We start from the raw sequence: 57671 nt of genomic DNA on the forward strand, positions 1-57671 counted from the left end.
GCTGTATCTGCTACAGGTGTAGAAAGCAAGGAAGTTTTTGTAGTGAAAGAAAATCAATAAATAGAAAAACAGCTACTCAAGCGAATCGCATGAGTAGCTGTTTTCTTATTAATTTTCTTCAATATCTTTACGGTTTTTCTTTAACATCTTAGATAGCATTTCATAAACAATTGGTACTACAACTAATGTTAATAGTGTTGAAGATAATAAACCACCAATTACTGTAATAGCTAAATCTTTAGAAATTAAACCACTACCGCCAGAACCTAGAGCCATCGGAATCATCGCACCGATTGTTGCAATGGCTGTCATAAGGATTGGACGTAAACGAGTTGCCCCTGCTTCCAGGATAGCTTCACGCATGGCAAGACCATCATGTTCCATATGGATGATACGGTCGACTAATACAATGGCATTTGTTACGACGATACCAATTAACATCAGAAGTCCCATCATAACAGAAACAGAAATAGTTTGACCTGTGACAAAAAGACCGACAAATGCACCAATTACGGCAAAAGGTAGTGAGAATAGAATAGCGAATGGCGCTAAACCTTCGCCGAATGTTACCACTAAAATGAAGTAGACAATGGCAATTGCCGCTAGCATAGCAACACCAAGCTTAGTAAATGTTTCTTGCATATCTGCAGCAACGCCAGCAACACCAGTTGTTACGCCTTTTGGTAAATCTAATTTATCAATTTTCTTATCGGCAGCTGAAGTTGCTTTGGAAATATCGTCATCGGTAATCGTACCAGATACTGTTGCGAAATATTCACCTTTTGAACGAGATAATGAGTTAAGTGTCGTACCTTCCTCAACATCTACTAATTCACCGATTGTCATTGTTGTGCCTAATGCCGTTTTAATTTCAGTTGCTAAGACATCATCAAGTGAAGTAGCAGCTACTTTGGCATCACGTTGTACAATAACATCAATATCATTCCCATCATTTTTAACTGTTGTTAAAACTTCTTGGGATGTATTCGAATTTAATGCCATCACAATTTGAGCAGTAGTTAAGCCATATTGAAGGACATTTTTTTGTTCAACTTTAAGGACATGCTCTACATAAGGATCTTCGTTATCAGATTTGATATCCTCTAAGCCATCTACTTTTTTTAGAGCACCCTCAACTTGACTTACTGCTTCTCGAAGTTTATCTAAGTCATCACTGTATAGTGTATAGCTTACTTCATTTGAAGACATAGACATTGATGAGAAGTTTTGAGACTTCCATTCTCCTGATTGGCCAATATTAAACACATAGTTTTCTACTTCTTCACGAGCTTTAGGGAAGTCCTCCATATCCGGATCAAAGATAAGGTACATTAAGGCACCGCCAGCGCCTCCACCCATCATCATTGCTGAAGGGTCAACATTATTGGAATCCGTTATGGAAACTTGTAAAATATCAACATCTTTACGTTTCATTAATTCTTTTTCTACTTTTTCAACGTTTGCTGCCGTTTCATCTGCTAGCTCACCTGTAGCAGGTGTATACGTTAAGTACATTACTTTTTCTTCTTGTGATCCCATAAAACTAAAACCTATTAAAGGTGTTAATGCAAGGGAACCTGCAAGTAAAACAATCGCAATGATTGAAGTAATAATTTTATGGTTTAATGCTTTTTCTAAGACACCTTTATACCAATTAGCTAACTTACCAACTTCTTTATGCTGGCTTTCCTTTTTCTCACCGTATAATTTTTTACGGAATAGGAAGTGAGATAAAGCTGGTACGATTGTGATGGCAACGATTAAGGAAGCACCTAGTGCAAATGTCATTGTTAGGGCAAATGGCATGAATAATTCGCCAACCATACCGCCTACGAAAATAAGTGGGGCGAATACGGCAACCGTTACTAATGTTGACGAAAGAATAGGTTTAAACATTTCAATCGTTGCTTCACGAATTAAGGCACGACCTGTTAATTTTTCTTGTTTTAAATGAATTCGTCGATAAATATTTTCAACAACTACAATCGAGTCATCGATAACACGACCTATTGCGACGGTAATCGCACCTAGCGTCATAATGTTTAATGTGATATCCATCCAGTTTAATAGTAGTAATGCCATGAAGACAGAAACTGGGATAGAGATAATCGAGATAATTGTTGATTTGAAATCACGTAAGAATAGTAAAATGATTAATACGGCAATTGCACCACCAAATACTGCCTTTTCGATCATGGTGAAAACAGAATCTTCAATTGGGGCACCTTGGTCTAGAGAGATGTCAACGTTTAAGCCGTCTAAACGTTTTTCTTCATCTTTCATAAGGTCTTTTACTGCATTAACTACTGTTACCGTATTCGCATCTTGACCTTTTACGATTTGAATGGCAATAGCATCCTTACCGTTTGTACGGGATACAGATTGTACTTTACCTTCTACTTCAATCGTTGCAATATCACCTAGACGAACGAATGGTGAAGGATTTGTAGCTGAAGGTGTGACAGGAATTAATAAATCTTTTAGTTCATCTACAGATTTTACTTTACCATCAACTGAAACTGCTTGTTCACCAACGGTAAATTGATATAAACCAAGTGATAAAGACATGTCACTTGCTTGGATCATTTGCTTGACTGTTTCTTCAGTTAACCCTAGTGCAGCCATTTTTTCTTCATCATATTTAAAAGAAACTTGTTCAATATGCTGACCAGTAATAGTTGCAGAAGCAACACCATCAATTTTTTCAATTTTTGGAAGTAAAACGTCCTCAACTGTTGAAGTAAGATCTACAATATCTTCCTTCGAGCTACTTACAGATAAAGCTACTACTGGCATCATGTTCATGCTGATGGCCATAATACTTGGTTCTTGTGCACCTTCAGGTAGTTTAATATTATCTAAAGCTGCTTCTAACTGACGTTTTTTCTCATCCATATCAATGCCATAGTCATATTCAACTTGAACTTGTGCTACGTTGGAAGAGGATGTTGAATAAACTGCTTTAACATCTTCCAAGCTTTCTATGGATTTCTCAAATGGAATGGACAGTTCATTCATTACTTGTTCAGGCGTTGCGCCAGGGTATACACCCATAACAATTAAATATGGGATGGAGATATCGGGTATTGATTCCATTTTCATTCTTGTACCGGAATAAATACCAGAGACAGTGATGATAATTGTTAATAACCACACTGCCAATTTGTTTTTCAATACGAAATTAACTAAACCTTTCACCTTCACACCTACCCTTTATTGACTATCTAAATTCAATTATTTATACTAATGACTAATCGGTCATTTGTCAACGAAATGCATTAGGAGAGAGTTAAAAATATGTTAAAAAAGCAATTAATTATGGAGAAAGCATTAGAACTATTTTCTGAACAGGGTTTTGAAGCTACATCTGTACAGCAAATAACGGAACGCTGTGGAATTTCAAAAGGTGCATTTTATTTATCCTTCAAAACAAAAGATGAGCTTGTTATTTCAATGGTGGACTACTATTTACAGCAGTTTATTACGGATGTTGACCAAGTAGTCAGAGGCACCTATAATAAAGAAACGGTTTTAGTTGAATTTTATAAAAGCATCTTTCAAGCATTCAAAGACCATTCTGCATCCGCTCGTGTGTTCTTTAACGAAAAGGTCTTTTTAACAAAAAAAGAACTTTTTCATAAAATAACCGCGTATGAAGCAGAAATGTCTAAATCCATTCTCTATATGCTGGAACAACTTTATCAGGATAAACTCCAGGAAATGAAATACGATGTTATGTACTGTATTAAAGGATTTATGAAGAGTTATGCCGAGCTGTTTATTTTTTCAGATATGCCTCTTGATTTAGAGCAACTAGCTAAATCATTAGCAGAGAAGACAGATATCATTGCACACCATACAACCATTCCTTTTATCACAGAAGATCTTGTGCCATTTATTGCAAGGCCATGTGAACAAGATGTGTCAAAGGATGCTCTGTTACAATTATTTGAGCAAAATATCATTCATACAGAAGATTCAATTGCAAAAGAATCATTACTGCTATTAAAACAAGAAATAGAAAAACCAACATATAGTAGAGCCATTATTAAGGGTTTAATTGAAAATTTGCGTCAAGATCCAGCGTATCATTGGATTGCCTATGTAAGTGCTAAATACTTTAATAGTTGAATTGCAGGATAGAATTGTTCACGTGGACAGATGAACAATTCTATTTTTTTAGCTAAATATCTGCTAACTGTGGTATAGATTGCAGTGCTACTAATGCACTTGGAAATGGTTCTTGAATCCATAATAATCGTTCAAGAAAATCTTGCACGGCAATTGGTAACTGCAATTCCTGCTGCCAAGCTTTTTCTTTTTTATTGCTTGGCTTGTAGTTTGAGTAAAGTAAAAATAATAAAAAATGACCGACAAAATAAAGATCACTAATATGATTTTCTGCACGTTTAGGGTTTTCAATGGTAGAAATATCGATTTCCTTTTGATAAGTGGTAGCGAGACCAAAGTCAATAATATGCAATTGCTGTTCTACTAGCAGTATATTAGGAATACGTAAATCGCGATGTACAATACCGTGATTGTGTAATTGTGTAATTTGTTCTAAAAGCTGTTTAGTATTGGCAAGTGATTGAACGATGGTAAACTTGGCGCCATCTTGAAAAATAAGCTGCTCAAACGTTTGGCCATTAACATAGTCCATGATGAAAAATGGACAATCATCAATTGTTCCTGTTAAATGGATGGCAGGAACATAAGGCAGTGATAATTGTTGAAGTATGTGTATCTCTTGTTTAAATTTATAAATGGTTTTCTTGTGGTGACGATGTTTAGGTCGTAAGCATTTTAAAACAAATAGCTTTTTAGATGAACAATCTTTAATTAAATATGCACGGCCATATGAGCCATAGCCGAGAAATTTTTTAAAAGAGAAATCGGGATGTTCAGCTATAAAATGCTCTACAATTCGATCAAAGTTTTTTTCGGAAATTCTTTTCCACCACATTAGCTACTAAAGAAACTCATTGAGCTGAAAAAACTACGTGAACTTTTGCGAGAGCTACGTTTATAATGCTTGTGACCATAATAATTATGTCGTTTTGAATATCTGCGACGGCTACTAGAGGAAGAATAATGACCTTTTGATTTTCCGTTGAGTAAGGAATGAAGAATTTTATCTAGCATAAAAACGCTCCTTTTGATGTTGTTATTACTATATACGCAAAAATAAAAAGAGAGGTTTCAAAAAATAGAAAATAAAAAAAGAAGCTATGTAAATATTTACATAGCTTCTTTACAGGAGGTTAAACCTCCATAATAATTGGTAAAATCATCGGTCGACGTTTTGTCTTTTCAAATAGGTAAGGACCTAAAACGTCTGTAATTTCATTTTTTAATTCTGTCCATTGTGGTGTTTTGCTTTGAATTGTTTCGTTAAGGTGACGATTGAGCATCTTCTGTGCTTCGTTAATCATCGTACCTGATTCACGCATGTAGACAAAGCCACGCGAAATGATGTCTGGGCCGGAAACAATTTTTTGGTTTTCCATATCAACACTTACGACAACGATAACCAAACCTTCTTCCGAAAGAATGCGTCGATCGCGTAAGACGATATTGCCAATGTCACCAATACCATTACCATCAATATAAACATCACCAGAAGGGATACGGCCAGCAACATGTGCTTCATTGGCGCTTAAGGCCAATACATCACCATTTTCCATAACAAATGTATTTTCTAATGGAACATCGCAATCTTCTGCTAGATGTGTATGCATTTTTAACATACGGAATTCACCGTGGATAGGCATAAAGAATTTAGGCTTCATTAAACGAAGCATCAATTTTTGCTCTTCTTGTGATCCGTGACCAGATGTATGGATATTATTTAATGCACCATGAATGACTTCTGCGCCAGCGCGGAACAATAAATTGATAATTTTGTTTACGCTCACAGTATTACCTGGTACAGGTGATGAAGAAAAGACAACCGTATCGCCAGGTTGGATTTGTATCTGACGGTGTGTACCATTGGCAATGCGAGATAAGGCAGCCATTGGTTCACCTTGAGAGCCTGTACATAAAATCATTACTTCATTTGCAGGAAGTCGATTAATGCTTTGGGCATCAATAAATGTATCCTTAGGCGCGTTGATATAGCCAAGCTCACGACCAATTGTAATGGCATTGTCCATTGAGCGACCGAAGACAGCAATTTTTCTTCCGTATTTTACGGCAGCGTCTGTTGCTTGTTGTAGACGATGAATATTTGACGCAAATGTAGCAAAAATAATACGACTATCAACTTTGCGGAAAATTTCATCAATACTCTTTCCGACTGTGCGCTCAGACATGGTGAAATTAGGCTTTTCAGCGTTAGTACTATCTGATAGTAAGCAAAGCACGCCATCTCGTCCGATTTCTGCCATCTTCGTTAAGTTGGCAGGTTCGCCCACAGGTGTAAAGTCAAATTTAAAGTCACCTGTATGAACGATATTACCAGGTGGTGTTTTAACAACAATACCATACGCATCAGGAATACTGTGAGTTGTTCTAAAGAAGCTCACAGATGTTTTTCTGAATTTAATAACATCCTCTTCTTTTATTTCAATAAGCTTTGTTGTACGTAGTAAGCCATGTTCTTCTAATTTATTACGTAATAAGCCAAGTGCAAGCTTACCACCGTAGACAGGGATATTAACCTGACGTAACAAATAAGGGATACCTCCGATATGATCCTCGTGTCCATGAGTAATAAATAGTCCTTTGATTTTGTCAACGTTACGTACTAAATACGTATAATCAGGAATAACATAGTCAATGCCCAGTAAGTCGTCTTCTGGAAATTTAATGCCAGCGTCAATTAAGATGATTTCATCTTGAAATTGAACGCCGTAAGTGTTTTTGCCGATTTCGCCCAGTCCGCCGAGCGCGAAAACAGCTGCTTGGTCATTTTTAACAAACTTCATGTTTGTTAAATTTCCTCCAAGACGAAGTTCGGGCTAGCTTGTTCGTACTCTAAATAGTTACCTTCAAGCAGTTGAATGAACTCGATGTTGTAGTTTCGGTCTTTTAGCTTTTGACGTACTTCGCGTTCTGAAGCAGCTTCAAGGTATAGACTTTTAGTATTTTCGCGAACTGGAATCTCATTTGCATTTTCTTGATAATAAACTTTGTAAATCATAGTTTGCTCTCCTTTAATTGCGTACATTTTTCTTGCACCTTTGACTACTACCACACACGTGCTACAAGAAAACAACGAATTTCTTTTAAAGAAGAAATATACCTTTGTAATCCTTGTATCTCAATGCTTCAGTTGTGCACTATGTTTTAAAATTATATAGGAAGTAGTGAGACAGTGGTTGCGTATAGCCAAATAAATGCATTTCCTTTATATTATCACGCAGTTCCTCTAAAATAAAGAAAAGCCCTTCAAATAATGAAGGGCAAATGTTAGGCAATTGATTTTTTTCCGAGTACGCCGCGAAGCTGCTTCAACAATTTCCGTTTTAGTTTCTTCAGCATGGCACATCACTCCTTAGGATCATTATAATAAAAATTATTGTCTATGTAAAGCTATTAGCCTTGAAAGGGTAATATTGATGGAAAGGGATATTAAAATGAACAAAATTTTATTTTTTGATGTAGATGGTACTCTTTATAACAGTGAAAAAAAATTACCTGCATCAGCAAAAGAAGCACTTCTTGCAGCTAGACGTAATGGCTATGAATTGGCAATTGCTACTGGTCGAGCCCCTTTTATGATTGATGCTTTATTAGAGGAGCTGGATATTGATACGTATGTTACCTTTAATGGACAATATGTTGTTTACAAAGGTGAGGTTGTCTATACAAACGGTATTGAAAAAGAAGAATTGGCGAAAATCATTGCCTTTGGTGAAGCACGTAATGAGCCGGTAGTATTTTTAGATGACAAACGTATGATTGCATCTGTTGGTGAACATAATATGGTTGCTGAAAGTCTAGATACGCTTAAATATCCATACCCAGAATTAGATTCTTCTTATTATATGCAGAACGCTGTATATCAAACACTTATATTTATGGAAGAAAAAGATGAACCTTTATATTGCGAAACATTCCCAAATGTACAATTTGTACGTTGGCATCGTTATTCTTGTGATATTTTGCCAAAGGGCGGCTCAAAGGCAGTAGGTATTGAAAAGATTCTTGAAAAAATGGGCATTACGTTACAAGATGCCTTTGCTTTTGGAGATGGCATAAACGATATCGAAATGCTACAAGCTGTAGGTACGAGTGTTGCGATGGGAAATGGACATGAGCGAGTAAAGGCTGTTGCACATCATATTGCTGATCATGTAGACGAAGATGGTCTCGCAAAAATCATGCGTGAGCTAGCGATTATCTAAAAATAAAGAAGCAACTAGTTGCGCACTTCGCGACTAGTTGCTTTTGTTTTGTAAAAGATATTCCTTAGTCAAAGGTGAAAGAGGTTTTGATTCCCAAAAGTCTTATCTTAAAGTTGTTCATTACTCATTTTATTAATGGTTGTTGTGAATTTATTAAAAGTAAGTGCATATCCTTTTCTCTAATAATAGAAATAAGGAGCTATTTGTTCACTATTACTTGATATTTTTTATGCATAGTTGATTGGAGTGGAGCCAGCGTCACTCCTAGGGGATTAGCGTCACAGATGAGACCCTGGAGCGAACGTAGTGAGTGAAGCGGCTCATCGGACGCCCCCTGGAAAGGACGCTGGCGGAACAGAAATCAACCCTCGCCTTGCGAAATGATTGTTAAAATCACTTTTTTAATCCTCATCTGCGTTAACCACTTTTATTGGAATGCCATTATCCGCAAAATGCTGAATCGTAGTTTTAGGTAGGGCGTCATCTGTGATAATGCCATCTATATCTTTGACTGGACAAACTTGAATGGCTACATCTTTATTAAATTTTGAAGAATCCGTAGCCACATAGACAGTTTGAGAGATAGAAATAATTTGTTTCCTTGTGATGGCTTCCTCTAAGCTAAAATCTGAAATGCCTTTTTCGATTGAAACACCGCTAGCACAAATAAAAGCCTTATTGATATTAAGGTGTTCAAAGCGGAACAAAAACTCATTGGACGTTACTGATTTTTCCGAGTGGCGTACTTTACCACCGATTAGTATAACCTCGATAGTGGAACCAATTAAATCAAATGCTACAGGCAATGAGTTTGTTACCACTGTTAATTTTTCCTTCTCCTTTAAAAATGGTGTCATTTGATATGTAGTTGTCCCGCTATCTATAAAAATACACTCCCCATCTTGAACAAGCGAAGCGCAAGCTTTAGCAATGGCGATTTTCTCAGTTATCTGCGTATGAAGTCGTTGGTCAATTAATCCCTCAACTGGCTCAATATATTTAACGCCCCCATAAAATTTCTCTATCTTCTTATCTTGCATCAATTGTTGGACATCACGACGAATTGTTTCCATTGAAACGTTAAATTCTTTTGTGAGTGTCACTAGTTTTACAACCTTATGTTGTCGTACAAATTGCAAAATTTGCTGTTGCCTTTCTATCATATACATTTCATCACCTCTAATACTATTTACTCAAAGTAAGCATAAGTTTGTCAACAGTTGGTCAGAATTTACTCAACATTTACACAAAAACGCATTTTCCTTTACAAATTGCCACTATACTAAAGCTAGGAACTGAGAGAGGTGAACAATTTGTTAGAACTAAAAAATATCTCGAAAAGCTATAAAAATAAGAAAGTTTTAGAAGATATCAATATAACCATCGAATCAGGTGAGATCATTTCATTATTAGGGCCAAGTGGTTGTGGGAAAACAACTTTGCTTAATATTATCTTAGGCCTTACAGATCAAACAGCTGGTCAGCTTGTTTACAACGGCCAAGATATATCAAAGCAATCGATGCAAGAAAGAGGATTTAATATTGTGTTTCAGGATTTTGCGTTATTTCCTCATTTGAATGCATATGACAATATCGTTTATGGACTGAAAAATAAACAAGAGCAAATGTCTAAGGGGGATATACAAGAATATATTGACTTTTTAGAGCTGACACCACATTTACATAAAAAGATTCACGAATTATCAGGTGGGCAAAAGCAACGTGTTTCCATTGCCAGAACACTTGTGATGCAGCCAAAAATTTTATTGCTGGATGAGCCGTTAAGTGCCTTAGATGGCGTCATTAAAGAATCGATAAAGGAGCGCATTAAATCCATTGCTCGTGAATTTAATTTAACGACTATTATTGTCACACATGATCCAGAAGAAGCCTTAACACTTTCAGATAAAGTCATGATTATTAATGAAGGAACAGTTGCTCAATTTGGCACACCTCATGAAATAGTAACAGCACCAAAAAATCAATTTATAGAGGATTTTATCTTAAGACAGCTACATATTAAGCGACACAATATCTATCAATTATTTGGAGAAACGTATGCTTAAAACGAATAAAATGATGAAATTAATTTTTCTGCCCATTCTATTATTTTTCCTATTGTTTTTAATTGTGCCATTACTTTATATGTTTTGGCAGTCTTTCAAAATAGGAAATGTGCTGACCTTTCAAAATTATATAGATGCTTTAAGTAATATAGAGCTTCGTGAAGCTTTTATTAATAGCTTTAAAGTTTCTTTTGTAGCATCAGTAGTTACCACTATATTAGCTTTTTTGTTGGCATATGCTGTTCATTTTACAACGATCCATCGCCATACGAAAAAGCTAGTACAGGTTGGAATTACTTTACCAATGTTACTACCAACTATCACCTATGGTTTCGTGTTGATTTATACATTTGGTAATCAAGGAATTCTAACAAAATTAATCGGACAACCTCTTTTTACAATCTATGGGTACAACGGTTTAGTGATAGGTTACGTTTTATATACATTACCGGTTGCTTTTATTTTAATGCAAAATTCCATGCAATATATCGACAAACGATTCTTACTTGTTTCGATGTTGATGCGTGATCATTCGCTCCGTCGATTTTATCATACTGTATTCCGTCCAATGCTAGGAACAATTGGTGGGGCCTTTATTTTAACGTTTATATTAAGCTTCACTGACTTTGGGATACCTGCATCAGTCGGGGGGAATTACAGGGTGATTGCTACGGAGCTTTATCAAGCGATGTTAGGTTCAATTGTCCATTTTGAACATGGAGCCGTAATTTCTGTTTTTATGCTTGTACCAGCAATACTCGGTGTAGTTATGTTAACGATTTTAGAGCGCTTTAATTTTCAGTATAAACAAGTCGGACAAAGTGATCTTGTCAAACATCGTCTTCGTGATGTGTTGTTTACTGTTTATTCAATGGTCTGTGTAGCCGTAGTCTTGTTCATTTTTTCAACAATGTTTATCGTGCCTTTTACGAAAGGCTATCCCTATGACCTAAGCTTCACATTAGAGCATGTCCAAAATGTACTTGCTGAGAAAGATTTAACTAAGGTTTATATCAATTCTCTGATCGTAGCGGTATTAACTGCCGTATTAGGGGTAGTTATTACATTTATGTCAGCCCTCCTTAATGCAAGGACACCACTAAAGGGAAAGAAAAGTTTGGATATAGCATCTATGATCACCAATACAGTACCGGGGATGGTGCTTGGGTTATCCTATTTGTTTTTCTTTAATGGAACGTCCTTGAAAGGTACTTTTTTCATTATTATCGCCTGTAATATTGTGCATTTTTTTACAACTCCGTATTTAATGGCGAAAAATTCGCTGCAAAAGATGGACCCTACTTGGGAAGTGACAGCGGAGCTATTAAGGGACTCATGGCTGAAAACCATTGTACGTGTTATTTTGCCGAATATTAGAGCGACGATTTATCAAATGTTTAGCTACTATTTTTTAAATGCGATGGTTACTGTCAGTGGCGTTATTTTCCTTGTTAGCACGAAGACAATGCTTGTATCGACAAGGATAAAAGAGCTTCAGCATTTTGCGAAATACACCGATATTTTCGTACTATCAATATTTATTTTATGTACAAACCTTATTGTGAAATTAGGTTGTGATTATATATCAACTCATAATGAAAAAGTGGAGGAGATCTCAAAATGAAAAAATCAACAGGCATGATGTTAGGAACAGTTGGTGCAGCGGCAATCGTTTTAGCTGCATGTGGGGGGGCAGAAGCAAATTCCGAAGAGCAGGTCATTATTTATTCAAATGCTGATGATGAAGCAATTGAAGTTATGGAGTCTACATTAGATGACAAGGGCTATAAAGGAAAGTACTTAATCCAATCCTTTGGTACTTCGGAATTGGGTGGGAAAATGATGGCTGAAGGAACAGATATTGAAGCAGATGTGGTGACGATGGCTTCTTATTTTATAGAAAGTGCACAAACCACTAAATCCATGTTTGTGGATATTTCTTCAGACTTAAAGCCTCTTGATGGCGGTGTGACGTATGCACTGCCGATTTTAGGAAATGTAGGTTCTATTTTTATTAATACAGAGGTGTTACAACAAAAAGGTCTACCTGTACCGCAAACGATTAAGGATTTGACAGACCCTGCCTACAAGGATTTAGTGTCATTCCCAAATATTATGGATTCCTCAACGGGATGGCTATTAGTACAAGCTATCATTAAGGACTATGGTGAGCAAGAAGGTCAAAAGGTTTTAGCAGATTTAATTAGTAATGCGGGCCCACATATTGAAAGCTCGGGCTCAGGACCAATAAAAAAAGTGAAAACGGGTGAAGTTGCAGCTGGATTTGGTTTACGTATTCAGGCCATAGATGCCAAAAATGAAGGGTTGCCAATCGATTATATTGACCCGACAGAAGGAAACTTCACATTAACGGAATCTGTGGCTGTAGTAGATAAAGAGGGAGATGAAGCGTTAGCTAAAGAAATCGCTAAGGTCATTGCAACAGAGGCGCGTGGTGGTCTATTAGAGCAATATCCTGTCGCTCTTTATGAAGGGGAACAAGTGAAAGATGAACATGTTCCTGCTTATCTCAAAAAGTGGGACTCTACATTAACGGTAGATTTATTAGAAAAACATCAAGCTTTCTTTAAAGAAGCACAACGATAAGGAGTTTTAACAAATGAGTAACTATAAATTATTGACACCAGGACCATTAACAACAACTGAAGCAGTAAAACAGGAAATGTTAAAAGATCGTTGTACATGGGATGATGACTATAAAAATGTTACACAAGTAATTCGCAAGCAACTTTTGGCGTTAGCTCAAGTCGATGAGCCGGATTACACAGCGGTCCTTATGCAAGGTAGTGGTAGCTTTGTAGTAGAATCTGTTCTCACAACAGCTATAAGTGAAGACGATAAAGTGTTAATCATCACAAATGGAGCTTATGGTGAAAGAATGGTTGAAATGGCCAAAGTACTAAAGCTACAGCATGTTGTTTACAGTGTTCCTTATGATGAGCAGCCATCATCAATAGCTATTCAAGATTTACTTGAAAAAGATGCGAGTATTACGCACGTGGCTGTCGTGCATTGTGAAACAACAACAGGTATTTTAAATCCAATTAAAGGAATTGGGGAAGTTGTTCATTCGTTCAACAAAACATTTATCGTAGATGCAATGAGTAGCTTCGGTGGAGTGCCAATGAATTTATCAAGCTTGCATATAGACTTTTGTATTAGTAGTGCCAATAAATGTATTCAAGGCGTGCCGGGGTTTGGGTTTGTTATTGCTAAAACAAATGTATTAGAGAAATGCAAAGGTCAGGCTCGTAGTGTTGCATTAGATTTGTATCATCAATGGGAAGTGATGAAGCATGATGGCAAATGGCGCTTTACTTCTCCTACGCATGTAGTGGCAGCTTTTGCGAAGGCGCTAGAAGAGCTAGACGAAGAGGGCGGAATCAACGCTCGCTATAAGCGCTATGCGGATAATAATCAAATACTACGCTCTCGTTTATCAGTGCTTGGCTTTGAAGCGTATATTGCGGAAGAGCTACAATCACCTATTATTACAACATTTTTGTTCCCATATAAAGAGTTTTCTTTTGAGCACTTTTATGAGGAAATGAAAAAAGCAGGTTTTGTTATCTATCCTGGTAAGCTGACAGATGTGGATACATTCCGTATTGGCAATATCGGTGATATTCATGAGGAAGATATGCAAGCGTTATGTGAGATAATAGAAAATTATATGGTGGTGAAAAACAATGAAAATTGAAACGGTTATTTTGGATTGGGCAGGAACAGCAGTTGATTTTGGTTGCTTTGCCCCTGTCAATGTTTTTTTATCGATTTTTGAAGATGCTGGTGTCAATGTAACATTAGAAGAAGCTCGAAAACCAATGGGCATGTTAAAAATTGACCATATTCGTACCATGCTAGAAATGCCAAGAATTAATGAGGAGTGGCAACGAATTCATGGACAAGCTTTTACAGAAAATGACGTGCATACATTATATAATCAGTTCGAAACGAAATTAATGGAATCGTTAGCAAACTATACAGATCCGATCCAACATGTGAAGACAGCGGTACAGCAATTAAGAGAAGCGGGTATTCGAATTGGCTCTACAACAGGCTATACTGATTCGATGATGGAAGTAGTGACGAAAAATGCAGCTAACAAAGGCTACCAACCTGATTTTCTTGTAACACCCACACAGGTTGGTGATAAAGGACGACCATACCCATATATGATTTTTAAAAACATGCAGGCATTAGGCTCGAAGGCAACCAGGCAAGTCGTAAAGGTTGGCGATACGACTTCAGATATAATGGAAGCATTAAATGCTGGTGTTTGGGCTGTTGGTGTTATTATTGGAAGTTCAGAGATGGGATTATCTGAAGAAGAATTTCAAGCACTCACTTCTGAAGAACAGCAACAAGTCATAGCCGAAACGAGACGTATTTTTGAAGAAACAGGGGCACACTATACAATTGAAACAATGGCAGAGCTACCTAAATTAATTGAAACAATTAATGCTCGTTTAAATCGATAAAAATAAACCTCGGCAGATGTATAACTGCCGAGGTTTATTTTAATCTCGCTCATATGGAATGGAATCAGGTATTTCTGCAAATGGGTTTTTTTCATTGATACGATCATAAAACATTACGCCGTTTAGATGATCTAGTTCATGCTGAAATGCAATAGCTGGCAAACCTTTAAGACGCATTTTCTTTTCTTCGCCATCAATTGTTTTAAATTTGACTGTGATGCGCGCATGACGGGGTACATAACCAGGTATATTACGGTCAACAGAGAGACAACCTTCTCCTGCTGTTAGGTATGTGTTTTCGACAGAGTGGCTTACAATTTTCGGATTAATGGCAACAAAGCTTAATTGTTCACCAGCCTCATCTTTTAAATGTAGAGCAAACATACGCTGTAAGCTATTTACCTGATTGGCAGCTAGGCCAATACCACTACGCAAATTATATTTTTCTGCCATTTCAGGGTCTTGGCTGTTGATTAAATACTGAAGCATATCTTCAGCGAGCTTTCTTGTTTCATCAGTTAAAGGGAATTTAACTTCCTCAGCTTTTGTGCGTAAAGTCGGATGACCTTCGCGGATAATATCATCCATTAAAATCATATAGTAATCTTCCTTTCAACTTTGTAGTGCCTTACTAATAAGTATACATCACGTCTTAAAACAATCACATGTAAAAAGACCTTATTTGAATATACTCAAAAAATTTTTCTAATGCTATTAGATTTTCTAGATTGGGGTATTCTACTATTGGAAAACCTGTTGGAAAACTTAAGGAATATATAGTGTTAATAAGGTGTTGTAATACAGATTTTAGATATTGGTAATACAGTATAGGACAGTGGTATTGGAATGTTATTTTAGAAAAAATCTTTGTTTATAGCCGTAATATATGATTGACCGACAGTATTTTATTCAGTATACTGAGTGTCAAGAATAAGTTGTACTAGTAAAAATGGTGATTTATTTTAATACAGCTGAAAGGGAGATGTGACAAATGAGCAAGAAAAACAATAATATTTTTGATGCGAAACAAACGCTAACTGAAATCGAAGATAAATTTGAAATGTTTCAAATTTTAAATGAAGAAGGCGAAATTATAAATAAAGAGGCAGACCCAAAACTATCTGATGAGGAACTAGTTGAACTAATGACACGTATGGTTTACACACGTATTTTAGATCAACGCTCAATCTCACTAAATCGTCAAGGACGTTTAGGTTTCTATGCTCCTACAGCAGGTCAGGAAGCTTCACAACTTGCTTCTCACTTTGCATTAGAGCAAGAGGATTGGATTTTACCAGGTTACCGTGATGTACCACAAATTGTATGGCATGGCTTACCTCTTGAAAAAGCATTTTTATTCTCACGTGGTCACTTCATTGGGAATCAGGTTCCTGAAGGTGTAAACGTTTTAGCTCCACAAATTATTATCGGAGCACAATATATTCAAGCTGCAGGAGTGGCACTTGGTATTAAAAAACGCGGGAAAAAAGCTGTTGCCGTAACTTATACAGGTGACGGTGGTTCATCACAAGGTGACTTCTATGAAGGAATTAACTTTGCAGGTGCATTTAAATCTCCAGCAATCTTTATCGTACAAAATAACCAATATGCAATTTCAACTCCTCGTGAATTGCAAACAGCTGCTAAAACAATTGCACAAAAAGGTGTAGCAGCAGGTTTACCAAGTATTCTAGTAGATGGAATGGATGCGCTTGCAGTTTATGTAGCTACTCGTGATGCTCGTGAACGTGCAATTAATGGCGAAGGTCCAACATTAATTGAAACTATGTGTTACCGTTATGGTCCGCATACAATGGCAGGGGATGACCCAACTCGTTACCGTACTTCTGATACTGATAATGAATGGGCTCAAAAAGACCCTCTTGTTCGCTTCCGTAAATACCTAGAAGCAAAAGGTTTATGGGATGAAAAGAAGGAAGAAGCAGTAATTGAGCGTGCAAAAGAAGAAATTAAAGAAGCAATCAAAAAAGCAGATGCTGCTCCAAAACAAAAAGTGACAGAGTTAATGGAAAATATGTATAAAGGCGAAATGCCATCTAATTTAAAAGAACAGTATGAAATCTATAAAGAGAAGGAGTCGAAATAACCAATGGCACAAATGACGATGATTCAAGCAATTACAGATGCACTTCGCACAGAATTAAAGAATGATGAAAACGTTCTTGTATTCGGGGAAGATGTAGGTGTCAACGGTGGGGTATTCCGCGCTACAGAAGGCCTACAAAAAGAGTTCGGTGTTGATCGTGTGTTCGATACACCATTAGCAGAATCAGGTATTGGTGGGTTAGCAGTCGGTCTTTCTCTTCAAGGATTCCGTCCAGTTCCTGAAATTCAATTCTTTGGTTTCGTATATGAAGTAATGGATTCTATTAGTGGTCAATTAGCACGTATGAGCTACCGTAGTGGTGGTGTATACAATGCGCCAGTAACAATCCGTTCACCATTTGGTGGTGGTGTGCATACACCTGAAATGCACTCAGATAGCTTAGAAAGCCTAATGACAGCACAACCAGGTTTAACAGTTGTTGTACCATCAACACCATATGATGCAAAAGGATTACTTATTTCATCAATCCGTAATGATAACCCAGTTATTTTCCTAGAGCACTTAAAACTTTACCGTTCATTCCGTGAAGAAGTGCCAGAGGAAGCATATGAAATTCCGCTAGGCAAAGCAGATGTAAAACGCGAAGGTAAAGATTTAACAATTATCGCTTACGGATTAATGGTTCATGAAAGCTTAAAGGCTGCAGAGGAACTTGAAAAAGAAGGACATTCTGTAGAAGTAATTGACTTACGTACAATTCAACCAATCGATGTGGATACTATTATCGCATCAGTTGAAAAAACAGGACGTGCGATTGTTGTCCAAGAGGCTCAAAAACAAGCGGGTATCGCTGCAAACGTAGTAGCAGAAATTACAGAGCGCGCAATTTTAAGCTTAGAAGCTCCTGTTCTTCGTGTGGCTGCACCAGATACTGTGTACCCATTCCCACAAGCTGAAGGTGTTTGGTTACCAAACTACAAAGATGTAATGGAAACAGCGAAAAAAGTTTTAACATTCTAATAAAGCTTCTAAACTTGAAGAGTAAATAGAAAGGATGGGTACACATGGCATTTGAATTCAGACTACCGGATATTGGCGAGGGTATTCACGAAGGCGAGATCGTGAAATGGTTCGTTAAAGCTGGAGATACAGTTAAAGAAGACGATATTCTTTGTGAAGTACAAAATGATAAAGCAGTAGTAGAAATCCCTTCACCAGTAGAAGGTAAAGTAGAGGAAGTTTTAGTAGGAGAAGGGACTGTTGCCGTTGTTGGTGATGTCTTAATCCGATTTGATGCACCTGGTTATGAGGACTTAAAGCTTAAAGGTGACGATCATGCTGAAGCGAAAACAGAAGCACAAGTTCAAGCAACTGCTGAATCTGGTCAGAATGTAGAAAAAGCTCCTACAAACGAGGAGAAGGCACCAGAAAAAGCTCAAGATAAAGCTCCAGACAAAGTGGAGACTGTTGTTGATGAATCAAAACGTGTGATTGCAATGCCTTCTGTACGTAAATTTGCACGTGATAACGATGTTAACATTCGTGAAGTGAAGGGTACAGGTAAAAATGGTCGAATCCTAAAAGAAGATATTGAAAACTTCTTAAAAGGTGGAGGTACTGTAGAAGCTCAAGCTGCAAATGTTGAAGCAACTGAAGCAACGGCGCAGGAAGAGACAGCAGCACCGGCAGCACCAGTAGTTCTTGAAGGGGAATTCCCTGAGACGCGTGAGAAAATGTCTGGTATTCGAAAAGCGATTGCAAAAGCAATGGTACACTCGAAACAAACGGCTCCTCATGTTACACTAATGGATGAAGTCGATGTAACAGCTCTTGTAGCACATCGTAAAAAATTCAAAGATATCGCTGCTGAAAAAGGTGTTAAATTAACATACTTACCATATGTAGTTAAAGCTCTTATTTCAACTTTACGCGAGTTCCCAGAATTTAACCGCTCCTTAGATGATGCTACACAAGAAATTATTCAGAAGCATTACTATAATATCGGTATTGCTGCTGATACTGAAAGAGGCCTACTAGTACCAGTTATTAAGCATGCAGATCGTAAATCTGTATTTGCAGTGTCTAATGAAATCAATGAGTTAGCGACGAAAGCCCGTGAAGGCAAGCTTGCGCCACATGAAATGAAAGGTGCTTCCATGTCCATTACGAATATTGGCTCTGCAGGAGGACAATGGTTCACACCAGTAATTAATCATCCTGAAGTAGCAATACTAGGTATTGGTCGAATTTCAGAAAAACCTGTAATAAAAAATGGTGAAATTGTAGCCGCACCTGTGTTAGCATTATCATTGAGCTTTGATCATCGTATGATCGATGGAGCCACTGCGCAAAATGCTTTAAATCACTTAAAGCGTTTGTTAAGTGAGCCAGAATTATTATTAATGGAGGCGTAACAAAAATGGTAGTAGGAGATTTCCCAATCGAAACAGATACTCTTGTCATTGGTTCAGGTCCTGGAGGATATGTAGCAGCAATTCGTGCAGCTCAAACTGGCCAAAAAGTAACAATCGTTGAAAAAAATGTACTTGGTGGTGTGTGCTTAAACGTAGGTTGTATCCCATCAAAAGCATTAATTTCAGTAGGTCACCGTTTTGAGCAAGCTAAACATTCAGATGACATGGGAATCATCGCTTCTGATGTGAAATTAGACTTCTCAAAAGCACAAGCATTTAAAGACAGCGTTGTTAAAAAATTAACTGGCGGTGTTGAAGGCTTACTTAAAGGAAACAAAGTTGAAATTGTACAAGGTGAAGCTTATTTCGTTGACGCTCATTCAGTGCGTATCATCAATGGTGAATCTGCTCAAACTTACACATTTAACAATGTCATTATTGCAACAGGTTCTCGTCCAGTTGAGATTCCAACATTCAAATTCTCTGATCGCGTACTAAATTCTACTGGTGCACTTTCTTTACAAGAAGTTCCTGGTAAATTAGTTGTTATCGGTGGAGGTTATATTGGTACAGAGCTAGGATCAGCTTACGCAAACCTTGGCTCTCAAGTAACAATTATTGAAGGCGGAAAAGATATTTTAGCTGGCTTCGAAAAACAAATGACTCAAATCGTTAAAAAAGGCCTTAAAAAGAAAGGCGTTGAGATTGAAGTTAACGCGTCTGCAAAAGGCGTTGAAGAAACTGAAAACGGCGTAGTAGTAACTTATGAAGTTGGCGGAGAAGAGAAAAAGGTTGAAGCTGATTACGTATTAGTTACTGTAGGTCGTCGTCCAAATACAGATGAAATGGGCCTTGCTGAAATCGGAGTTGAATTCGGTGAACGTGGTCTAATCAATGTTGACAAACAATGTCGTACAAATATTCCAAACATCTATGCAATCGGTGATATCGTAGCTGGTCCACAACTTGCACATAAAGCATCTTACGAAGGTAAAGTTGCTGCTGAGGCGATTGCTGGTGAAAAATCAGTTGTTGATTATCTTGCTGTACCTGCTGTATGCTTCACAGATCCTGAAATGGCAACAGTTGGTTATAATGAAGATCAAGCAAAAGCAGAAGGCATCGAATACACAGCAGCGAAATTCCCATTCGCAGCAAATGGTCGTGCTCTTGCATTAAACCAATCAGAAGGCTTCGTGAAGCTTGTTGCTCGTAAAGAAGACGGCTTATTAATTGGTGCTCAAATCGTAGGTGCTGGTGCATCTGATATGATCGCTGAAATGGGCTTAGCGATTGAAGGCGGAATGACTGCTGAAGATATCGCATTAACAATTCATGCTCACCCAACATTAGGTGAAATTACAATGGAAACTGCTGAAGTACTACTTGGCAACCCAATTCACATTGTAGCAAAAAAATAATGGTAACAGTTCTAACGGCTATAAAGCAAATGCTTTGTAGCCGTTTTTTGTATATTGACCGTAATTTTGTTAAAGTAAAGATATTGTTAGGAATATTCGAAATAATTTGGGGTGATAATGATGGATTTAGGCTTAAAGGGGAAAGTGGTAATTATTACTGGGTCAAGTAAAGGAATTGGTTATTATACGGCTATGCAGCTTGTCAAAGAGGGAGCACAGGTTGTATTGTGTGCTCGTGGAGAAAAACAGCTACAAGTGGCAGCTGGATGTATTAAAAATGAAACAGGTATAGATGTTTTAATTGTTCCAACAGATATTACAAAAGAAAAAGATTGTAAGTATTTAATCGAACGTACTGTAGAACAATTTGGCCATATTGATATTCTCATTAATAATGCAGGTACCGCTTCAGCAAATCCCTTCGAAACGGTGAGTAGTGAATTATGGCAAGCTGATTTAGATTTAAAGGTATTTGGGGCCATTCATTGTTCAAAATATGCGGCACCTTATATGCGAAAAGCTGGCGGTGGTGCAATCGTCAATGTGACAGCTGTAATGGCGAAGACACCTCCAGCAAGCTCACTTCCTACTACTGTAAGCCGTGCTGCTGGACTTGCCTTAACAAAGGCAATGAGCAAGGATTTAGGAAAAGATAATATTCGAGTAAATTCTGTCTGTATAGGTCTTATTCGCAGTGACCAAATTGAAAAGAAATGGAAAAAAGAAGACCCGGATTTATCGTGGGAAGAATATTCCCGTAAGGTGGGGCAAGCTATTCCGCTCGGTCGTGTAGGTGATACACAAGAGGCTGCAAACGTTATAACTTTTTTAGTATCTGATGCAGCGAGCTACGTTACAGGCACTTCAGTTAATATCGATGGTGGCTCTGGCCACGCATTATAGAAAAGTAAAAATCCACTATACTTATAGAAGCATAGTGGGTTTTTAAATTTTAACCTTCTTCATTAATAAGTACATTTTTACCACGTATTTTCATAACCAGTGGTATAAGTAACCAAGAAATTGCAACCACTAAAAATAGTAATGATAAAGGCTTTGTTATAAAAATAGAAAAGTCTCCATTCGAAATGGTTAATGCACGGCGCATATTATTTTCAATCATTGGCCCTAGTACAAGTGCAAGGACTAAGGGAGCTACTGGGTAATCATTTTTAGCAAATAGATAACCAAGAACACCACAAGCTACTAATAAAAATAAATCAAACGTAGCGAATTGAACGGCATAAACGCCAAAAATTGAAATCGCAATAATAATGGGCAATAAATACTTTTTAGGTGTTTCGATTATTTTGGCAAAAATCCGGACCAATGGCATATTTAATGCTAGTAACATTAAGTTACCTATAAACATACTGGCAATTAATCCCCAAGCAACTTGAGGATGCTCATCAAATAATAATGGACCCGGCTGAATATTATACATAATAAGTGCACCCATTAAAATTGCAGTAGTACCTGAGCCGGGAATTCCTAATGTTAGCAAGGGAATCATTGCACCGCCTGATGCAGCATTGTTCGCTGATTCAGGTCCAGCTACACCCGCAATATGACCTTTTCCGAATTGCTCGGGTGTTTTACTGAATTTTTTTTCGGTAATATAAGAAAAGAATGAGGCAAGTGTTGCGCCTGCACCGGGTAATACACCGATGAAAAAGCCTAGTAATGAGCCGCGAGCAATAGGAACAGCACTATCCTTTAAATCTTGCTTTGTTGGTAATACACGATTAATTTTTGCTAATTGACCATCCTCTTCTTCTTTTTCAAGAATGGTTTTAAATACTTCACCTAATGCAAATAAACCAACAGCGATAGTTAAAAATTCAATTCCAGAGAACAGCATAGGCTGACCAAATGTAAAACGTTCGATACCTGATACGGCATCTATACCAACTGTCCCGAGCATAAGCCCTAAAACAGTCATGATTAAAGCTTTGGTAATAGAACGTCCTGCTAGTCCACTTACTGCTGCAAGTCCTAATAGCATCAGAGAAAAGTATTCTGCGGGTCCAAATTTAAGTGCTAATTTTGACAATGGATTAGCTAATAGTATTAGACCTAGTAACGCTACAACTCCAGCACAAAATGAGCCAATGGCCGCGATAGAAAGAGCACTTCCAGCACGGCCTTGTTTAGCCATTTGATAGCCATCCAATGTTGTCACAACTGATGAGGACTCACCAGGCGTGTTTAATAGAATGGATGTTGTTGATCCACCATACATGGCTCCGTAGTATACCCCTGCAAGTAAAATAATTGAGCTTGTAGCGGCAGCCTCCGTTGGAAGTCCAGCTGTAATAGTTGCTGTAACGGGGATTAATAAAGCAACCCCGCTCATTGGACCTATACCTGGAAGTACACCAACTGCTGTACCAATTATGACACCAACAAGAGCGAATAAAAGATTTTGCCATTGAAGGGCAACAGCAAATCCATCAGCTAAAAATTGCAATGTCGACATATGTTCACTCCTGTACTAAAAAATTGGGAAACTAGGCAACGATCCTCCTAGTAAACTTGTAAATAAATAATAGACACCTAGTGAAAATCCAGCTGCAATAAAAATTGAATAAATAAGGTTAGTACGTTCCATTGTTTGGAAGCTAATACACAAAAATAAAAATGTTGTTATCATATAACCAATTTTTTCAAGGAAAAATACATACGCTAGAGCGCTACCCAAAATGATTAAGAACTTTTTGAGCTCTGTTGAAGATATTTTAGAAGAAGTTGTTGGTCCTGTGTTTCGCTCTCTCACAGCTTTTTTCCATGATTCATAAAATAATTGAAGACTTAATAAACCTAAAATAATACCTAAACCTAATGGGAAAATTTTTGGCCCAACTGTAGACCCATAAGCACTATCAGAAATCTGTGTTGCTTGAAAAATAAACAAAATGCTAAGTGCTAAGAGGATTATGCTAAATGTTTTATCAAATGTATAGCTCAAACGTTTTACACCTCCATTAAAAATAAATAAAGTTACACAAGTAGTTCTATATTTAATGGAAATACTTGTGTCTTTTTTAAAAAACGATTTTTTATTTTTGCATACCAAGAGCTGTAAGTAGTTCAATGATTATTTTATTTTGATTGTCTAGATAAGCTGTAAATTCTTCCGCATTACGGTATTCTGCTTGCCAGCCATTACGTGTCACCTCAGCTTGCCATTCTTTTGATTCAGACATTGCCTGTAATTTTTCAGACCAATAGGTAATCGCATCTTCACTCATATTTTTTGGACCGAAAATACCACGCCAAATTGTAAATTCCTCATCAATACCAGACTCTTTAAATGTAGGAACCTCTGCTAGCTCACCTTCTAAGCGTTCAGAGGAACTTACAGCTAATACACGAACATCTCCAGATTTAACATAAGTAGCAATTGTGGAGGCATCTGTTGCAATAACATCAGCATTGCCACCTAATAATGCTGTAACCGCCTCACCGCCACCGTCATAAGAAACATATTTAATTGTTTTTAAGTCAATGCCCGCTTTATAAGCCGGAATAATTCCTACTAGATGATCCATCGAACCCGGTGCAGAACCACCTGCTAATGTGACATCTTTTGGTGAAGTTTTCATGGCATTTAAAACATCTTCAAGCGTTTGAAAAGGAGAATCCTTTTTAACAACGATTGCGCCATAGTCACGTGTTAATTGTGCTAAAGGTGTAGTATCCTTATAGCCAAATTTACTATTTCCTTCAGCCTTTTCATGATTTATAAGGATCGGTGGTGATTTAACCATTAACATATAATCATTATTGGCCTCCTTTGTAGCAAATGTTGCCATGAAGGCAGCACCACCACCGCCTGGCTTGTTCTCAACTTGAATTGCCTTATCAATTAACCCTGTGTCATTCATGGTTTTTGCTACTGCACGAGCGGTTAAATCCCAACCACCACCTGCACCAGATGGAGCAACAATGGTAATATTATTTTTCGGATAATCACTGGCGTTCTTTCCCTCTGTTTTTTCTCCATTTGATGAGCAGCCAACCAAACTAGTAAATAGTAAGCCAGCTACCATTATTTTAGAAATGTTCCTCCACATAAAAATCCCCCTTAAAAATAAAATGGTAGCGCTATCAATTTAGCGCTACCCATACTATAACTTACTTCACAATTTTAGGAATATTGTGATAATAATGTGAATTAACATCATTTTGTTCATAAAGTTTATTGAGAAATAAAGTATCGTCGTTCAGGACGACCAACTGTGCCATAAGTCAGTTCAGTATAGACCTGCTTTTGTGTAACTAAAAATTCTAAATAACGACGAGCGGTGGAACGGCTGACACCGATATTCTTTCCTAACAGCTCAGCTGTACTACCATTCTCCATTAAACTTAAATGGTTAATAACATGATTCATTGTTGTTGGATCAATCCCTTTTGGTAGTAATAACGGTGTTTCTTGAGGGCCGGGGCCGGATGAACCTGCTTTTGGCCAAAGATATTGAATTTTTTCTTGTGTAAAATTCTCATTATTTTTCAGCAATAAATGCTTGTAACGGAATTTTTCTATACTCTCTTTTAGTTGTTCGAATGTAAATGGCTTTAAAATGTAATCTGTAACATTTTTCCGATAAGCTTTCTGTACTATATGTGCCTCTGTGGCTGCGGTAATCAAAATAATGCTACTTGTTGGGCTTACTTCTTTAATTTTATCAATTAAATCAACCCCGAGTATATCTGGTAAAAAGACATCAAGTAATATAAGTTGCGGTGAAAATGATTGAAGCCAATCTAAAGCTTCTTCACCAGTGTTTGCCCGCGCAATTACTTTATAGCCTTCAATTTTTTCTAAAAAACGACAATGTACGTCTGCTACACGTACATCATCTTCAATTACTAGCACTTCAATATCGTTCATGGATCATAGTCCCCCTTTTGCTAATAGATACGATAAATAGGGCACCTCCTAAATCGCCTTTTTCAAGAGCAAGAGTGCCGTTTAGATCATGGATGCTGGAAATTACTTTTCTTAAACCATAGCCTCGATGTTTCCTATCTTTCGTGGAAATATTTTCAGAAAATAGTACATCTAATTTTTCTTGTGCTAAACCTTGACCAGAGTCCTCAACCTCAAAGATGATTTCCTCTCCATTATCTAATATAAAAAGCCTGATAATTGGTTGTCGCTCTTTGTTTTTATCAACCTCTTCAAAAGCATTGGTTAATAAATTCCCTATAATAGAAATAATTAGGCTTTTTTCAATGTTTTCAGGAAAGGTTTCTAAATAACTATCCTCATCAAAGATCAATTTGATCTTTAATTCACGGGCACGATTAAAAAATCCGATAATTAAACCATTTAAAAATGGGTCCTTTACACGCTTTGTTATAAATTGGGTTAGAGAAGAATGTCCTTGTACCTCTTTATGAATAATAGATAGTGCTTCATCAGAAGCATTTAATTGAATAAGGCCAGATATTGTGTAAAGGACATTATTAAACTCATGTGTTTGGGCACGTAAAGCCTCCGTATATTGTTTTACTTGTGATAATTCGATAGCCATTTGCTCTATTTCTGATTGTAATCGGAAACTTGCAACAGCGCCGACAACTTTACCATTCACCTTCATAGGTACACGGTTAACGATAATTTCATGACCATTAACAATCATCAATTTATCAAGTTGTTTTTCACCGTTCGTTAATACGTTAAGAAGATGTGTATTAGGTATATGCTGTTCGATATTATCACCAATGATAGAAGCTGAATCCGTTAAATTTAAGATTTTGGCGGCAGCATTATTTAGGGTTGTGATTTCACCTTTCTCATTAACCGTTATAATCGCTTCACGAACTGATTCAATTAAAGTATTTTTTTCTGTTAAGAGACTGGCAATTTCGCTTGGCTCTAAATTAAAAATTTGCTTTTTAATATTACGGGATAAAAAAATAGAACCGATTATACCGATGCTTAATGCAATCACCATCGTATAAAAAATATTATCAAGATATAAAAAATATAAGCTATCTAATTCACTTGTTAAGTATCCAATTGACACAACTCCAATAATCGATCCATTTGTGTCAAAGATAGGTGCCTTTCCACGAATGGATTGTCCCATTGAACCATTCGCAATGGAAATATAAGACTCACCATCGATTAATGCTCGGTTATTATCATCGCCAACCATGGTTTTACCAATACGGTCAGCGATAGGATGGGTGTAGCGTATGCCATGTTTATCTCCTATTACAACATAAGTAGCTTTTGCTGCAAGCATAATATCATTGCTAATTTTTTGTAGACTTTCGGAAGGATTATTTGTATGAAACGCTTCGATTACATCGCCCCTGCTAGCTGTTGTTTCAGCTAAATATAGTGCTCGGTTACCAATTTGTGTTTGCAACGCATCAGATATGGTCATATAAAAGAGAATGCCTGATAAAATGACAATAATAAAAATTAAAAAACTGCTGTAATAGGCAAAGCGAGCTTGGAGTTTTAATGTTTTAAAGATAATAGAAGATCCCACCTTATTGTGTATTATGGAAATTTTAGTAATATATATAACTAGTATCTTTTGTAATTTTCGATTATATAAAAAAATTTTGAAAATTACTAGTTGGAATATTCGAAAAGTTATGAGGACCGAATCGGCACAATTAGCAAATGTAGCAGTTAAGTGATCTATTGATAAAATCTGTATGAGAGTATCATCATCAACAGCAACATCATGAAAGTTTTGGAGAATAGGAATTTGAATACCATTTCATAAAATTACTTAGATTTTTCATTCTTTACTAATTATTTTTCTAAAATTACAATAGACAGAAAATTCCTACAGATGTAGAATGAACGATATAGGGGGTGAAAAGTGGCGAAATGTTGAAAGAAAATTTTGCTGCACTATTGTTGCGAGTTGTTCGGATTATTGTTCAAATTGGCATACTAACCATTTTTTATTATATGGGAGTAGGGATAGTATCGTATTTACATATACCTCTTCCAGGAAGTGTTATTGGATTATTGTTATTAGCACTTTCACTCATTTTTAAAATCATTAAGGTTGAATATATTCAAGATGGAGCAAGTTTTCTCATTGGCATCTTAACGTTATTTTTCATACCTGCAACAGTAGGTGTTATTGATTATCCAGAACTCATGTCAATGACTGGACTGCTCATTATCTTAGCCGTTATAGCTAGTACATTAATCTCTATTTATATCACAGGTCTACTGACACAAATCATTGAGAAAAAAGAATTGGCGAAAAAGGAAAACGCAGAAACAACTGTTGAAGAAGGAAAGGGGGAGTTATCCGTTGATTGAAGCGATTGTTATCCTTAGCACCATTTTCATGTTCATTTTATTTACAAAGCTTTATCAGCGAATTCCACATCCTATCATGATTCCTTTGGTCACAACAACGATTGTCAGTGCAGTGATTTTGCTAGTTTTTGATATCCCATATGCAACTTATATGAAAGGTGGAGAATGGCTTCAGCAGATGCTTGGACCGGCTGTTGTCGCACTTGCCTATCCCCTCTATAATCAACGAGCCATTATTATAAAATATAAATATTCTATTTTATCAGGACTTTTCATAGGTATGATCACAGGCTTATTTACTATTTTTGTATTGTTAAAATGGATTGGTGTTAAAGCTAGCTGGATGCTGACGGCCTTACCTAAATCATTAACTACGCCTGTTGGAATGCAGGTAAGTGAGACAATTGGAGGTATTCCACCTTTAACAGCTGTTTTTGTCATGATTGCAGGGTTTGTAGGCGCTATTATCGGACCATTAGTCATTAAATATGGCAAAATCGACTCGGCGGTTAGTAGAGGTGTTGCAGTAGGTAGTGCCTCACATGGGGTAGGTCTTGTTAAATTAAGAGAATATGGGGAACAGGAATTATCAGTTGGTTCATTATCTATGGGCTTAACAGCTGTGATTGGGGCATTTTTTTGTCCTCTCTTTGTCTATTTATTTTTGTAAAGAGTTATTACTATTTTGTTGTCTAAAAAATTGAATTATTGACGTTTTATCGTGAATAAGCAAACAAGCTAGCTCTTCATGAAAGAGAGCTAGCTTGTTATGTTTAGAAAATCGGTTTCCGTTCTTTTATAACACGAATTGTTTTTAATGTGGTATCTTCTGGACCTTGTACTGGTAAACCAGCCTCGATATTCATTTGAATATAGTGAATATTTTCTTGGGTAATTATTTCCCCGGGAATAAAAATTGGAATTCCAGGAGGATATACCATAATAAATTCTGCACATATACAGTTATCTGCTTCTGCAAGTGGAACGACTTCTGTATCTGCATAAAAAGCATCACGTGGTGACATAGCAAGAGCTGGAATTTCTGGAACATTCACTAAAGCTTCTGTTATAGCCGCTTCAGAATCAAATGCTTTTGACATACGAGTTAATGCATTCACTAAAAGATTAATTTCTTTTTTCGTATCTCCTAATGTCACCAAACATAAAATATTATAAAGGTCAGATAGTTCCACTTCAATATTAGCGTTATGACGTAACCATTCTTCAGCTCTGTGGCCAGAAATACCTAAATCTTTTACACTAATAAGAAGTTTTAATGGATCCATATCATAGGTTGCAGAGGAGTGTAGTTTTTCCTTACCTGCACATTTTAAATGCGGGATCTGATTGATCCGTTTACGTGCATCCTTAGCTAAACGCAGTGCATCGTCGATTAAATCATATCCATGAATAGCTAGCTGGCGTCGAGCTGTGTCGAGCGAAGCAAGTAATGGGTATGATGTTGACGTAGTTGTTAGCATGGAAAATACAGCTTGTACACGTTTTGCTGAAACAAGACCTTCACGTACATTTAAAATAGATGTTTGTGTCATGGAACCACCGAGCTTGTGAACGCTTGTCGCAGCCATATCAGCGCCGGCTTCCATTGCGGAATACGGTAGGTCATCATGGAATTTTATGTGGACACCATGAGCTTCATCTACTACAACCGGAATATTACGATCATGAGCAATTTCGACAATACGCTTTAAATCAGCTGTAAAGCCAAAATAAGTAGGATTAATAACAAGTACTGCCTTTGTATCTGGGTAAGCATTTAATGCTTTCTCAACAGCTTCAGGGGAGATGCCATGAGAAATCCCATATTCACTGTCAACTTCAGGGTGAATAAAAATTGGAATTGCACCAGCGAATACAATCGCAGACATAATGGATTTATGAACATTCCGTGGCACTAGAATTTTATCACCTGGACCGACGACGGTCAGAATCATCGTCATGATGGCGCCACTAGTACCTTGAACGGAAAAGAATGTATGATCAGCACCAAAGGCTTCTGCTGCTAGGTTTTGAGCTTCTTTAATAGCACCCTTTGGTGAATGTAAATCGTCTAGTGGAGCAATATTAATTAAATCAATTGATAAAACGTTGTCGCCGACGAATTCACGGAAAGCAGGGTCCATCCCTTGCCCTTTCTTATGGCCTGGAATATGGAACTGTATGGGATGTCTGTTCCGATGTTTAAGTAATACGTCGAACAATGGAGTCTCTAGTTGTGACAACGCAGGTACCACCTCACTTTATAATATCTAAGAAAACAAATGAATTATAGCACCTAACGACACGAAAACATAGACTTTTCATAAAAAATAAAAGGATTTTTTTCAGGGTATCGAGAAATTAGTATCGAACGAAAGGGGAGGTACTATGAATTGGAATACACGTGTGACGGAGCTTTTACAGGTTAAATACCCAATTATACAAGGAGGATTAGCCTATTTAGCATACGCTGATTTAGCTGCTGCTGTGTCGAATGCTGGAGGTTTAGGGCAAATCACGGCTATGAGTTTACGAGATCCTGACTTGTTACGAGAGGAGATCCATAAAGTACGAACATTAACAGATAAACCATTTGGTGTTAATTTTGCAATAGGTATGCATGGGAAAGGCTATGAGGAGATGGTGCGCGTTGCTGTCGAAGAAGAAGTTCCGGTTGTGACAATGACGGGAGGAAATCCAGCACCTATATTTGATTTATTGGCAGGAACTAACATCAAAAAATTAGTCCTTGTAGCTGCACGTAGACAAGCTCAAAAGGCTGAGCAGCTTGGAGCAGATGCTGTCATGGTCGTGGGTCAAGAGGGCGGAGGTCATCTTGGACGTGATGATGTCGGCACAATGGTGCTGGTTCCACAAGTGGTTGATAGTGTGAAAATTCCTGTCATTGCTTCTGGCGGAATTGGTGATGGTCGCGGCTGGATGGCAGCTCATGCACTAGGTGCAGAAGGCATTGAAATGGGCACTCGCTTTATTGCGACAAAGGAGTGTGTCGATGCGTCAGAGGCTTACAAGGAGGCGTTACTTGCAAGTACAGAGGCTGATACAACAATTATTAAGCGCTCTATTGGTGCACCAGCACGAGCGTTACGTAATGAATTTACGGAAAAAATTTTAGAAATTGAAGAAAGAACACCAACATATGAGGCGTTAAAAGAATATATAAGTGGGACAGCCAATAAGCGTTTTATTTATGATGGAGATAGAAATCAAGGCTTTGGATGGGCAGGTCAAGTGACAGGGATGATTAACGATATCCCAACCGTTGAAGATCTAATCAATCGAATGGTTGCAGAAGCTGAAAGTATACGGTTAAAATGGGGGCATTAACATAAAGGTGGTTTTGTCGAATGGAATATTCTTATCCGTTTTCAACTGATTGGTCCACAGAGGAGATTGTGGATGTTGTTCAATTCTTCGAGGGAATCGAGAAAGCTTATGAAAAGGGCATCAAGCGTGAAATCATGCTAGCTAAATATCGTCGCTTTAAAGAGATAGTCCCTTCACAAGCTGAGGAAAAATCAATTTTTCGTGAATTTGAAGAGGCAAGTGGCTATATTAGCTATCCTGTCGTGAAACAAACAAAGGAAGCCGAAGATGGTACGATAATAAAAATTGTGCCTAAAGGTGGTCGATAAAAAAGTGGATGTGAGTCATACTCACATCCACTTTTTTATTTTTTGTGTTAAAAAACGATATATTGCATAAAATACATCAATCAAAATCCATACAAAATGAATCGAAATAGGGCTATTTTCCAACGATGATATTGTAAATAGGAAGTAGGCTTTCAAACGTTTCTTCTGTTAATTGGTGTAATTCGCTAGCAGTAAGCTTTGTTGCCTGCTCTTTTGGAATGTGTCGACCAATTAAGAACTCACCCTTTTTGACATCTCGCAGACGTATAAGCAATGCTTCAAGGTTGTCTTCTTCTTTTGCCTCTTCGAGAGAAATGGCTTCAGGGGACATATGGTCTCCAGACACAATAAAGTCATTAGGAAGCTGCTCTAGTAATGATTTATAAGCTAGTAAACGTTCAGCCATTACATTTTTTTGAGGTGCTTCATAAATAATAGCTAACACGATGAATAAATGTGTGTGCCATAGACCAATCTGAAAGTGAGGCAATGATTTATAACCTCTTTTATAGGGAGCAAAGGCAACCCAACTATCTTTTGGTGGGTTGACAGTTCTTCGAGCATGTTTGGCAACATGTGGAAAGAATTCTTCGCCTAACTGGCTAGAAAAATAAGTAGCAAACTGTTCTCCTAGCTGATTGAATTTTGGACGTACCTGTATATTTAACGCATCCATTCTTTGTTCTAAACCGTCTATTGTAAAAACTTTAAAGTCTTTGTTTGTCCACTTTATTTTTGACAATTTTATTTTACTCCTTTCGTTTTATAAGGTTTATTTTACGCTGATTTTGGGAAAAAATCTTATAACAAGAACTTTATCGAATTAGAAAAGTTTTTGTAAAAAAATTAAAAAAAGGAAGTGTTTTTTATGAAACCAATCGTAAAAATTATACGTAAAGTTGACATCGAAAAGCAATATGAACACATTTTACAATTAGAATTAGATTATGAATTAGCTTCGCTCTTTGCCGCGATGAATGAAAAAAATGACCTTGAAATTGAAAAAAGTAAAAAACGTCTGGCAGAAATTCAATCGGAACTTGAAAGTTTGCACGCCTATGCGTAATGGAAACCTAATACCTATTTAAAAAATCACTTGCTGAATATTCCGACAGCAGGTGATTTTTATTGTGACAAAGGGTAAAATAGACATTATATCTCTATGCAGTTAAAGTTTTATATTACCAAAATAAGTTATTAAGTTGTGGAAAAGGTACGAGGAGCATAAAAAGAACGATAGAAAAAAGAGCCTTTTCTTATATTCGAAGGGTGGGTTTTTAATGGACTTACAACAAATTGATGAATTTGCGAAAAGTATTATTTTTGAAGCTGGAAAACGTATTCGTGAGGCTTTTTCGTATAATCTAGTCATTGAGACAAAATCAGGTGCAAATGATCTTGTTACTAATATTGACCGAGAGACCGAATTATTCTTTATCAAGCAAATTAAAGCTTTTGATCCAACCCATAAAATCTTAGGAGAAGAAGGAATGGGCGAAAAAGTGGAAACGTTAGATGGGGTTGTTTGGATTATTGATCCGATTGATGGCACGATGAATTTCGTCAAGCAACATCGTCATTTCATGATTTCCATCGGTATTTTTGTGAATGGTGTAGGTAAGTTAGGGTACATATTTGATGTCATGCGTGAGGATCTATTTAATGCCATCGCGGGTCAGGGGGCATGGTATAACAATACACCCTTGCGTAAACTTCAGTCGGTTACAATGGATGAATCAGTTATTGGCATTAATGCACATTGGGTAGCGCCCAATCGACATATTCACCATGAAAAAGTAATAGAAATGGTGCGCAAAGTGCGTGGTACACGGTCCTACGGATCAGCGGCAATGGAAATTGCATTTGTAGTGAGTGGCAAATTAGATGCCTATGTCTCCATGCGTCTAGCACCATGGGATATTGCAGGCGGGACTATTATCGCTCAAGAGGTTGGAGCCGTTGCCACAAATTTACACGGAGAAGGCTTTGATTTCCTTCATCAGGATACTTTTATCATCGCTAATCCTTCAATCCATAAAGAATTATTGGAAAAATATATTGTGCCATATGAATAAAGAGGAGCCGTCTTTTTACTAGACAGCTCCTCTTTTTATCCTTTCCCTCTACTAGGGAGAGAATTTATTCTACGGGAATTTAACTATGCTCAATCTATCTCCGTTGCAGCATACTTGCTTAAAGTAATCCTTGTGCACGTAGTTTACGCTTCATTTTAAAGGCTGTCATGAAAATGACACAAGTAGCCACAATGCCTGCTATTACACCAAATACATTACTAGTCGCAACAGAATAGCCGATAGAGCACATTGCTAATACAGCTGCTAATGCATAGATGGCCATTACGATTTTTGCACGATTCATAGCCTAGCCTCCTATATAAAAAATTGTTAATCAGATAATATTTTTTAGAATGATGGAAATTCTAATAAGGACATTTCTATCCTTCTTGTGCTATAATATCACAGTTAAACATTCGAAAAAAGAATATGGAGTGGAATAATGACAAACTTACGTCAAGATCTTCGCAATATCGCAATTATCGCCCACGTTGACCATGGTAAAACTACCTTAGTCGACCAATTATTAAAACAATCAGGTACATTCCGTTCAAACGAACATGTTGAAGAACGTGCAATGGACTCTAATGATATTGAACGTGAACGTGGTATTACAATTTTAGCAAAAAATACTGCAGTAAACTACAACGGAACTCGTATCAACATCCTTGATACGCCTGGACACGCCGACTTTGGTGGTGAGGTAGAACGTATTTTAAAAATGGTAGATGGCGTTTTACTAGTTGTCGATGCGTATGAGGGTTGTATGCCGCAAACACGCTTTGTATTAAAAAAAGCGTTAGAACAAAAGTTAACACCAATTGTAGTTGTAAACAAAGTTGATAAAGATTCAGCACGTCCATTAGAAGTTGTAGATGAAGTATTAGAATTATTCATCGAGCTAGGTGCTGACGATGATCAATTAGATTTCCCTGTTGTTTATGCATCAGGTGTTAACGGTACAGCTTCTCTTGATGCTGATCCAGCAAATCAAGAAGAAAATATGCAATGTCTATTTGAAAAAGTAATTGAAGCAATCCCAGCACCAGTTGATAACTCAGCAGATCCATTACAGTTCCAAGTTGCATTACTTGATTATAATGATTATGTTGGTCGAATTGGGATTGGACGCGTATTCCGCGGTACTATTGAAGTAGGTCAACAAGTGGCTTTAATGAAGTTAGACGGTACTGTAAAACAATTCCGTGTAACGAAGCTATTTGGTTTCTTTGGTCTAAAACGTGAAGAAATCCAATCAGCTAAAGCAGGGGACTTAATCGCCGTTTCAGGTATGGAAGACATCAACGTTGGTGAAACAGTATGTCCTGTTGACCATCAAGATGCTTTAACACCATTACGTATTGATGAACCAACACTGCAAATGACATTCTTAGTAAATAATTCACCTTTTGCAGGTCGTGAAGGGAAATGGGTAACTGCACGTAAAGTGGAGGAGCGTTTACGTTCACAACTACAAACGGACGTTTCTTTACGCGTAGAAGATACAGATTCACCAGATGCATGGACTGTTTCTGGTCGTGGAGAACTGCATTTATCAATTCTTATTGAAAATATGCGCCGTGAAGGCTTCGAGCTACAAGTATCAAAACCTCAAGTAATCATTCGTGAAATTGATGGTGTAAAATGTGAACCGTTTGAGCGTGTACAAATTGATGTTCCAGAGGAAAATGTTGGTTCGGTTATTGAATCAATTGGTACTCGTAAAGGTGAAATGTTAGATATGGTGAACAATGGCAATGGCCAAGTTCGTTTAACATTCTTAGTTCCTGCTCGTGGTTTAATTGGTTATACGACAGAGTTCATGTCGATGACTAAAGGTTTTGGTATTATTAACCATACATTTGATTGCTACCAACCATATATTCCAGGTCGCATTGGTGGACGTCACCAAGGTGTTCTTGTTTCAATGGAAACTGGTAAATCAACAACTTATGGTATGATGCAAGTAGAGGACCGTGGTACACTATTTGTAGAGCCAGGGACTGAAATTTATGAAGGTATGATCGTTGGCGAAAATACACGTGAAAATGATATCACTGTAAACATAACAAAAATGAAGCAAAAAACGAATGTTCGTTCTGCGACAAAAGATGCAACAAACGTTATTAAAAAGCCTCGTTTATTAACACTAGAAGAAGCGTTAGAATTCTTAAATGATGATGAGTATTTAGAAATCACACCAGAATCAATTCGCCTTCGTAAACAAATTCTAGATAAAAATGAACGTGAAAGAATAGCGAAAAAACTAAAAAACGCTGAACAATAATTTTTGCTTCCACGAAAGGAAGAGGAGTCTTGGATCTAAAGTCCGCTTTATTGGGTGAACTAAATGTTATTCAAGTTGCTGCACAGTCAAGTACAGATGAAACAGCAAAAGTTTATGGAAGAATGGCTGGTATCACTAGATTTTTATACGAAAATTTACCAAGCTATGAAATAGCAGGCTATGTTGTATTTCTTCTAGTATTTGTACTTTCTGCCATTGTCTATAAGCTAGGCTTTGCCAAGAAATTAAAGTTATCTCAAAATATTATTATTTATGCGTTCCTGTTTTTAGGTTGTATCATGCTAACGTTTTTCGCCTTATTCTTGCCGATGATTGAAGGGCTTATCGTAGCAGCCTTAATTTTAATTGTCTATAAAACAAGATTATGGCGTGAGAAAAGAGAAGAACAACAAGCTACCAATCAGTAACATTTAGGTTTTTATAATAAGAAATTTTACATGAAGCAGTCTTAGCGATAATAATCACGCTAAGACTGTTTTTTGATTTACACTAATATAAATGACAGGCCAAATTTAAGAAACTGCCCGGAAAGCTACCTATACACCTGCTGAAAAAATAAATCAAACATCATTGTCCTTATCGAACCGTAGTAAATACTACTTCAAGATAAATTGGTAGGCACCGAAATCTTCTGATGTGAATAAGTTAATGTCGATAGGCTTATTTTGATCACATCAAGGAGGAAAGGGAATGCGTTGGCTTACAAAAGGTTTATTATTGAGTGTCATTGCTTTGTTACTCCTTTCTTTGACGGCATGTAATAAAGCAGAGCTAGAACAAGTCAAAGTAGGGGAAGTTACTCGTTCAATTTTCTATGCGCCTCAATATGTAGCGCTTGAGAAAGGATTCTTCGAAGAGGAGGGGCTTTCTGTTGAGCTACAAACGATTGCAGGTGGCGATAAAACGATGACGGCGTTACTGTCAGATGGTATTGATATTGCTTTAGTTGGGTCGGAAACGTCCATTTATGTTACTTTACAAGGTGCTAATGATCCCATTCAAAATTTTGCCCAGTTAACACAAACGGATGGGACCTTTTTAGTGGCAAGAGATAAGATAGATAATTTTTCATGGGATCAATTGAAGGGCTCGACTTTTTTGGGGCAACGTAAAGGTGGTATGCCTCAAATGGCAGGGGAATTCGTGTTGAAAAAACATGGGATCGACCCTGTGAATGATTTAACGCTCATTCAAAATATCGATTTTGCCAATATTGCTACTGCTTTTGCATCGGGGACTGGTGATTATGTCCAATTATTTGAACCAACAGCAAGCGTCTTTGAGAAAGAAGGGAAAGGGTATATTATCGCTTCGTTTGGAACGGAGTCGGGCACTCTTCCTTACACATCCTTTATGGCAAAAAGTAGTTATTTAAAGGAAGATGCTGAAACTGTTCAAGCCTTTACAAATGCATTGCAACGAGCACAGGATTTTGTTCAAAATGAAAGCTCAGCAGAAGTGGCAAAAATAATTCAACCGTATTTTGAGAATGTTGATTTAGCGATTATTGAAACAGTGGTTGAGCGCTATAAAGCTCAAGGCTCCTATGCTACTGACCCTATCCTCGATGAAGGAGAGTGGGATAACTTGCAAACGATTATGGAGGAAGCAGGTGAACTTCCTCAACGAGTGGAGTATGAAAAACTTGTCAATACAACCTTTGCTGAAAAGGCTGCTGAGTAATATGGAATTTTTGCAGCTAGAGAATATTCACCATAGTTATTTTTCAAGCACACAGGCAAAGGAAGTATTACGTGATATCAGTTTAGCCATTCAGGAAGGAGAATTTGTCTCATTTATTGGACCAAGTGGCTGTGGGAAAACAACCCTATTATCGATAATTGCGGGTTTATTCCCTGCAACTGAAGGCAAGGTCTATATAGATGGGGAAGAACTATCGGCACATAATCAAACTAGCATTGGCTATATGCTTCAGCAAGACTATTTATTTCCGTGGAAGACTATTGAAGAAAATGTAACAATCGGTCTGAAAATCATGGAACGGAGCAATAAAACACATAAAGTAACGGCCAATGCCCTTTTGCATGAAATCGGCTTACCACATGTCGGGAACAATTATCCACGAGAATTATCAGGAGGGATGAGACAACGTGTGGCACTTGCTCGTACATTAGCCGTTAATCCAAAAATATTACTTTTAGATGAACCGTTTTCAGCTTTAGATTACCAGTCGAAATTAAAGTTAGAAGATTTAGTCGTTGAAACCTTAAAAACGTATAAGAAGACGGCTATTCTTGTGACACATGATATTGGTGAAGCTATCGCGATGAGTGAGCGTGTCTTTCTATTTTCTGCAAATCCTGGGACATTACACAAAGTGTTTGAAATTCCTAAAGCACTTCGCGAGCTTTCACCGTTTGATGTAAGACAGCATCCAGCCTATGCAGATGTTTTCCAAACCATTTGGAAGGAGCTGGAGAGCCTTGGATAACACATTATTTAAACAATATCAGCAGTTGTTAAAAAAGGAGAAACGCTTTGTTCGACTGTATCAACTTATTATTCTGCTCCTATTTTTCGGAGGATGGGAGCTGCTGTCAAGGTTAGAATGGATTGATCGTTTAATATTCAGCTCACCAACGCATGTTTGGCATACCTTTATTGAAAAAGTAAACGATGGCTCTTTAACATTGCATGTTGGTGTTACTCTAATGGAGACGGTAATAGGCTTTATAGCGGGTACTTTACTAGGAACGTTAATAGCTATTGTTTTATGGTGGTCTCCGTTATTATCAAAGGTACTTGATCCGTATTTAGTTATTTTAAACGCGATGCCAAAAGTTGCGCTTGGACCGATTTTAATTGTAGCACTTGGTCCAGGATATTTTTCAATCATAGCGATGGGTGCATTGATTTCCATCATTATTACAACCATTGTTGTCTATACCGCTTTTAAAGGAGTTGACCCGAACTATAGTAAGGTTTTACAAACATTTGGGGCAACAAGATGGCAAATATTTCGGGAAGTGATTTTACCAGCTTCTTTTCCTACGATTATTTCAACACTGAAGGTGAACGTTGGTTTATCGTGGGTAGGGGTTATAGTGGGCGAATTTTTAGTAGCATCAAAAGGTCTTGGTTATTTAATTATTTATGGCTTCCAAGTATTTAATTTCAACCTTGTCCTAATGTCATTGCTCATTATTGCATTTTTTGCAACAATTATGTATCAAGTGGTCGAATTGATTGAAAAGGCGATCATTAAAACTAATGAATAATAGAGAAAAAGAGGTGTCTCGAAATAGAGGCACCTCTTTTAAGCTTATAAATGTTAAAATTCTTTATCCATTTGTGGTGAAGTACGATAGAACCGGAAATTGCCAGTTTCAAGTCGTGCAACCGTATTATCTTTAATTCGATCATGGCAAATAGTACACATGTAAGTATGGATTGGACGATTACGCAACTTTTTTGCTAATGGCAAATTATCATCTATATTATGAATCGTATCGCAAATTACGCATTTTACGCGCATTGCATTCCCTCCTATTCAGCACGAATGGCTGATACGTTTTTAATAGGATTGTCTAGATTTGAACCATCTCTTAATAATACATGGATTGGACCATCTTCTAAAAGGGGCTTGCCATCTTGGCTATATTTTAAAATAAGGGTATTTGCTTCTTCAATTGTGAATGGATACTCTTGACCATCTTTGCATTCTAGGACGATTTTTGTCGCTTCAGGCTTAATTTCAGCATTTTTCAAGAAGTGACTCAATTCGATTCCAAATGTACCTGTTTCCATTCCTTTACGGTCAAATTTACGCTCTGATTTTAACGTAGGTGGGAATGTTGCCCCTTCCATAATTTCACGTGACCAGTGAGCGCCAACCTCACGCATATACTTGATGTCTGAATCTTCCTCGACATCTTGTGTAGTGAAGTAAGTATTTAAATCTAATTTACGATCATCGAAAATCCACACAGTGGGATCTAATGTTAGTTGGTATGAAACTGCACCCTTGATAGGAATTATTGTTTCCATAATAGAAATCCTCCTCAAAACTTGTATATCCAAGACATAGTATAACGCTAATGACTAGAGATAATAAAGAAATATAATTCGAATTCTCTATTTTCCAATGTAGACACTTGCATTTTTATCGACTAAAAGATAAACTTTATTAAGATAGAATCGAAGAAATATCAGATAATGGGGGCGTCCTCATGGATACGAAATCACAAACTTCTTTTCAAGAGAAGGCTTTGGAGCTACTAGTTGCTGATGCAGACAAGATTGCTCGTCTTATTCGAGTACAAATGGATCATTTAACAATGCCACAATGCCCTTTATATGAGGAAGTATTAGATACACAAATGTTCGGCCTGTCACGTGAAATTGATTTTGCTGTGAAGCTTGGACTAATTGAACGTGAAAAAGGCAAAGAAATTCTCGATTCACTCGAGAAGGAACTTTCTGTACTACACGACGCGTATACAGACAAATAAAAAGAAAAACTCAAACGCTTCTTTGCGCTTTGAGTTTTTTTACTAGAACGAGGTTTTCTAATGAGACAATACTTAAAACGTTATGCACAAAATTTTGATTACCCCTTATTTTTTACGGTCCTATTATTAAGTTTATTTGGGTTAATAATGATTTATAGTTCAAGTATGATGGTTGCTATTGTACAAAAAGAACAAGCACCTGATTTTTTCTATCGAAAACAAGTAATCAATTTAATGGTGGCATTTCTTGGCTTTATAGTGGCTGCTTTTTTCCCATATAAACATTATGCGAATAAAAATATTATGTTATTTCTAACCATCGTATTAATTGTGTTATTTACGTGGGTAAAAGTGGCTGGTAATGGGGCAGATCAAGTAGGCTCACAGAGTTGGATTGCTATTCCAGGTTTAGGGAATTTTCAGCCTTCGGAGTATGCAAAACTATTTATAATCTTATATTTTGCAGCTGCTTTTTATCGAAAAGCGCAAAAATATACGTTTGAAAAGCTACAACCAACCGAAATATTCTATCCCATTTTCCTATGGATTTTAGTCGTTGCTGGGGTGGCCTTCGAAACAGATTTAGGTGCTGTTATTATTTTATGTGGAATAGCCGTATCTGTAGTTGCTTCAAGTGGTATTCCCTTTAAAACCTTTTGGAAGTTTTTTGGTGTATTAGCAGCATTCGGTGCAGCAATTTTAGGAATACTTCTGCTGTTCAAGGGAGAACTACTAACAGAAAACAGAAAAGGACGGATTTTATCTTATTTAAATCCGTTTGAGTACGAAGATGGTAGTGGACATCAAGTGGTGAATAGTTATTATGCTATTGGCGGAGGCGGCTTAGAAGGGCGCGGTCTTGGTCAATCCATTCAAAAATTAGGGTACTTGCCTGAACCACAAACGGATTTCATTATGGCAATCATAATGGAGGAATTAGGAATATGGGGAGTTTTAATTGTTTTATGTGGTTTAGGGTTTATTGTATATAAAGGTTTTTCTATTGCATTGCGAACGAAAGATCCATTGGCACGCATGATTGCGGCTGGTATTGCGAGCTGGATAGGCTGGCAAACGTTTATTAATCTTGGGGGTGTAACTGGGTTAATCCCGTTAACCGGTGTAACGTTACCTTTTATAAGCTATGGCGGTACATCTATAATCATTCTATCTTTAGCGATGGGGATATTAATCAATGTTTCTATGTTTGAAAAGGTAGAGCGGAAAAAAACACAATCATAAAGGGGGATACCTATGGAATCAATCAACAAAATTCTCGTAGCCAATCGAGGAGAAATTGCAATTCGTATTTTCCGTGCATGTACGGAGCTGAATATCCAAACTGTTGCCATCTATTCAAGGGAGGATAGTGGTGCCTTTCATCGCTTTAAAGCAGATGAAGCTTATTTAGTGGGAGCTGGCAAGAAACCAATCGATGCTTATTTAGATATCGAGGATATTATTGCCATCGCAAAAGATGCAGATGTTGATGCGATTCATCCAGGGTATGGTTTTTTATCAGAAAATGTGGAATTTGCCCGTCGCTGTGAGGAAGAAGGCATTGTCTTTATCGGACCAACTTCTCAGCATTTAGATATGTTTGGGGATAAAGTCAAAGCACGTTCGCAAGCCATTGCGGCAGAAATTCCTGTTATTCCTGGTACAGATGGTCCAGTAGCTGATCTAGCAGAAGTAGAGACATTTGCTAGCACTTACGGCTATCCAGTTATGATTAAGGCAGCACTTGGCGGTGGTGGTCGTGGGATGCGTTTAGTCCATACACCGGAGGAGCTTGCTTCTTCTTATGAAAGGGCAAAATCAGAGGCAAAGGCTGCTTTTGGTTCTGATGAGGTGTATGTTGAAAAAGCTATTATCAAACCAAAACATATTGAAGTACAGATTATTGGTGATCAGCAGGGCAATATTGTGCACTTATATGAGCGTGATTGCTCGATTCAGCGTCGTCACCAAAAAGTAGTTGAAATTGCCCCATCACATTCGATTTCACAAGAGTTAAGAAATCGTATTTGTGACGCTGCCGTGAAATTAATGAAGAATGTCTCGTACATAAATGCAGGGACAGTGGAATTTTTAGTCGCAGGCGAAGATTTTTATTTCATCGAGGTAAACCCTCGTATTCAAGTAGAACATACGATTACAGAAATGATTACAGGTGTCGATATCGTCCATGCCCAAATCAAGGTAGCAGCAGGTTATGCTCTGCATAGTGAAGAAATTCATATGCCGAAGCAAGAGGATATGCCAATGATTGGCTATGCAATTCAGGCTCGTGTAACAACAGAAGACCCTGCAAATGACTTTATGCCGGATACAGGGAAATTAATGGTATACCGTTCTAGTGGCGGTTTCGGTGTACGTTTAGATGCGGGGAATGGTTTCCAAGGTGCTGTCGTAACACCATATTATGACTCTTTACTAGTAAAAATTTCAACATCAGGCATGAACTTTAAAGAAGCTGCTGCGAAAATGGATCGCAATTTAAAAGAATTCCGAATTCGTGGAGTCAAAACGAATATACCGTTTTTAAATAATGTGGTAACACATGAGAAGTTTTTATCAGGTGCTTTTGACACAAGCTTTATTGATACAACACCTGAACTATTCCATTTCCCTGTACGTAAGGACCGTGGGACAAAGCTGTTAAGTTATATTGGTAATGTGACATTAAACGGCTTCCCTGGTGTTGAAAAAAAATCAAAGCCTATTTTTGTACAACCGAATATTCCAAAAGTTGATACACTAATAGCACCTCCAGCAGGTACGAAACAGATTTTAGATACACAGGGAGCAGATGGCTTAGTGCAATGGATTTTAGCACAGGAAGACGTACTACTAACAGATACTACATTCCGCGATGCTCACCAATCCCTGCTTGCAACACGTGTTCGTTCACAGGATATGTATCAAATTGCAGATGCAACAGCTCGTATGATGCATCAGTTATTCTCGTTGGAAATGTGGGGCGGTGCAACATTCGATGTAGCGTATCGCTTCTTAAAAGAGGATCCATGGGAGCGATTAGCGAAACTGCGTGAACAAGTACCGAATGTGTTATTCCAAATGTTACTACGTGGAGCTAATGCCGTTGGTTACACTAACTATCCTGACAATTTAATCCGTGAATTTATCGCTGAATCCGCAGCATCAGGTATTGATGTGTTCCGTATTTTCGATAGCTTGAATTGGATTAAAGGAATGGAAGTAGCGATAGATGCTGCGCGTCAATCAGGAAAAATTGCTGAAGCGGCAATTTGTTATACAGGAGACATCCTCGACGACAGCCGTGCGAAATATTCAGTGCAATACTATAAAGATATGGCGAAAGAGCTTGAATCAGCTGGTGCCCATATTTTAGCTATTAAAGATATGGCTGGTTTATTGAAACCGGAAGCAGCGTACCGTTTAATTTCCGAGTTAAAAGAGACGACAAGTCTGCCAATCCACTTGCATACACATGACACAAGTGGAAATGGAATTTACTTGTATGCTAAGGCGATTGAAGCAGGTGTAGATATCATTGATACAGCGCTTGGATCTATGGCAGGTCTTACATCTCAACCGAGTGCCAATTCCTTGTACTATGCAATGAAGGGCGGTAAACGTGAGGTACGTGCGGATATTGATGCATTAGAAAAATTATCGTACTACTGGGAAGATGTTCGTAAATACTATAAAGATTTCGAAAGTGGCATGATCAGCCCACATTCTGAAATTTATGTACACGAGATGCCTGGCGGTCAATATAGTAACCTTCAGCAACAAGCAAAAGCAGTGGGTCTCGGCGATCGCTGGGAAGAAGTGAAACGTATGTATTCCCGTGTAAATCTACTATTCGGAGATATTGTCAAAGTGACACCATCTTCCAAAGTGGTCGGGGACATGGCACTCTTCATGGTCCAAAATGATCTTGACGAAAACACGGTTCTAACAAGGGGACAAACGATTGATTTCCCAGACTCTGTTATTGAATTCTTCCAAGGTTATCTTGGACAGCCACATGGTGGATTTCCAGAGGCACTGCAACAAGTCGTGCTTAAAGACCGTGAAGCAATTACAGTGCGCCCAGGGGAATTATTAGAGCCTATTCAGTTTGAACAATTAGAAGCTGTTCTTGAAGAGAAATTAAATCGTCCTGTTTCAAAGAAGGATGTATTAGCCTATGCTCTTTATCCAAAAGTTTTTGAGGAGTATGCGAAAACAGAAGAATCCTTCGGCAATATTTCGGTTCTCGATACACCAACATTCTTATATGGCTTAAAGCTTGGGGAAATCATTGAGGTTGAAATCGAAAAAGGTAAAACATTAATTATTAAACTAGTCTCGATTGGTGAGCCACAGCACAATGGGACGCGCGTTCTGTACTTTGAACTGAACGGCCAATCACGTGAATTAGTGATTCAAGATATGACAGTTGAGGTAGATGGCAACCTAGCGCTAAAAGCAGATCCAAGTAATCCAAACCAAATTGGTGCTACAATGCCAGGTACTGTGTTAAAGGTTGTTGTTTCTAAGGGCAGTCCAGTCAAACGTGGTGATCACCTATTAATAACGGAAGCGATGAAAATGGAAACAACGGTCCAAGCGCCAAAAGACGGTGTTGTAAAAGAGGTTTATGCAAGTGCAGGGGATGCTATTTCAACAGGTGATTTATTGATTGAAATTGAATAAATCGTTTTGAAAAAAGGTTAGTAGATACTTTTTTGGTATCTACATAACCTTTTTTATTTGTTGAAGGAGTCATTGTATCAAACTTGATTAGTCAAATGGTTGTATAATAACCATAACGCCTTTATTCAGGCATTAAGCAGCATATAATGGTGGACGAAAATGACTTTTAGATATCCTTGCATAAGTGATGGGAGTTTAGCGTAAATTGCTAACTGTGCCTCTACCAGAGCAGCTTTAATTTTCAAACAGGCAAGCAATGTGCAAAAGATCAAGAAGTAACAATATTATTTGAACCGCAATGAAAGTAGAGGGACGTGAAAATGCTTAAAGCATTATTTAATTGGATGTTTGTCATAGGTTTAATCCTATTAGGAGGCCGCCTTATAACGATGATTTGTCGATATTTTGACATTCCTTTTACAACATTTTTTAAAGATTACGCCCTAGTATCTATGATTATTTTAATTGTAGGTATTATAGGAACGGAAACAATGAAGAAACAAAACTAAAGACATAGAAAAAGATTCGTCACATAATAGGTGGCGAATCTTTTTTTAATGGATTATTTCTTTTTCTCATTATAATTACTACGAGCTACTAGCATGATCATGTAACATAATAGGCCGAATAAAAGGGAAATAAATAATGAATGCAGTAAAGCTACCGTTAAATTCAGTCTAGTTAGGACTACTAACATACCAGCAATCACTTGTAAAATAACTATAGTAAATGCAATAACCCATCCATAGTAAATTACACGTTGGTTTTTATATTCTTTCACAGCGTGCCAAGTTATGTATGCAATCCAAATGAAAATAATAAGAACAGCTAGTCGATGTCCCATTTGCACCCATTCGTACATATTATTGGGAGGTGCAAAAGGTGTCTCATTATAGCAAAATGGCCAGTCAGGACAAATTAAGCTCGAATCTGTATGACGAACTAACGCCCCAGTATAAACGACTAAATAAGAATAAATTGTGACAGCAATTGTATGCCAACGTAACTTTTTACCAATAAATACGTTATCGGCATCAAATTTTCGATCGACTTCAAATACAATCATAGAAAGGAGAAGAACCGCAGCAAAGGAAATAAGAGAAATCCCAAAATGAAGGGCTAGGATGAAATCACCTTGTCCCCATAAAACTTGAGCAGCTCCTATAAGAGCCTGCGCGATTAAGAAAAACATTGCTAAAAAACCAAGTAACTTTACTTCACGAATATGTCCGAGTTTACGCCATGTCCATACTGTTAACACAAGAATTGAAATAGATACGACTCCAGTTACAAGACGATGTGAGAATTCAATAAGGACTTCTGGTGTAATCTCCTTTGGAATAAGAGATCCATTACAATCAGGCCAGTTTCGACCACAGCCTAAGCCACTATCTGTTTTAGTAACGAGAGCCCCACCTAGTAAAATAAGGAGCATCCCAACTGTAGCGGCAACAGCAAACCACTTCAAATACCTGTTGTGTTGCATAAAATGAGTCACCTACTTTATCTATCAACATTACAAGAACGTAATGTTTCTGCTACTAGATAATATCGAAAATACGTATAAAAAACAACTTGTAAAGAGAAGGGAGTAATAGATGTCGATTCCATTTCACAAATTGTTCATAATTTCGTGCTTTAACCTTCACAATTCATTTTAGAAAATGTTTTACTATAGATATGTTGTTTTTAATTATATTTCTAGACAAAGCTAATTTTTACAACTTCATCTAAATTTCACTTAATGTCTAGAAATCAATCGCAAATTTCGCTATAGTTATTGTTAGCGGAATATGCTTACAAAAATGAAAGGAGAGGTATTATGTCAAACGGTCGTACACTGGCGGCTACTAGAAATACTGGTCCAGAAACAACATCTGTTGTAAAAGATTTCTTAGCACTAATAAAAATTGGAATCGTTAACTCGAATCTTGTCACAACGTTTACAGGGATGTGGCTGGCTTTTCAGTTTACTAGTAGACATTTCTTGCAAGAGCTTGATGTTATCTTTTACACCATGCTGGGTGCAGCATTCATCATCGGTGGCTCAGGCGCAATGAATAACTACATTGATCAGGATATTGATCCTATCATGAAAAGAACAAAAGCAAGGCCGACAGTGACTGGCAGATTTAAGCCGAATTTCGTATTGACCATTGCCCTCTCATTTTTAATTGTAGGTGAAATTTTGTTATTTGCGGCATCGTTTGCAGCCGGCATGTGGGGACTAGTAGGAATATTTGCTTATGTCGTTCTGTATTCAATGTGGTCGAAGAGGAAGCATGTTAGCAACACTGTTGTAGGAAGTATTTCCGGGGCTATTCCTCCAGTTATTGGATTCGCGGCGGTTGAGCCTGCTTTAGGTCCGGGAGCACTTGCCTTATTCCTAATTATGTTTGCATGGCAACCACCACATTTTTATGCGCTTGCTATGAAACGAACAGAGGAATATCGTGCAGCTAAAATACCAATGCTACCTGTAGTAAAAGGATTTAAACGTACAAAGTACTCAATGTTATTCTGGATTCTTTTATTATTACCGTTACCTTTCCTTTTACCAGAGCTTGGAATTGGCTTTTTAACTCTTGCTACTACATTGAACTTGGGTTGGTTAATACTAGCTCTGAAAGGCTTTACAACTAAAGATGATATGAAATGGGCAAATAAAATGTTTATTTATTCATTGAATCATATGACCATACTATTTGTAGCCATGATCATATTTGCGGTGTTTAGCTAATTTAGGAATTCTTTCTTTTCTTAAAGAATTCATATAGACAGAACTAATGTCCTAGGTACACATGAAAATACAACAAAGAAAGAGGGGTTTAATTAAGCTATGATGAAAGGGCTTAAAAAATGGCGTCTTTTTTCACTTCTAGCAGTGATGATGGTCTTCCTTTCAGGTTGTGGTGAAGATTATCTATCAACACTGAAACCATCTGGAGAAGTAGGTAAACAACAATTGAACTTATTACTGTTAACTACTGTAATTATGACGCTAGTAGTAGTAGTAGTATCCGTTATTTATTTACTTGCATTCGTAAAATACCGTCGTTCACGCGTTGGTGAAAATGTGATCCCTAAGCAAGTAGAGGGTAGTCATACGTTAGAAGTGATTTGGACAGTTATACCGATTATTTTATTATTAATTATCGCTGTACCAGTTGTTACAACTACTTATAAATTCGCAGATGTTGCTGCAATGGATGAAGTAGATGAAGAAGGGAACAAAACAGCCCTTACAATCAATGTAACAGCAAAATTATACTGGTGGGAATTCGAATACCCTAACCAAGGGATCGTAACGGCTCAAGAGCTAGTAGTACCAACAGGTGAAAAAGTTTACTTTAATTTAAAAGCTGCCGATGTTAAGCACTCATTCTGGATTCCTGCTGTAGGCGGTAAAATGGATACAAACGTAGAAAACTTAAACAAATTCTACCTAGTATTTGATAAAGAATCAAAAGATCTTAAAGATGGCGTATTTTATGGAAAATGTGCTGAATTATGTGGACCTTCACATGCTTTAATGGACTTTAAAGTAAAAACATTAAGCCCAGATGCATTTGATGCATGGGTTGACGCAATGAAAGCGACAGAAGGACAAACTGCTGACAAAGCTTCAACAGATCTTGGTGAAGCAACTTTTGCTAACAGCTGCTTAGGCTGTCACGCTATCTCAGGTTCAGGAGCAGGCGGTACACCTGGTCCAAACTTAACTACGTTTGGTGATCGTAACCGTGTTGCTGGTTTCTTAGAACACAATGAAGAAAGCTTAAAAGCTTGGATTAAAAACCCAGAGGAATTTAAACCAGGTAACTTGATGATGAATGCTGAAGGCACTGCGCCTATCTACGGTAATTTATCTGACGAGGAAATTGAAGCTCTTGCAACTTATATCATGGGCTTATCAGTAGAAAAATAATTTTCGTTCTATAGTAACAAATTTTGAGGGAGGTAAAAGTTGTGAGCTCATACACACAGAAAAAGGGCTTTGGAGCAACTGTCTGGGATTACATTACTACTGTCGACCATAAAAAGTTAGCAGTTATGTATTTATTAGCCGGAACATTGTTCTTCGCTATCGCTGGTTTTGAAGCGTTATTAATGCGTATTCAGTTAATGAAACCAAATAACGATTTTGTATCAGCTGGTTTTTTCAATGAATTATTAACAATGCACGGAACAACAATGTTATTCCTAGCTGCTACTCCATTACTATTTGCATTTATGAACATGCTTGTACCATTACAAATTGGTGCGCGTGACGTTGCATTCCCGTTCCTTAACTCTTTAGGGTTCTGGTTATTCTTCCTAGGTGCAGTATTCCTTCACCTGTCATTCTTTATGGGTGGCGCTCCTGATGCGGGCTGGACTTCTTATGCATCATTATCTTTATATTCTCCAGGACATGGTATTGATTTCTATGTTCTTGGTTTACAAATTTCAGGGGCAGGTACTTTAATTTCTGGTCTTAACTTCATCGTTACGATCATTACAATGCGTGCTCCAGGTATGACATTCATGCGTATGCCATTATTCACTTGGACTTCACTTGTATCAAGTGCGTTAATTTTATTCGCATTCCCTCCATTAACAATTGGTTTATTAATGATGTTATTTGACCGTATGTTCGGTGGTAACTTCTTTGACCATACAATGGGTGGTAACACAGTTATTTGGGAACACTTATTCTGGATCTTCGGACACCCAGAGGTTTATATCCTAGTATTACCTGCGTTCGGGTTATTCTCTGAAATTATCCCAGCGTTCTCACGTAAACGTTTATTCGGATACTCTTCAATGGTATTCGCTACAATTTTAATCGGTTTCTTAGGGTTCATGGTTTGGGCCCACCACATGTTTACAACTGGTCTTGGGCCAACAGCAAACGCAATCTTCGCTGTTGCAACAATGGCTATTGCTGTTCCAACAGGTATGAAAGTATTCAACTGGATCCTAACAATTTGGGGCGGATCTATTAAAGTTACAACACCAATGCTTTATGCACTTGGTTTCATCCCGTCATTCGTTGCGGGTGGTGTTACAGGGGTAATGCAAGCATCTGCTCCTCTTGACTATCAACTACATGATTCTTACTTTATCGTAGCTCACTTCCACTACGTAATCGTTGGTGGTATCGTTACAGCATTATTTGGTTCAGCTCATTTCTATTGGCCAATTTTCTTCAACCGTATGTTAAACGAAACGCTTGGTAAAATTACTTTCTGGATATTCTTTATCGGATTCCATTTAACGTTCTTCGTTCAACACTTCCTAGGTTTAATGGGTATGCCACGTCGTGTATTCACTTACATGGAAGGTCAAGGTTGGGACCAATTCAACTATATCTCTACAATCGGTGCATTAATGATGGGTGTAGGGGTTATCTTAATGGTAATCAACTGCTTAATGTCGATCAAAGGCAAACCAGCAGGTCGCGACCCATGGGGCGATGGACGTACTTTAGAATGGTCAATTCCACAACCAATTCCATTCTATAACTTCCGTCAAACACCACTTGTTCGTGGTTTAGATCCATGGTGGATTGAAAAACAAGAAGGTAACAAAGAAGTAACATTTGCTGAGCCACTAGGTGATATCCATATGCCAAATAACTCAGCGATTCCATTTGTTATTTCATTAGGTATGTTTATTGCAGCATTTGGTGCTCTTTACAATCCAGATGCAGATAAACCTTGGTCAATCTACATTTTAATCATTGGTTTAGCAATTACTTTCGGTGCGATGATTTTCCGTTCTGTTAAAGACGATCATGGCTTCCATTTACACAAAGAAGATATTATTGAAATTGAAGAACAACTTTACGGCAAAGGAGGAAATAAATAATGGATTTCAATACTAAGTTTACTCCTCATACTTGGCCAGACCATCCTGAACAAGCTACGATGGAAGGTAAAAATAAAGTCGTTGGTTTCTGGATTTTCCTTGCCTGTGAAGTTGTACTTTTCGCAAGTTTATTCGCTACTTACCTAGCGCTTAAGAACAAAGGGCCAGCTGGCATGGAGTTCACAACACAAGGTTTATTTGAATTACCATTAGCATTTGCAATGACGATGTTATTATTAACATCTTCATTAACATCTGTATACGCAATTTACCATATGCGTAACTTTAACTTTAAAGGTATGCAAACTTGGTTAGCAATTACTTTAGCTTTAGGTCTTGGATTCTTAGCACTTGAAATTTATGAATTCCAACACTATGTGCACCTTGGTTTTACATTTAACCAATCTGCATTCGCAACTGCATTTTATTCTTTAGTTGGTACACACGGTTTCCACGTAACTTTAGGACTTGTATGGATTGCAACTTTAATGATCCGAAATGCTAAACGTGGGTTAAACTTGTACAATGCACCTAAATTCTTCGTAGCTGCTTTATATTGGCACTTTATCGATGTTGTTTGGGTATTCATCTTTACAGTAGTATACTTGATGGGAGTGATCGGATAATGTCTTCACACGATACACCTATAGTTGCTAAGTCACAGGCACAATATGAATATGATCGTCATCATAATGCCGTTCATATGCGTAAACAAGTAATCAACTTTGCGATCATGATTTTCTTTACTTTTATCGCTTTCGCAGTAGTTGCAGCCGATTTTTCTAAATACTTAATCATGCCATTAGTATTATTATTGGCTGGTGTTCAAGTTGTACTTCAGCTTTATTCTTTCATGCACTTAGAAGACAAAAAAACACACTTCGGTGGCGTTATTGGTTTCTTCATGTGGATGGGAATTTTAATCGCATTTACATTCTTCTTAGCATTTTTAACAATCATTTGGTGGTAATCACCAATAAAGCACGTTCGTCATATTGTACGAACGTGCTTTTCTTATTGTAGTGAAGTTATGTAGATTTCAAAAAGAGGCAAACACTGTTAAACTTAACATTTGTTCACCTTTCGTTCATTGCAGTATAGCTGTAAGCGTTTTATAATAGGAGTACTGAAGTTTAAAGGAGTGCGTTCTATATGCCACTTAGTATATTTGGTTTCCAAGCATTGTGGAGCCCATATTTAATAGGGGTTCTTGTTTTTATAACAATCATCTATTTTTTAGTCACAATAAAGTGGCGTAAGGATTTTAAAGTAAGTGAGCCTTTAAAAAAGGGTGAAGCCATTTACTTTGTGTTAGCCATGATTACTATTTATATTATCAAAGGTTCTCCAATTGATTTAATGGCTCATATTATGTTTACGATGCATATGGTGCAAATGGCTATATTATTATTACTTGTTCCCATCTTCCTAATTAAAGGGATCCCTTGGTGGGTTTGGAAAGTTGCTATTGAGGCACCAGTTGTTAGAACGTTGTTTAAAGTACTGACATTACCTGTTGTTGCAGTATTTGTGTTTATTGGTTTATTTTCCTTCTATCATTTACCTTCAATATTAGATTACATTAAATTAAATGAAACATTACATGGTACCTATACATTTGTATTATTTCTTTCTGCTGTTTTTATGTACTGGCCTTTAATTCAAAATATGCCTAATAGAGCTCATATGAAGCCATTGCATAAATTAGCCTATATTATTGCCAATGCCGTGTTAATTACACCTGCTTGTGGATTAATTATTTTCGCTCCTAATGCAATGTATGAAACATATACAAATGGTGAAGCATGGTTAAAAGCAATGGAGCTTTGTGTACCAGCCTCTACGTTATCAGGCTTATCTTTATCAGGACCAGAGCTATTTACAGACATGAAGCCTGTTGCAGACCAGCAATTAGGTGGCGTGTTAATGAAAATCTTACAAGAACTTATTTTTGGTGTATTAATTGGTACAATCTTTACAAGATGGTATCGTTCTGAACAAAAGGATCCAGATAAAATTACTGCTGACGCATTAGCTGCACACCAAAAAAAATGGGAAAGCCAACAGCAGCATTAATTTTAAAATAGAAATTTACTATGTATAAGGAGTTTTGACAATGGAATTGCAAATTTTGCCTACTATAAGTACATCATTTATCGTGATTAGTGCTGTACTCGTAGCGATAGGTTGGGGCTTAATTATAAAAAGAAATGTAGAAGGACATAAAAAAGTAATGCTTGCTGCAGGTGTAGCTGCACTTATTTTCTTTATTATTTATGCTTCACGAACAGTGTTTATTGGTAATACTGCTTTTGGTGGTGGTGAACATTTAAAACCATATTATACGTTTTTCTTGATTTTCCACATTATCCTGGCAACATCCGGAGCCGTATTTGGTATTGTTAGTATTATTTCAGGTTTAAAAACAAATCTCAAATTGCATAGAAGAATTGGACCAATCACAAGTATTATTTGGTTCTTTGTTGCGATTACAGGTGTCCTTGTTTATTTACTATTATATGTTTTATTTGAACCAGGTGAAACGACTTCAGTTATTAAAGCCATTTTAGGATTTTAAAGAAAATCTCCCTCCTTATTTTTGTACAGGAGGGAGATTTTTTGTAGTAGGCTGAAATAAAGAAAGTACCACGACAAAAAGTAATGGTCCAATTAAAATGCCAAGAAAACCAAATATTTTAAACCCAATAAACATGGCAATAAAAGTATTTAAAGATGAAAGTCCAATCTTATCGCCAATAATCTTTGGTTCAATCATTCTTCGTACTAAAAATTGTCCCACGGTTAATAACGTTAAGATCCCAGCATAAAGATAATCACCAGCAAACGCCTGGTAAATAGCCCAAGGGACTAATAAGAGAAATGAATCGAGAAAAGGGATAAAGTCTAACACAACAAGCAAACAAGCTAACAGTATCGGAAATGGTGTTTTTAAAAAGTAAAATGCTGCGAATGATATAGCAAAAATACTAAGGCCGACTAGGAATTGAGCTTTTAGAAATCCAAATAGGGCTAATTTTACACGTTGTCCAATGAAAATTATTTTTTGATGATAATGAAAAGGAACGGGCATTAATAATTTCCGATTAATGCTAGGCAAATCTAAAAGTAGCATGTACAAGACAATCCAGTAAACAAAAATATCAAATAAACGAGTGGGAATATATGTTAGTAATGTTGACCAGACATTAATGTTTGTTAAGGATAGGGCGAATTTTTCAATAGAAGCCAAAGCTTTTGCAATCATAAATTGGATTTGTAAAACTAATTCTACAGGTAAATGATAAGTGTAGTTACTGAGTTTAGATTGCATTTGTATCCATAAAGCAGATAATTGATTAAGGTACTCAGGAATATCCATGATAAATGAAGAAAATTGTTTCCAACTTATAAAGAGAAGGAGACTACATAATAATAAAGTTATAGTTAAAAAAAATAAAAAGAAAATGAAAACAACGATTTTACGTTTTTTTCGAAACCGTTTACTCATTCGAACAATAATAGGCTCTAAAAGTAAAGCGGTTAAGTAGGCAAGTAAGATTGGTAATGATATTGAAATGAACCAGAGAATAAAAATGCCCATTGCAATAACAATAATGGGATGACGAAAAAAAGGACGGTTAAAAAACGATAACATATTCTCACCTACATCATGTAAAAGATATAGGTAGTATGAGAAGAAAAAATAATTTTACTCAAATAAAAAAAGACTGGACCACCAGTCTTTTCACATCGATGAAGCTATCTACGCTATACTTGCTGTCACTTTAAAACTCTAAAGATTAGCGTGCGTTTACAGGTTCAAAGTTATTTTTATTTGTAGGCTCGATTGAGAATTGATCTAATTCTAATTTAACCTTTTTTAAGATTTCTTCACATTTTTTAACAAGATGTGCTGGGTAAACTTCGTCATCCCCATATTCTACACCATGTGGATAATAATATTTACCAAGAGCTGGTTTCATTAACGTAAGGATGGCATCATGTGCGCCTACATCACCAGAAATGGCATATGCGAATACGCGTAGGTAATAGCGACCTTCACGAGTATCGAAACGTTTATCGAATGTCATACGCTCGTAATCCCAACCGCCATCACATTCTAAACCATGTTTTTTCATAATGCTGACAATTAGCTCTTGATCAGCTGTTAAATTTTCAAGGTTAGTATTTTCAAAATACATGTATAGTCCTCCTTTAGGTTCTCGTACAAAGTATACGCTCATTTTTATAATAGAGCATATTTGACATTGTTGCAATGACAACATTGTGTCAACCCAATTACAATTGATATAATAACTTACAATAATGGTGATGAAAAGGAGTCCTGTATGAAAGCTTTATTACGCATTTTAATGCTTTGTGGTGCAATTGCAATAATCGGCTTTATGTTCTTTAATACCCCCAAGGAAAATGAGCCACTAGAAGGGCCAAATACCAATTCAAATATCATACCCCAAACAAAGCTAAAGCAGGAGGCCGCTGTAGGTGCAATGACACGTCCACAAACGGGCATATCAACATTGATAGGAAAAGACACACAAACTGTGTTGGAGCAGTACGGGGAACCAGCAAGAAAAGAACCATCCTCTTTTGGCTATCAATGGTGGGTCTACAATGATGATGTCTCTACGTTTTTTATGGTTGGTGTTGAAAAAAATGTGGTGAAGCAAGTTTACATAGCAGGACAAAATATCGATGCATTTCCTTTTAAAGTTGGTCAGAAACGCGATGAAATATACCGCATGACAATTATCGACTATGAGGTAGCGGCTACTGTTGGTGACAATATTTTCATCTTCTCCATGAGTGAAGAGGATATGCAAACTAGGCTACTTGTTAAATTTGATGGTCTTTATGCACAGCTTTATATAGATCGGGAGACAAGTGAATTGCAGGGAATACGTTATACAGACAGTGAAACACTTGTCCTTCATCAGCCCTATGAAATGAGCTATCAAGGGGAACTAGTTAGACGGACACCGCCTTCCTCTTTTTTGCAACAAGAAATCGATGTGGCTAGTGCCAAACAGCTTGATGATTTATTAAATGTGACGAGAGTCCATCATGATTTACCACCTTTAGAAATGGATAACTCGTTAGAAGAAGTGGCAAGAAAGCATAGTGAAGATATGAAGGTACAAAACTTCTTAGCACATGAGTCCCCAACATATGGTGACTTAAAAAAGAGATTACAAGCTAATAATATCGAGTATAGTGATGCCAATGAAAATCTTGCCACCGCTTATTTTGATGCAATAGAAGCGATGCACGGTTGGACAAACTCTCCTGAGCATAGGAAGGTACTTTTAAATGATAGATTCACACGCGTTGGTTCAGGCGCTTTTGTGGATTATTATACACAAATTTATCTAGAGCCGGCTTCTTCGCAAAAGATGGATAGTAAAGAAAAAGATAGTGAAGGGCAAACAAATGAAGAGCCTGTTAGTGAAGATTCTATAGAAAAAACTGATCAATTATCACCATAATAGAAGAAACCCCCTTATGAAGACAAGCTTTGATTAACCGAGTTTGTCTTCATTTTTTATTCCCTCTTTAGGCTTCTGCATTTTTCGTCACACCGTTACAAAAGCCGTCATATGATAGAGAACCGAAGGGGGGAATGAGGTTTGCAATTAGCTGAGTTATTAAAAGACTGGCCATGTAGTGTGACAGGAGGATCTATTCGAACAGAAATAACAGGTGTAGAGGATTACGCTCAGGCAGTACAACCTGGTGACATTTTTATTGTACGAAAGGGTAAAAAAACGTCGGGTAGTCGTTTTGTTAAAGAAGCATTGGCACGAGGTGCTGCTGCCATTGTGTCTGAAGAAAGTATTTCTTTACCCATTATAGATAAAGAAATTCCTTTTGTATGGGTTCCTAATACCGCATTATTTTTATCGTATGCAAGTGCCAAACTTGCTGCTTTTCCAGCAGAGGCTTTAACAGTTATTGCGATAACAGGAACAAACGGAAAAACAACAGTGAGTCATTTTGTAAGTCAGCTTTTAAACGCTCTACATAAAAAAACAGCAGTTATTGGTACAGTTGGTTTTTTCATCAATGGTGAGAAGCAACAAACAGCTTACGAACAATTAACAACATTGCAAGCAAAAGAGTTACATCCGATTCTAAAGCAATGTGTACGAAAAGGTGTGACACATGTTGTACTAGAAGCCTCTTCAATGGGTTTACAACAACATCGACTTGATCATTGTGATATTGATTGTGGTGTATTTTTAAATTTATCAGATGATCATTTAGAAGATCATGGAGGGTTAGAAGCCTATAAACGTGCGAAAAAGAGATTAGCGGATTTATCCAAAAAGCTAGTGTTAAATGGAGATGATAATTTTTGCCGTTCCGTTGGTATCTATGATAAGAAAAAATCTTGCTCATTTGGCTTTGATAATCACAATGATTTACATATACAAATTGTCAGTGAATCAGCTGGAAAAACTGT

At 37.2% G+C, this 57671-nt stretch carries 56 protein-coding genes (2 of these 56 only partly in view); 37 read left to right on the forward strand and 19 right to left on the reverse strand.

Annotated elements, in window-relative coordinates:
• Positions 1 to 60: the end of a glycoside hydrolase family 10 protein gene (locus MKY49_RS03930; protein ID WP_341385660.1), read on the forward strand. Its footprint begins 1509 nt before the window's first position; the window shows 60 of its 1569 coding nt (coding positions 1510–1569); the start codon falls outside the window, past its left edge; its stop codon occupies positions 58 to 60.
• Between the two features lie 48 nt (positions 61 to 108).
• Here MKY49_RS03930 and MKY49_RS03935 read toward each other — a convergent pair whose 3' ends face one another.
• Complete coding sequence (locus MKY49_RS03935) at positions 109 to 3198, reverse strand: efflux RND transporter permease subunit (RefSeq protein ID WP_274795787.1); 3090 nt, start codon at positions 3196 to 3198, stop codon at positions 109 to 111.
• 99 nt (positions 3199 to 3297) lie between these two features.
• Between MKY49_RS03935 and MKY49_RS03940 the strand changes: the two genes are divergently transcribed.
• Positions 3298 to 4131 carry a TetR/AcrR family transcriptional regulator gene (locus MKY49_RS03940; RefSeq protein WP_312504751.1) on the forward strand — a complete coding sequence of 278 codons (834 nt, stop codon included), beginning with the start codon at positions 3298 to 3300 and terminating at the stop codon, positions 4129 to 4131.
• 52 nt (positions 4132 to 4183) lie between these two features.
• Here MKY49_RS03940 and MKY49_RS03945 read toward each other — a convergent pair whose 3' ends face one another.
• From MKY49_RS03945 to MKY49_RS03955, 3 genes are all read right to left on the reverse strand, one after another.
• A complete protein-coding gene (locus tag MKY49_RS03945; protein WP_341385661.1) occupies positions 4184 to 4966 on the reverse strand; it encodes a serine/threonine protein kinase in 783 nt (260 codons plus the stop codon).
• Between the two features lie 298 nt (positions 4967 to 5264).
• Positions 5265 to 6932: a ribonuclease J1 gene (gene rnjA, locus MKY49_RS03950; RefSeq protein WP_274795790.1), complete on the reverse strand. Its 1668-nt coding sequence runs from the start codon at positions 6930 to 6932 to the stop codon at positions 5265 to 5267.
• Between the two features lie 5 nt (positions 6933 to 6937).
• Positions 6938 to 7147, reverse strand: a complete 210-nt coding sequence (locus MKY49_RS03955; protein WP_274795791.1) for a DNA-dependent RNA polymerase subunit epsilon — start codon at positions 7145 to 7147, stop codon at positions 6938 to 6940.
• A gap of 436 nt (positions 7148 to 7583) precedes the next feature.
• Between MKY49_RS03955 and MKY49_RS03960 the strand changes: the two genes are divergently transcribed.
• A complete protein-coding gene (locus MKY49_RS03960) occupies positions 7584 to 8354 on the forward strand; it encodes a Cof-type HAD-IIB family hydrolase (protein ID WP_341385662.1) in 771 nt (256 codons plus the stop codon).
• A 401-nt stretch (positions 8355 to 8755) separates the two neighbouring features.
• Here the strand turns inward: MKY49_RS03960 and MKY49_RS03965 are convergent, their stop codons facing one another.
• Complete coding sequence (locus MKY49_RS03965) at positions 8756 to 9517, reverse strand: DeoR/GlpR family DNA-binding transcription regulator (protein WP_396631758.1); 762 nt, start codon at positions 9515 to 9517, stop codon at positions 8756 to 8758.
• A 150-nt stretch (positions 9518 to 9667) separates the two neighbouring features.
• Here MKY49_RS03965 and MKY49_RS03970 point away from each other — a divergent pair, with 150 nt between their 5' ends.
• Genes MKY49_RS03970 through phnX form a run of 5 tightly spaced genes read left to right on the forward strand, consistent with a single transcriptional unit; the run spans position 9668 to position 14922 of the window.
• Positions 9668 to 10420 carry an ABC transporter ATP-binding protein gene (locus MKY49_RS03970; protein WP_274795794.1) on the forward strand — a complete coding sequence of 251 codons (753 nt, stop codon included), beginning with the start codon at positions 9668 to 9670 and terminating at the stop codon, positions 10418 to 10420.
• Positions 10413 to 12044 carry an iron ABC transporter permease gene (locus MKY49_RS03975; protein WP_341385663.1) on the forward strand — a complete coding sequence of 544 codons (1632 nt, stop codon included), beginning with the start codon at positions 10413 to 10415 and terminating at the stop codon, positions 12042 to 12044. Before MKY49_RS03970 ends, MKY49_RS03975 begins: the two co-directional genes overlap by 8 nt.
• Complete coding sequence (locus MKY49_RS03980) at positions 12041 to 13027, forward strand: extracellular solute-binding protein (RefSeq protein WP_341385664.1); 987 nt, start codon at positions 12041 to 12043, stop codon at positions 13025 to 13027. Before MKY49_RS03975 ends, MKY49_RS03980 begins: the two co-directional genes overlap by 4 nt.
• 13 nt (positions 13028 to 13040) lie before the next feature.
• Positions 13041 to 14141, forward strand: coding sequence for a 2-aminoethylphosphonate--pyruvate transaminase (phnW, locus tag MKY49_RS03985; RefSeq protein WP_322604682.1), 1101 nt, complete (start codon positions 13041 to 13043; stop codon positions 14139 to 14141).
• The gene (phnX, locus tag MKY49_RS03990; protein WP_341385665.1) at positions 14131 to 14922 is read left to right on the forward strand and encodes a phosphonoacetaldehyde hydrolase; all 792 of its coding nucleotides are present in this window, start codon (positions 14131 to 14133) and stop codon (positions 14920 to 14922) included. Before phnW ends, phnX begins: the two co-directional genes overlap by 11 nt.
• Before the next feature lie 39 nt (positions 14923 to 14961).
• On the opposite strand, the gene def is transcribed toward phnX, so the two are convergent.
• A complete protein-coding gene (def, locus tag MKY49_RS03995; RefSeq protein ID WP_274795799.1) occupies positions 14962 to 15519 on the reverse strand; it encodes a peptide deformylase in 558 nt (185 codons plus the stop codon).
• Positions 15520 to 15913: 394 nt separating this feature from the next.
• Between def and pdhA the strand changes: the two genes are divergently transcribed.
• The 5 genes from pdhA (at position 15914) to MKY49_RS04020 (ending at position 21728) form a co-directional block, all read left to right on the forward strand.
• On the forward strand, positions 15914 to 17029 hold the full coding sequence (gene pdhA, locus MKY49_RS04000; RefSeq protein WP_274795800.1) for a pyruvate dehydrogenase (acetyl-transferring) E1 component subunit alpha: 1116 nt from the start codon (positions 15914 to 15916) through the stop codon (positions 17027 to 17029).
• 3 nt (positions 17030 to 17032) lie between these two features.
• The gene (locus MKY49_RS04005; protein ID WP_274795801.1) at positions 17033 to 18010 is read left to right on the forward strand and encodes an alpha-ketoacid dehydrogenase subunit beta; all 978 of its coding nucleotides are present in this window, start codon (positions 17033 to 17035) and stop codon (positions 18008 to 18010) included.
• A gap of 44 nt (positions 18011 to 18054) precedes the next feature.
• Complete coding sequence (locus MKY49_RS04010; RefSeq protein WP_322604680.1) at positions 18055 to 19404, forward strand: dihydrolipoamide acetyltransferase family protein; 1350 nt, start codon at positions 18055 to 18057, stop codon at positions 19402 to 19404.
• 5 nt (positions 19405 to 19409) lie between these two features.
• A complete protein-coding gene (gene lpdA / locus MKY49_RS04015) occupies positions 19410 to 20825 on the forward strand; it encodes a dihydrolipoyl dehydrogenase (protein WP_274795803.1) in 1416 nt (471 codons plus the stop codon).
• Between the two features lie 120 nt (positions 20826 to 20945).
• Entirely contained in the window at positions 20946 to 21728 is a 783-nt protein-coding gene (locus MKY49_RS04020) for an SDR family NAD(P)-dependent oxidoreductase (RefSeq protein ID WP_341385666.1), read from the forward strand.
• Between the two features lie 49 nt (positions 21729 to 21777).
• On the opposite strand, the gene MKY49_RS04025 is transcribed toward MKY49_RS04020, so the two are convergent.
• The 5 genes from MKY49_RS04025 to MKY49_RS04045 form a co-directional block, all read right to left on the reverse strand.
• Positions 21778 to 23304 (reverse strand): tripartite tricarboxylate transporter permease, encoded by a 1527-nt coding sequence (locus MKY49_RS04025; protein WP_274795804.1) that lies wholly within the window; start codon positions 23302 to 23304, stop codon positions 21778 to 21780.
• 15 nt (positions 23305 to 23319) lie between these two features.
• Positions 23320 to 23793, reverse strand: coding sequence for a tripartite tricarboxylate transporter TctB family protein (locus tag MKY49_RS04030; RefSeq protein WP_341385668.1), 474 nt, complete (start codon positions 23791 to 23793; stop codon positions 23320 to 23322).
• A gap of 91 nt (positions 23794 to 23884) precedes the next feature.
• On the reverse strand, positions 23885 to 24901 hold the full coding sequence (locus MKY49_RS04035; RefSeq protein ID WP_341385669.1) for a tripartite tricarboxylate transporter substrate binding protein: 1017 nt from the start codon (positions 24899 to 24901) through the stop codon (positions 23885 to 23887).
• 125 nt (positions 24902 to 25026) lie between these two features.
• Positions 25027 to 25722 carry a response regulator gene (locus MKY49_RS04040; RefSeq protein WP_341385670.1) on the reverse strand — a complete coding sequence of 232 codons (696 nt, stop codon included), beginning with the start codon at positions 25720 to 25722 and terminating at the stop codon, positions 25027 to 25029.
• Positions 25709 to 27337, reverse strand: coding sequence for an ATP-binding protein (locus MKY49_RS04045; RefSeq protein WP_274795808.1), 1629 nt, complete (start codon positions 27335 to 27337; stop codon positions 25709 to 25711). Before MKY49_RS04045 ends, MKY49_RS04040 begins: the two co-directional genes overlap by 14 nt.
• Before the next feature lie 350 nt (positions 27338 to 27687).
• Here MKY49_RS04045 and MKY49_RS04050 point away from each other — a divergent pair, with 350 nt between their 5' ends.
• Both MKY49_RS04050 and MKY49_RS04055 read left to right on the forward strand, forming a co-directional pair.
• Positions 27688 to 28134, forward strand: coding sequence for a CidA/LrgA family protein (locus MKY49_RS04050; protein ID WP_274795809.1), 447 nt, complete (start codon positions 27688 to 27690; stop codon positions 28132 to 28134).
• Positions 28127 to 28804, forward strand: a complete 678-nt coding sequence (locus tag MKY49_RS04055) for an LrgB family protein (RefSeq protein WP_274795810.1) — start codon at positions 28127 to 28129, stop codon at positions 28802 to 28804. Before MKY49_RS04050 ends, MKY49_RS04055 begins: the two co-directional genes overlap by 8 nt.
• Before the next feature lie 103 nt (positions 28805 to 28907).
• Here the strand turns inward: MKY49_RS04055 and MKY49_RS04060 are convergent, their stop codons facing one another.
• Positions 28908 to 30377 (reverse strand): aminotransferase class I/II-fold pyridoxal phosphate-dependent enzyme, encoded by a 1470-nt coding sequence (locus MKY49_RS04060; RefSeq protein WP_274795811.1) that lies wholly within the window; start codon positions 30375 to 30377, stop codon positions 28908 to 28910.
• A gap of 145 nt (positions 30378 to 30522) precedes the next feature.
• Here MKY49_RS04060 and MKY49_RS04065 point away from each other — a divergent pair, with 145 nt between their 5' ends.
• Positions 30523 to 31482 (forward strand): NAD(P)H-dependent flavin oxidoreductase, encoded by a 960-nt coding sequence (locus tag MKY49_RS04065; protein WP_312506823.1) that lies wholly within the window; start codon positions 30523 to 30525, stop codon positions 31480 to 31482.
• 20 nt (positions 31483 to 31502) lie between these two features.
• The gene (locus MKY49_RS04070) at positions 31503 to 31790 is read left to right on the forward strand and encodes a UPF0223 family protein (RefSeq protein WP_312506822.1); all 288 of its coding nucleotides are present in this window, start codon (positions 31503 to 31505) and stop codon (positions 31788 to 31790) included.
• A gap of 112 nt (positions 31791 to 31902) precedes the next feature.
• Here the strand turns inward: MKY49_RS04070 and MKY49_RS04075 are convergent, their stop codons facing one another.
• The gene (locus MKY49_RS04075) at positions 31903 to 32532 is read right to left on the reverse strand and encodes a YktB family protein (RefSeq protein WP_322604677.1); all 630 of its coding nucleotides are present in this window, start codon (positions 32530 to 32532) and stop codon (positions 31903 to 31905) included.
• Between the two features lie 126 nt (positions 32533 to 32658).
• Here MKY49_RS04075 and MKY49_RS04080 point away from each other — a divergent pair, with 126 nt between their 5' ends.
• Positions 32659 to 32856, forward strand: coding sequence for a hypothetical protein (locus MKY49_RS04080; RefSeq protein WP_274795816.1), 198 nt, complete (start codon positions 32659 to 32661; stop codon positions 32854 to 32856).
• A gap of 214 nt (positions 32857 to 33070) precedes the next feature.
• On the forward strand, positions 33071 to 33865 hold the full coding sequence (locus MKY49_RS04085; RefSeq protein ID WP_312506820.1) for an inositol monophosphatase family protein: 795 nt from the start codon (positions 33071 to 33073) through the stop codon (positions 33863 to 33865).
• Between the two features lie 118 nt (positions 33866 to 33983).
• Here the strand turns inward: MKY49_RS04085 and MKY49_RS04090 are convergent, their stop codons facing one another.
• Positions 33984 to 34169 carry a DUF5325 family protein gene (locus tag MKY49_RS04090; RefSeq protein ID WP_341385671.1) on the reverse strand — a complete coding sequence of 62 codons (186 nt, stop codon included), beginning with the start codon at positions 34167 to 34169 and terminating at the stop codon, positions 33984 to 33986.
• A gap of 138 nt (positions 34170 to 34307) precedes the next feature.
• On the opposite strand from MKY49_RS04090, the gene typA reads away from it, so the two are divergent.
• From typA to MKY49_RS04115, 5 genes are all read left to right on the forward strand, one after another.
• Positions 34308 to 36152 (forward strand): translational GTPase TypA, encoded by a 1845-nt coding sequence (typA, locus tag MKY49_RS04095; protein ID WP_274795818.1) that lies wholly within the window; start codon positions 34308 to 34310, stop codon positions 36150 to 36152.
• Between the two features lie 29 nt (positions 36153 to 36181).
• Positions 36182 to 36580, forward strand: coding sequence for a YlaH-like family protein (locus MKY49_RS04100; protein WP_274795819.1), 399 nt, complete (start codon positions 36182 to 36184; stop codon positions 36578 to 36580).
• 283 nt (positions 36581 to 36863) lie between these two features.
• Entirely contained in the window at positions 36864 to 37856 is a 993-nt protein-coding gene (locus MKY49_RS04105) for an ABC transporter substrate-binding protein (protein WP_312506819.1), read from the forward strand.
• A 1-nt stretch (position 37857) separates the two neighbouring features.
• The gene (locus MKY49_RS04110) at positions 37858 to 38625 is read left to right on the forward strand and encodes an ABC transporter ATP-binding protein (protein WP_312506828.1); all 768 of its coding nucleotides are present in this window, start codon (positions 37858 to 37860) and stop codon (positions 38623 to 38625) included.
• The gene (locus MKY49_RS04115) at positions 38618 to 39412 is read left to right on the forward strand and encodes an ABC transporter permease (RefSeq protein WP_274795822.1); all 795 of its coding nucleotides are present in this window, start codon (positions 38618 to 38620) and stop codon (positions 39410 to 39412) included. The genes MKY49_RS04110 and MKY49_RS04115 overlap by 8 nt, the downstream gene beginning before the upstream one ends.
• A 53-nt stretch (positions 39413 to 39465) precedes the next feature.
• Here MKY49_RS04115 and MKY49_RS04120 read toward each other — a convergent pair whose 3' ends face one another.
• Both MKY49_RS04120 and MKY49_RS04125 read right to left on the reverse strand, forming a co-directional pair.
• Positions 39466 to 39669: a YlaI family protein gene (locus MKY49_RS04120; RefSeq protein ID WP_312506818.1), complete on the reverse strand. Its 204-nt coding sequence runs from the start codon at positions 39667 to 39669 to the stop codon at positions 39466 to 39468.
• An 11-nt stretch (positions 39670 to 39680) separates the two neighbouring features.
• On the reverse strand, positions 39681 to 40181 hold the full coding sequence (locus MKY49_RS04125) for a peptidyl-prolyl cis-trans isomerase (RefSeq protein WP_274795824.1): 501 nt from the start codon (positions 40179 to 40181) through the stop codon (positions 39681 to 39683).
• Between the two features lie 182 nt (positions 40182 to 40363).
• Between MKY49_RS04125 and MKY49_RS04130 the strand changes: the two genes are divergently transcribed.
• From MKY49_RS04130 to MKY49_RS04145, 4 genes are all read left to right on the forward strand, one after another.
• On the forward strand, positions 40364 to 40645 hold the full coding sequence (locus MKY49_RS04130) for a YlaN family protein (protein WP_004224778.1): 282 nt from the start codon (positions 40364 to 40366) through the stop codon (positions 40643 to 40645).
• Positions 40646 to 40705: 60 nt separating this feature from the next.
• Positions 40706 to 41887, forward strand: coding sequence for an FtsW/RodA/SpoVE family cell cycle protein (locus tag MKY49_RS04135; RefSeq protein WP_274795825.1), 1182 nt, complete (start codon positions 40706 to 40708; stop codon positions 41885 to 41887).
• Positions 41888 to 41899: 12 nt separating this feature from the next.
• The gene (gene pyc, locus MKY49_RS04140; RefSeq protein WP_274795826.1) at positions 41900 to 45334 is read left to right on the forward strand and encodes a pyruvate carboxylase; all 3435 of its coding nucleotides are present in this window, start codon (positions 41900 to 41902) and stop codon (positions 45332 to 45334) included.
• A 320-nt stretch (positions 45335 to 45654) separates the two neighbouring features.
• The gene (locus tag MKY49_RS04145; RefSeq protein WP_274795827.1) at positions 45655 to 45843 is read left to right on the forward strand and encodes a hypothetical protein; all 189 of its coding nucleotides are present in this window, start codon (positions 45655 to 45657) and stop codon (positions 45841 to 45843) included.
• A gap of 53 nt (positions 45844 to 45896) precedes the next feature.
• On the opposite strand, the gene MKY49_RS04150 is transcribed toward MKY49_RS04145, so the two are convergent.
• Complete coding sequence (locus MKY49_RS04150; protein ID WP_274795828.1) at positions 45897 to 46820, reverse strand: COX15/CtaA family protein; 924 nt, start codon at positions 46818 to 46820, stop codon at positions 45897 to 45899.
• A gap of 336 nt (positions 46821 to 47156) precedes the next feature.
• Here MKY49_RS04150 and cyoE point away from each other — a divergent pair, with 336 nt between their 5' ends.
• The 7 genes from cyoE to MKY49_RS04185 all read left to right on the forward strand — a co-directional run bounded on the left by cyoE (position 47157) and on the right by MKY49_RS04185 (position 53765).
• Positions 47157 to 48074 (forward strand): heme o synthase, encoded by a 918-nt coding sequence (gene cyoE / locus MKY49_RS04155; protein WP_274795829.1) that lies wholly within the window; start codon positions 47157 to 47159, stop codon positions 48072 to 48074.
• A gap of 99 nt (positions 48075 to 48173) precedes the next feature.
• Positions 48174 to 49262, forward strand: a complete 1089-nt coding sequence (gene coxB, locus MKY49_RS04160; protein ID WP_274795830.1) for a cytochrome c oxidase subunit II — start codon at positions 48174 to 48176, stop codon at positions 49260 to 49262.
• Positions 49263 to 49303: 41 nt separating this feature from the next.
• Positions 49304 to 51187: a cytochrome c oxidase subunit I gene (gene ctaD / locus MKY49_RS04165; protein WP_274795831.1), complete on the forward strand. Its 1884-nt coding sequence runs from the start codon at positions 49304 to 49306 to the stop codon at positions 51185 to 51187.
• A complete protein-coding gene (locus MKY49_RS04170; protein ID WP_036125326.1) occupies positions 51187 to 51813 on the forward strand; it encodes a cytochrome c oxidase subunit 3 in 627 nt (208 codons plus the stop codon). Before ctaD ends, MKY49_RS04170 begins: the two co-directional genes overlap by 1 nt.
• Entirely contained in the window at positions 51813 to 52157 is a 345-nt protein-coding gene (locus MKY49_RS04175) for a cytochrome C oxidase subunit IV family protein (protein WP_274795832.1), read from the forward strand. The genes MKY49_RS04170 and MKY49_RS04175 overlap by 1 nt, the downstream gene beginning before the upstream one ends.
• Positions 52158 to 52339: 182 nt before the next feature.
• Positions 52340 to 53263, forward strand: a complete 924-nt coding sequence (gene ctaG, locus MKY49_RS04180) for a cytochrome c oxidase assembly factor CtaG (RefSeq protein WP_274795833.1) — start codon at positions 52340 to 52342, stop codon at positions 53261 to 53263.
• Between the two features lie 40 nt (positions 53264 to 53303).
• Positions 53304 to 53765: a DUF420 domain-containing protein gene (locus tag MKY49_RS04185; protein ID WP_274795834.1), complete on the forward strand. Its 462-nt coding sequence runs from the start codon at positions 53304 to 53306 to the stop codon at positions 53763 to 53765.
• 15 nt (positions 53766 to 53780) lie between these two features.
• Here the strand turns inward: MKY49_RS04185 and ytvI are convergent, their stop codons facing one another.
• Both ytvI and MKY49_RS04195 read right to left on the reverse strand, forming a co-directional pair.
• Complete coding sequence (ytvI, locus tag MKY49_RS04190) at positions 53781 to 54842, reverse strand: sporulation integral membrane protein YtvI (RefSeq protein ID WP_274795835.1); 1062 nt, start codon at positions 54840 to 54842, stop codon at positions 53781 to 53783.
• Positions 54843 to 54987: 145 nt separating this feature from the next.
• The gene (locus MKY49_RS04195; protein WP_141903391.1) at positions 54988 to 55389 is read right to left on the reverse strand and encodes a YugN family protein; all 402 of its coding nucleotides are present in this window, start codon (positions 55387 to 55389) and stop codon (positions 54988 to 54990) included.
• Between the two features lie 147 nt (positions 55390 to 55536).
• Here MKY49_RS04195 and MKY49_RS04200 point away from each other — a divergent pair, with 147 nt between their 5' ends.
• Positions 55537 to 56694: a CAP domain-containing protein gene (locus MKY49_RS04200; protein ID WP_274795836.1), complete on the forward strand. Its 1158-nt coding sequence runs from the start codon at positions 55537 to 55539 to the stop codon at positions 56692 to 56694.
• Between the two features lie 141 nt (positions 56695 to 56835).
• Positions 56836 to 57671, forward strand: the 5' portion of a protein-coding gene (locus MKY49_RS04205; protein WP_341385672.1) for a UDP-N-acetylmuramoyl-L-alanyl-D-glutamate--2,6-diaminopimelate ligase. Its footprint extends 637 nt past the window's final position; only the first 836 of its 1473 coding nucleotides appear in the window; the start codon lies at positions 56836 to 56838; its stop codon lies off the right edge, out of view.

It is taken from the genome of Lysinibacillus sp. FSL M8-0134 (assembly GCF_038069745.1).
In the GTDB taxonomy this organism is placed as follows: Bacteria; Bacillota; Bacilli; order Bacillales_A; family Planococcaceae; genus Lysinibacillus; species Lysinibacillus irui.

Excerpts from the sequence above, each read along its gene's own strand:
- MKY49_RS04070 (WP_312506822.1), top strand. The coding sequence starts at position 31,503 with ATGGAATATTCTTATCCGTTTTCAACTGATTGGTCCACAGAGGAGATT.
- lpdA (WP_274795803.1), top strand. The coding sequence starts at position 19,410 with ATGGTAGTAGGAGATTTCCCAATCGAAACAGATACTCTTGTCATTGGT.
- MKY49_RS04065 (WP_312506823.1), top strand. The coding sequence starts at position 30,523 with ATGAATTGGAATACACGTGTGACGGAGCTTTTACAGGTTAAATACCCA.
- MKY49_RS04175 (WP_274795832.1), top strand. The coding sequence starts at position 51,813 with ATGTCTTCACACGATACACCTATAGTTGCTAAGTCACAGGCACAATAT.
- MKY49_RS04080 (WP_274795816.1), top strand. The coding sequence starts at position 32,659 with ATGAAACCAATCGTAAAAATTATACGTAAAGTTGACATCGAAAAGCAA.
- phnW (WP_322604682.1), top strand. The coding sequence starts at position 13,041 with ATGAGTAACTATAAATTATTGACACCAGGACCATTAACAACAACTGAA.
- MKY49_RS04020 (WP_341385666.1), top strand. The coding sequence starts at position 20,946 with ATGGATTTAGGCTTAAAGGGGAAAGTGGTAATTATTACTGGGTCAAGT.
- MKY49_RS03940 (WP_312504751.1), top strand. The coding sequence starts at position 3,298 with ATGTTAAAAAAGCAATTAATTATGGAGAAAGCATTAGAACTATTTTCT.
- def (WP_274795799.1), bottom strand. The coding sequence starts at position 15,519 with ATGATTTTAATGGATGATATTATCCGCGAAGGTCATCCGACTTTACGC.
- MKY49_RS03980 (WP_341385664.1), top strand. The coding sequence starts at position 12,041 with ATGAAAAAATCAACAGGCATGATGTTAGGAACAGTTGGTGCAGCGGCA.
- pyc (WP_274795826.1), top strand. The coding sequence starts at position 41,900 with ATGGAATCAATCAACAAAATTCTCGTAGCCAATCGAGGAGAAATTGCA.
- MKY49_RS03965 (WP_396631758.1), bottom strand. The coding sequence starts at position 9,517 with ATGATAGAAAGGCAACAGCAAATTTTGCAATTTGTACGACAACATAAG.
- MKY49_RS03955 (WP_274795791.1), bottom strand. The coding sequence starts at position 7,147 with ATGATTTACAAAGTTTATTATCAAGAAAATGCAAATGAGATTCCAGTT.
- MKY49_RS04130 (WP_004224778.1), top strand. The coding sequence starts at position 40,364 with ATGGATACGAAATCACAAACTTCTTTTCAAGAGAAGGCTTTGGAGCTA.
- MKY49_RS04185 (WP_274795834.1), top strand. The coding sequence starts at position 53,304 with ATGGAATTGCAAATTTTGCCTACTATAAGTACATCATTTATCGTGATT.
- MKY49_RS04195 (WP_141903391.1), bottom strand. The coding sequence starts at position 55,389 with ATGTATTTTGAAAATACTAACCTTGAAAATTTAACAGCTGATCAAGAG.
- MKY49_RS03945 (WP_341385661.1), bottom strand. The coding sequence starts at position 4,966 with ATGTGGTGGAAAAGAATTTCCGAAAAAAACTTTGATCGAATTGTAGAG.
- MKY49_RS04010 (WP_322604680.1), top strand. The coding sequence starts at position 18,055 with ATGGCATTTGAATTCAGACTACCGGATATTGGCGAGGGTATTCACGAA.
- MKY49_RS04035 (WP_341385669.1), bottom strand. The coding sequence starts at position 24,901 with ATGTGGAGGAACATTTCTAAAATAATGGTAGCTGGCTTACTATTTACT.
- MKY49_RS04150 (WP_274795828.1), bottom strand. The coding sequence starts at position 46,820 with ATGCAACACAACAGGTATTTGAAGTGGTTTGCTGTTGCCGCTACAGTT.
- MKY49_RS04170 (WP_036125326.1), top strand. The coding sequence starts at position 51,187 with ATGGATTTCAATACTAAGTTTACTCCTCATACTTGGCCAGACCATCCT.
- MKY49_RS03960 (WP_341385662.1), top strand. The coding sequence starts at position 7,584 with ATGAACAAAATTTTATTTTTTGATGTAGATGGTACTCTTTATAACAGT.
- MKY49_RS04135 (WP_274795825.1), top strand. The coding sequence starts at position 40,706 with ATGAGACAATACTTAAAACGTTATGCACAAAATTTTGATTACCCCTTA.
- rnjA (WP_274795790.1), bottom strand. The coding sequence starts at position 6,932 with ATGAAGTTTGTTAAAAATGACCAAGCAGCTGTTTTCGCGCTCGGCGGA.
- MKY49_RS04120 (WP_312506818.1), bottom strand. The coding sequence starts at position 39,669 with ATGCGCGTAAAATGCGTAATTTGCGATACGATTCATAATATAGATGAT.
- MKY49_RS04085 (WP_312506820.1), top strand. The coding sequence starts at position 33,071 with ATGGACTTACAACAAATTGATGAATTTGCGAAAAGTATTATTTTTGAA.
- typA (WP_274795818.1), top strand. The coding sequence starts at position 34,308 with ATGACAAACTTACGTCAAGATCTTCGCAATATCGCAATTATCGCCCAC.
- MKY49_RS04105 (WP_312506819.1), top strand. The coding sequence starts at position 36,864 with ATGCGTTGGCTTACAAAAGGTTTATTATTGAGTGTCATTGCTTTGTTA.
- ctaG (WP_274795833.1), top strand. The coding sequence starts at position 52,340 with ATGCCACTTAGTATATTTGGTTTCCAAGCATTGTGGAGCCCATATTTA.
- MKY49_RS04200 (WP_274795836.1), top strand. The coding sequence starts at position 55,537 with ATGAAAGCTTTATTACGCATTTTAATGCTTTGTGGTGCAATTGCAATA.
- pdhA (WP_274795800.1), top strand. The coding sequence starts at position 15,914 with ATGAGCAAGAAAAACAATAATATTTTTGATGCGAAACAAACGCTAACT.
- MKY49_RS04145 (WP_274795827.1), top strand. The coding sequence starts at position 45,655 with ATGCTTAAAGCATTATTTAATTGGATGTTTGTCATAGGTTTAATCCTA.
- MKY49_RS03975 (WP_341385663.1), top strand. The coding sequence starts at position 10,413 with ATGCTTAAAACGAATAAAATGATGAAATTAATTTTTCTGCCCATTCTA.
- phnX (WP_341385665.1), top strand. The coding sequence starts at position 14,131 with ATGAAAATTGAAACGGTTATTTTGGATTGGGCAGGAACAGCAGTTGAT.
- MKY49_RS04025 (WP_274795804.1), bottom strand. The coding sequence starts at position 23,304 with ATGTCGACATTGCAATTTTTAGCTGATGGATTTGCTGTTGCCCTTCAA.
- MKY49_RS04005 (WP_274795801.1), top strand. The coding sequence starts at position 17,033 with ATGGCACAAATGACGATGATTCAAGCAATTACAGATGCACTTCGCACA.
- cyoE (WP_274795829.1), top strand. The coding sequence starts at position 47,157 with ATGTCAAACGGTCGTACACTGGCGGCTACTAGAAATACTGGTCCAGAA.
- ytvI (WP_274795835.1), bottom strand. The coding sequence starts at position 54,842 with ATGTTATCGTTTTTTAACCGTCCTTTTTTTCGTCATCCCATTATTGTT.
- MKY49_RS04110 (WP_312506828.1), top strand. The coding sequence starts at position 37,858 with ATGGAATTTTTGCAGCTAGAGAATATTCACCATAGTTATTTTTCAAGC.
- MKY49_RS04040 (WP_341385670.1), bottom strand. The coding sequence starts at position 25,722 with ATGAACGATATTGAAGTGCTAGTAATTGAAGATGATGTACGTGTAGCA.
- MKY49_RS04090 (WP_341385671.1), bottom strand. The coding sequence starts at position 34,169 with ATGAATCGTGCAAAAATCGTAATGGCCATCTATGCATTAGCAGCTGTA.
- MKY49_RS04125 (WP_274795824.1), bottom strand. The coding sequence starts at position 40,181 with ATGGAAACAATAATTCCTATCAAGGGTGCAGTTTCATACCAACTAACA.
- coxB (WP_274795830.1), top strand. The coding sequence starts at position 48,174 with ATGATGAAAGGGCTTAAAAAATGGCGTCTTTTTTCACTTCTAGCAGTG.
- MKY49_RS04050 (WP_274795809.1), top strand. The coding sequence starts at position 27,688 with ATGTTGAAAGAAAATTTTGCTGCACTATTGTTGCGAGTTGTTCGGATT.